Consider the following 43,893-nt stretch of genomic DNA (forward strand, 5'->3'; position numbering starts at 1 on the left):
AAATCCTTCAACGACACCCACCCCGACCGCGGGTTCGCCAGCACACCCGACGACGACCACCGGTACGACGACGGCAATGTGCACGTGCCACCGGTCGGCGGGGTCGTCGGGTTGGAGGTGCCGAGCCGGACGAGCTGCCACTGCTGGTTGGCGCCGTTCCAGTCGGAGTACTGGACGATGTTCGCGCCGTCGGCGGTGGAGGCACCCTGCACCTCGACCGCCTTGCCGCTGTTGCGGTTGATCAGCTGGATGTAACCGTCGATGTCCTGGATGCTGAACTGCTGGTTGGTGGTGTTGTTGTCGGTCCACTGCACGATCGAGCCGCCGTCGGCGGTCGAGAGGTTGTAGACGTCCAGCACCTTGCCGGAGTGCCGCGACTTCAGACGGTAGTAACCGCCGCCGGAGTCGACGAACTGCCACTGCTGCTGGGCGCCGTCGTTGCGGGCCCACTGGGTGATCCGGGCGCCGTCGCTGGTGGCCAGGTTGTAGACGTCGAGGGCCTTGCCGCTGGTCCGGTTCACCAGCACGTAAGAGGCGTTGGTGTCGATCGTCGCCGCGGACGCGGCCGAGGCGGTCACCGCGACGGCGCCACCGCCGGCGAGCAGGATCATCGCGGCCAGGACGCTGCGCCACGGCTTGCGGCGGCTCACTCTCGGCGCTTGATCGACTTCTGGGGGTACGGTCGTCATGCGGATCTCCTCGGGGATTTCGGGGATGGGGGTCAGCCGACGCGAACGAGTCGCCACTGCTGGTTGGCGCCGTTCCAGTCGGAGTACTGGACGATGTTCGCGCCGTCGGCCGTGGAGGCGCCCTGCACCTCGAGCGCCTTGCCGCTGTTGCGGTTGATCAGCTGCAGGTGCCCGTCCAGGTTCTGGACGCCGAACTGCTGATTGGCGCCGTTGCCGTCGGTCCACTGCACGATCGAGCCACCGTCGGCGGTCGAGAAGTTGTAGACGTCCAGGACCTTGCCGGAGTGCCGTGACTTCAGCCGGTAGTAGCCGCCGCCGGACGACACGAACTGCCACTGCTGCTGGGCGCCGTCGTTGCGGGCCCACTGGGTGATCCGGGCGCCGTCGCCGGTGGCCAGGTTGTAGACGTCGAGGGCCTTGCCGCTGGTCCGGTTCACCAGCACGTACCAGGCGCCGGTGTCGATCCCGGTCGCCGGCGGCGTGGTGGGGTTGCCACCGGAGCCGGCGTTCAGCGCGTTGAGCACCGCGGTGTAGGCGGCCTTCTTGTTGCCGCCCGCGTCGAACAGCAGCGGGTTGGCGCCGGTCCGCCAGGAGTCGCTGTCGCGGATGCCCCAGACGGTGATGCCGGTGCAGCGGGACACCGCGAGGCAGGCCCGGGTGACGGCGGCGTACGCGTCGGCCTGGCCGCTGCCGGAGATGTCCAGCTCGGTGATCTGCACATCGACGCCCAGGTTGGCGAAGCGCTGCAGGTTGGCCTGGTAGTCACCGGGCGCCGAGTTGGTCAGGTGCGACTGGAAGCCGACGCAGTCGATCGGCACCCCGCGCGCCTTGAAGTCGACGACCATGTTGTAGACGGCCGTGCTCTTCGCGTTGATGCCGTCGGTGTTGTAGTCGTTGTAGCAGAGCTTGGCGCCCGGGTCGGCGGCGCGGGCGGCCCGGAACGCGGCCTCGATCCAGTCGTTGCCGGTCTGCTGCAGGCTCGAGTTGCGCCGCGAGCCCCGGCCGTCGTCGGCGAACGCCTCGTTCACCACGTCCCACGAGTGGATCCGGCCGCGGTAGTGGGTGGCGACCTGGGTGACGTGGTTCAGCATCGCCGAGCGCAGGGTGCTGCCGGACAGCGCCTGCGCCCAGCCGGGCATCTGCGAGTGCCAGGCCAGGGCGTGCCCGCGGACCTGCTGGCCGTTGGCCTGCGCCTGGTTCAGGATCCGGTCGCCGCTCGCGTAGGTGAACGTGCCGCGGGACGGCTCGGTGGCGTCCCACTTCATCTCGTTCTCGGCGGTCACCGAGGTGAACTCGCGCTTCAGGATCGAGGAGTAGGTGGCGTCGCTCAGCCTCGACGCGGCGACCGCGGTGCCGAAGTAGCGGCCCTTCTCGGCGGCCGAGGCGCCGAGCGTGGTGGCCGCGTCGGCGAAGGTGCCGAAGGCGACCGCCGCACTCGCGGCGAGCACGCCGGTGAGCACGACCGGCAGGAACCTGCGCAGCCGGTGTCGGGGGATGTGGGGACTTGCCATGAAGGAGGACCTCTCGGTGTCACGATCGGCCGGCGAATAGTCGGGGGAATGACTATCGCGAGCCATTGATGGGATCGCTCCCATAGCGTTAGGGGGATATTGCCAGAAGATTTCCCAGCGCTCAAGAGCACAGCTAGCCTCCTATCGTTTTACCAGCTCAGCAGCGATCCCTCAGGCCCGGACCATTTCACCGGCAACCGCGTAACACATTCTTGGAAACTCTGTTCTCCACATGACGCAAGTGAACGCTCACATTAAATCTTTCGGGAAAGTGTTACGCGCGCCCCGCCGGAATGGTCGGGCCCGGCCGACTGAATCACGGAGCAACGGGTACCGCACCCGGGTGGATCACTCGCGGATGCGTTTCGACGGCTGGATCGCCGGGCTCGGCACGGCGAGCGGGACCCGCCTGGTGGTGGGGCACTGGCCGGACTCGCCGTTCGGGCCGGTCACCGACGTCATGATCGAACACGCCGACGGCCGCCGGGTGCTGCTCGCCCCGACTGGCGAGCTGGGCCGGTTCGTCGCCGACACGTACGCCTTCGACGAGGTGCGGGTGGCGCCGATCTCGGTGGACCGGTCCGGGCCGCGGTGGACGGTTACCGCCGGCCCACTCACGCTGCGGTTCACCACCGGCAGCCGCGGGCTGCTGGGCGGGCTGCTGCGCGCGGTGCCGCGGGCTCTGGCACGGCGCCTGCTCTGGGTGCGGCTGATCGACGTGCCGGCCCGGCTGCTGCGGGGCGTCCGCACCCACGGCAGCGCCGGCAACGGCCGCCGCGAGTGGTACGCCGTCCAGGACCTGCACCGGATCACCGCGGCCGCCGGAGTGCTGAACGGTTCTGATCTCGGGCACCTCACCGCGGTCGATCCGCCGGTGCGGTTCGGTTTCGGCTCGACGCCCCGTTTCCCCGCGCTGGTCCGGGTCACCACCACGGTCGAGGTCCCCCGGACCTGACCGGCCCGGTCAACCGCCGGCGATGCTGCGCGCCTCTGCCGGCAGCGCCGACCGCACGGCGGCGGCGGGGGCGCTCAGGGGCCGGCACTTGGGGCGGATCGACCTTCGGCGCGGTGTTCAGGGACGCCAGATCGCCTGGCGGGTGCCGCCGCTGCTCGCGATCACCTTGCCGCCGGCGACCTTCGCGGCGAAGTACACCTCGCCGACGATGCGCTGGCCGGGGCCGAGCGTCGACGGCTTGCTGATCAGCAGGTCGGTCTTCTCGTAGGCGTACGGCGGGATCTCGGTGCCGGCGAGCAGCCCGTCGGGCGCCTCGTGGACGAGCTCCACCGAGGTGGCGCTGACCTCACCGGTGACGCCCTCGGCGGACACCCGGACCCGGACCATCGAGCCGATGACCGCACCCGGCTTGCTCAGCGTGGGCGCGTCGGCGTCGTACTCGTCCTGGTGGAAGGTGACCACCTCGGGCGCGGAGACCACGTACTTGACGCGGCCACCGTCCATGCTGAGTTCGGCTCCGGAGCCGTAGGAGACCGGTGTGGGCGCCGCGACGGCGGGCGTGGCGACGGCGCACAGCACGGCGGACAGGACGGCGGCGGGCAGGCGACGCATGATCTTCATGGGGCGACCGTACGAAACGGGCCGGCCGCGCGGCCGGGTAATCGGCCGTTACCGCCCGGTCGTGGTCACGGCGGAGGCAGGTACGGCGCCCGGACCGTCACCTGGGCGCTGTGCGCCGACTCCAGGCCACCGGCGTCGACAGCCGCGACGGTGAACGAATGCACGGTGCCCGCCGGCAGCCGCAGCTGGAGCGCGGTGGTGTCGGCGGTGGCGAACACCTCGGTCCCCCGGTACAGCCGCCACGACACGGGCGCGACCTCGCCGGGCGGCTGCACCCAGCGCAGGTCGACCGTCCCGGTGTACTGGTCCTCGGCGACGACCCGCAGATCGGACGGCGCGGCGGCCCGGGCCGCGGGGCCGTCCGGGGTGGTCACCGTCATGGGGGTGCTGGGCCCGGTCACGCCGCACCCGTTGACCAGCGTCGCGGTGACCTGGAACCGCCGGGCCGAGGCGGACGGCAGGCCACCGACCATCGCCTCGGAGTAGACGGTCTCGCCGACCACGACGCCGTCGGCCAGGACGGAATACGACACAGCGGCTGCCTCCTGCACCCACCGCAGCCGCACCGTGGACGCGGACACCGCCTCGGCGGCGACGTCGACCGGGTGCGGCGGCCGCTGCTCGCAGGTCGCGGTGGCCGCGGTGACCTGGGCACCGGCCGACTCGCTGCCGCGGGCGTCGACGGCCACCACCGTGAAGGTGTGCCGGGCGGCGTGGTGGAGCCCTGTCACGGTGGCCGTGGTCCGGCTCGTGGTGAGCACCCGGCGGCCGCCGTCGTACACGGCGTACCGCGCCGGCCGGGTGCCGTCGGCGGGGGGCGTCCAGGCGAGTGTGACGGCGGAGGCGGTCTGCGCCGCCGGGTGGGCGTCGACCGGTGTCCCGGGGCGTTGCGCCGGGCCGGGCCGCGTCATCACGGTCACCGTCGCCGGCGGTGCAGGTGCCCCGCAGCCGATGCGCTGCACGCCGAAGGTGTAGGACGTGTTCGGTGCCAGGCCGCCGACCCGGAGGCCGGAGGTGTCGGTCCAGATGGGACCCTGCGGGCCGCCGGTCACCACCGCGCGTCCTGTCGCGCCGCTGTTGGCCCAGGTCAGCGTGACGGCGGAGCCGGTGACCGCGCCGGCCCGGAGACCGAGCGCCGCGGCCGGCAGGCACTGCGGCGGCTGGCCGGAGATGCCGATGCGGACGCTGACCGGCGGGGTGGGGGCGGACTCCTCCCCCTGCGCGTCGACGGCCGTCACCGTGTAGGTGTAGGTGGTGGCGTAACCGGGCCCGTTCACCCACGCTGACGTGGTGGTGTTGCGGGCGACGACCCGGCCGCCCTCGTACACCCGGAAGCTGCGGGCCCGTTCACCGGGCGGCTGGCGCCAGGTGAGTTGTGCCGAGGTGCCGCCCTGGTATGCCACGAGCAGGTCGGCCGGCGCCGGTGGCGGCGCGTCGTGATCGGCGGCGGCGGCCGGACCGGTGACCAGGGTGAGCCCGGCGAGGACTGCCGTCGGGAAGAGCCAGATGCGTCGCACGCCCACTCCTTCGCCGCGGATCCCGGCACGTGGGGAAATCGAAGCTCATGCATCGGTGCCCGTCAAGGGCCACTTTAGTCGCAGCATACAAAAGTTTCATACGATGACACCGAAGTTGTTTACTTTGTTTCCGAAAGGGCCTAGCGTATCGACGCATCGTAATCTCTCGATGCAGTGGAGCGCCCCATGAAGAGATTGGTGCTGCTGTCCGCCGCCACCCTGGTCGGCGCCCTTCTTCCCGTCCTTCCCGCCAGTGCCGCCGTCCCGCCCCAGGAACCCGGCGTCACCCTCCGCACTTATGACCTGCAGACGGCGCGCAGCTCGATCTGCACGCTGAAGTCCGGCCAGACTCCCAACGTCGACAAGCGCATGTCGGTGATCAACTGGACCACCGCCGCCGACTTCGGCCTCGAGGACAACTTCCAGTCCGAGGTGACCGGCAACCTGAACATCACCACGGCGGGCGCCCACCAGTTCCGGCTGACCAGTGACGACGGGTCGCGGCTGCGGATCGACGACACCCTGCTGATCGACAACGACGGGCTGCACGGCGCGGTCGCCAAGGAGGGCAGCGCCACCCTGACCGCCGGCTACCACGCGCTGCGCCTGGACTACTTCGAGCAGGGCGGTGGTCAGCAGCTGACCCTCGAGTGGCGGCCGCCCGGCGCGAGCGCCTTCACGGTGATCCCCACCAGCGCCCTGAGCACCGACGCGGGCGTGGTGCGGGTGACCGCGCCCGGCCGCAAGGAGTGCGAGGCCGCCGGGGACAGCCCCGGCGACGGTCTGCCGCTCACCTCGGTGCACCCCGGGTTCACCCTCACCAACCTGCGCCCGGCCGGCTTCCAGCCGCAGGTGACCGCGATGGACTGGTTCCCGGACGGCCGGCTGGCGATCAGCACGTGGGGCGCCAGCGAGGCGAGCACCGGCGAGGTGTACATCCTCAGCGGGGTCACCGGCGCCACCAGCCCGAGCCAGGTGACGTACAAGAAGGTCGCCACCGGGCTGCGCGAACCGATGGGCCTCAAGATCGTCGACGGGAAGATCTACGTCTCCCAGAAGCACGAGCTGACCGAACTCAACGACACCAACGGCGACGGGGTGATCGACAACTTCCGCCGGGTCGCCACCTGGCCGCTCGGCGGCAACTTCCACGAGTTCGGGTTCGGCCTGCTCTATCAGGACGGCTTCTTCTATCTGAACCTGTCCGTGTCGATCAACCTGGGCGGCGCCACCACCGACCCGCAGGGCGCGACGAACCGCGGCACCACCCTGAAGATCAACCGGTCCACCGGCGCGGTGCAGTACGTGGCCGGCGGCCTGCGCACCCCGAACGGGCTCGGCTGGGGACCCGAAGGCAAGATCTTCGTCACCGACAACCAGGGCGGCTGGCTGCCCGCCTCGAAACTGGTGCAGATCGACCAGGACCGGTTCTTCGGCCACTACACCAACCCGGACGGGCCGTTCGACTCCCAGCCGGTCACCCAGCCGGTGCTGTGGCTGCCGCAGAACGAGATCGCCAACTCGCCGAGCACGCCGCTGATGCTGGACTCCGGGCCGTACTCCGGGCAGATGGTCTTCGGCGACGTCACCTACGGCGGCCTCCAGCGCGCCTTCCTGGAGAAGGTCGGTGGCCAGTACCAGGGCGCGGTCTTCCGGATGACCCAGGGCCTGGAGTCCGGCATCATGCGGGTCACCAAGGGACCGGACGGCGCCCTCTACGTCGGCGGGCTCGGCGCGGGCGGCAACTGGGGCCAGGAGGGCAAGCTGACGTACGGCCTGCAGAAGCTGACACCCACCAGCACCAGCGTCTTCGACATCAAGGCCATGCGCGCGGTCACCGGCGGCTTCGAGCTGGAGTACACGCAACCGGTGGCCGCCGCCACCGCGGCCAGTTACCGCGCCACCCAGTGGCGGTACGTCCCGACGCCGGCCTACGGCGGGCCGAAGGTCGACGAGGAGCAGCTCACCGTCAGCTCGGCGACGCTGTCCGCGGACCGCCTGAAGGTGACGGTCAAGCTCAACGGGCTCAAACCCGGCCGGGTCGTGCACCTGCGCTCGCCGCGGCCGTTCACCTCCACCTCCGGCGCCTCCCTGTGGAACACCGAGGCGTGGTACACGCTGAACAGCCTGTCCGACGGCACCACACTGCGGACCGGGCAGGTCGAGGCGGAGAACTCCGGGCTCAGCGGGAGCGCCGGGGTGGCGTCCGACCACAGCGGGTACACCGGCACCGGCTTCGTCGCCGGACTCGGCTCGGTGGGCGCGGCGGCCACCTTCAGCGTCACGGTGCCGTCGGCCGGGTCGTACCCGGTGGACCTGCGCTTCAGCAACGGGCCCAACCCGTCCGCGGGCGCCAAGACGGTCAGCCTCTATGTCAACGGGGCCAAGGTGCGGCAGATCAGCCTGGCGGACACCGGGAACTGGGACACCTGGTCCACCAAGACCGACACGGTCACCCTGCGGGCAGGCGGCAACACGATCGCCTATCGGGTCGACACCGGCGACGTCGGGCACGTCAACCTCGACAACCTGGTGGTCGGCACCGGAGGCGGCGGCACCGGCCCCACCGCCCGGACCGGCACCATCACCGGCATCGGCGGCAAGTGCCTCGACGTGGACAACGCCAGCAACGCCGACAAGGCCAAGGTCCAGCTGTACACCTGCAACAACTCGTCCGCGCAGAGCTGGACCCGGGTCGGCGACACCCTGCAGGCGCTCGGCAAGTGCCTGGACATCGACAACGCCGGCACTGCCGACGGCACCAAGGTCCAGCTCTACACCTGCAACGGCAGTGCGGCGCAGGTGTGGCAGCAGCAGGCCAACGGCTCGCTGCTCAACCCGCAGTCCGGCAAGGTGCTCGACGTCGCAGGCGGCGCGACCGCGGATGGCACCCAGATCCAGATCTGGAGCTGGGCCGACGTGGCGCAGCAGCGCTGGACCCACAACGGGACCAGCCGGGTCACCCTCTTCGACGGCGGCCAGTTGGGCGCCTTCCAGGGCGCCGGCGGCGCCGCCCCGACGTGGCCGGTCTCCGGCGGTTCGGCCGAGGTCCTCGGTGGTGACCTGCGGACCAAGCAGACGTACGGCGACTTCAAGCTGCACGCCGAGTTCTGGCTGCCCAACCTGCCCGCCGACGTGACTGGTCAGGCGCGCGCCAACAGCGGCATCTATCTGCAGGACCGGTACGAGGTGCAGGTGCTCGACACGTACGGCAAGCCCACGCTCGCCAACGACGACAGCGCGGCGATCTATCAGAAGCGGGCCCCGTCCACCAACGCCGGCACCGCGCCGGAGACGTGGCAGACCTACGACATCACGTTCCGGGCGGCGCGCTGGAACGGCTCCACGAAGACCGAGAACGCCCGGGTGACCGTGGTGTGGAACGGCCAGCTGGTGCACAACGACGTCGAGATCGACGGCCCCACCGGGGGCGGCGCCGCGGAGAGCCCCGCGCTGCTGCCGATCCGTCTGCAGGACCACGGCGACCCCGGCGCCAACGTCCGCTATCGCAACATCTGGATCGAACCGGCCTGACCGGGCCCCCTCCGACCACCCGGCCGCCGTTGGCGGCCGGGTGGTCCGCCGTTCGGGCACAACGGGCCGGGCGTGGCTGACAGACTCCCACTGTGAGAGTGACCCAGGTCACAGCAGATCCTGCACCCATGGAGATCAACCCTTCGTCTTCCTGGTCGTGAGACGAAGTCTGAACGCGGCCGACGAGGACGAACTCGTCCGCCGCACCGCTGCCGGTGACCGGCGCGCCTTCGACGAGCTGTACCGGCGCACGTCGCCGTGGCTGCTCACCCGGCTGCGCCGCCGGTGCGCGGACGACGACCTGGTCGCCGACGTGATGCAGGAGACCTACCTGGCCGTCTGGCGGGCCGCGGGCAGCTTCGCCGGCGCGGCCACCTCGGGCAGCGCCGTCGGCTGGCTGTGGACCATCGCCGCCCACCGCCTCGTCGACGCCTTCCGCCGGCGGGCCCGGACCGCCCAGGTGCCCGCGGTGCCGCTCGCCGAGACGGTCGCCCCCGCCGCCGAGGACGAGGTGATGGCCGCCCGGGTCGGCCAGGAGCTGGAGCAGGCGCTGCTCGAGCTGCCGCCGGAGGCGCGCGAGGTGCTGCGGGCGATGGTCCTCGACGGCTTCTCGGTCCGGGAGACGTCCCTGCTGCTGGGCGTGCCGGAGAACACGGTCAAATCCCGGGCGCGCAGGGCCCGGATCGCTCTTCGGGAGGCGCTGTCATGACCCCGCATCCGAGTCCCACGGTGATCGCCCGCTACGCCGGCCGGGCGGCCGGCCTCGACGAGGTCACGGTGTGGTCGGTCGAGGTGCATCTGGAGGACTGCGCGGACTGCCGTGCCGTGCTGGCCGACCGCTCCGGCGACGACACCCGGGCCCTGCTCGCCCGGATCGCCACCGGCGTGGACGACGGCATCGCCACCGGGCCCGCGCCCCGGCCGCGGCGACGCTGGTCGGCGGCCCGCGGCCGCTGGCTGGCCGGGCATCTGGTGCCGTGGCTCCTCATGACGGTGGTGGCGCTGGCCTGTGCGGTTGGTCTCGAGGCGGTGTGGGCGAGCGCGCCGTCGCTGGTGGCCCTGCTGGCGCCGGTGGCGCCGCTGCCCGGCGTGGCGATCGCGTGGAGCCGGCGCACCGACCCGGCCTGGGAGCTGATCGCCGGCACCCCGTCGGCCGGGCTGGCGATGCTGCTGCGGCGAACGGCCGTGGTGCTGGCCGTGGTGGTGCCCGCGCTCGCCCTGGCGAGCGCCCAGACCGGGTTCTCGCTGGCGCTGACGCTGCTGCCCTGCCTGGCGTTCACCGCCGCCACCATCGCGCTGGGCGCCTTCGTCGGCGTCCGCCTCGCCGCCGCCGGGCTCGGCGCCGCCTGGTCGGCAGCGGTGATCGCGCCGGCCGTGCTGACCACCGACCTGCCGGTGATCCTGCAGCCGGGCAGCTCGCCCGTGTGGGCGCTGATCACCCTCGCTCTGGCCGGCCTCGCCGTGACCCGGGCCGAGAACTTCCGAAGGCTGACCAGCCATAACTGATTTCCGGCCGACCAGCCACAACCATATGAGGAGCGACATGCGAACGGTGAGCGCGGCCGAGACGGCCCCCACCACCCATCCCTGGGCGATCCATGCCGAGGGCCTGCAGGTGCGGGCCGGCCGGCACCTGGCCGTGGACGGGCTCGACCTGACCCTGAGCACCGGCGTGCACGGGCTGCTCGGGCCCAACGGCGCCGGCAAGACCACCCTGATGCGCGCCCTGGCCACCGTGCTGAAACCCGCCGGCGGCCGGCTGACCCTGCTCGGCGAGCCGGTGGACCGCCGGGGCGACCTGCGGCGGGTGCGCCGCGGGATCGGCTACCTGCCGCAGGCATTCGGCTTCTACCCGCGCTTCACGGTGCGGGAGTTCGTCGAGTACATGGCGTGGCTCAAGGAGATGCCGAAGGCCGGCGTCCCCGGTGCGGCGCAGCGGGCGATCGAGCGGGTCGGTCTCGCCGACAAGGCGAACGCCCGGATGAAAACGCTGTCCGGCGGCATGCTGCGCCGGGCCGGCGTCGCGCAGGCCATCGTCAACGACCCCGCGGTGCTGCTGCTCGACGAGCCCACCGTCGGCCTGGATCCGGAGCAGCGGCTCGACTTCCGTGAGCTGCTGCGCGACATCGGCGTCGACAGTTGCGTGCTGGTGTCCACCCATCTCGTCGAGGACGTGGTGGCCGCCTGCTCCGACGTGGTGCTGATCAACACGGGCCGGCTGCTCTTCCAGGGCACGCCCGGTGACCTGATCGCGCAGGGCACCGACGGCGACCCCGGCGACAGCCCCGCCGAGCGGGGCTACTCCGCGCTGCTGCGCCGGCACCGGGCGGGGGCGGACCGATGAGGATCCTGGGGATCGAACTGCGCCGGTCCGCGGCGCTCGGCACCGCCCTGATGCTGCTGACGGTGGGCGCCGTGCTGCTGTACTTCGCCGCCGAGGCTGACTTCGCCGCCGGCTGGATGCAACTGGCCATGACGCAGCGGCTGTTCCTGGCCGTGCTCTGGCCGCTGGCCCTGGCCGCCGGCGTCTGGCAGGCGACGCGCGAGCGCCGCTCGAACGTGACGGAGCTGTTCGGCAGCACACCGCGCCCGCGGTCGCACCGGGCGGCGCCGACGCTCGCCGCGATGGCGATCGCGGTCACCACCGGATATCTGGCGATGGGCGTCGCCGGTGGCGTGCGGATCTTCGGCGCCGCCGATTATCTGCCGGCGCAGCTCTTCGCCGTCACGGCTGTCGGCGCACTGGCGCTGATCGCGGCCGCCTGGCTCGGCCTCGCCGTCGGCCGCCTCCTTCCATGGCTGGTGACCGCGCCGGCGCTGGCCGTCGCGGGTCTCGCGCTGCTGCTGCTGATCCCCTGGGCGACGCGACCGCACGGCTGGCTGGCCCTGGTCTTCTCGCCGATCTACGAGATGAACATGCCGGGCGCCTGGGCCACCGTGCCGGGCCGGGCCAGCGCCGCCCAGGCGGTCTGGCTGGCGGCGCTCGCGATCGCCGCCGTGCTGCTGTTCGCGTTCAGCAGCCGGCGCCTGCGGGTGGCGGCGCTGCTTCCGGTGGCGCTGGGCGCCGCACTGGCGATCACCGTCATGCCGCACCAGAACCGGTACGTCAACGACGCCATCGACCCGGTCGCCCGGGAACTGGTGTGCGCCGAGGGCGAGTCGGTGTGTCTGAGCCGGGTGCGTTCCGGGCTGCTCGACGAGATCGCCGGGCCGGCCCGGGAAGGGCTCACGGCGCTGGCGAAGCTGCCGGACGCGCCGACCCGGGTGCACGAGGACACCACCATCCACTACCCGGCCGACTTCCCGCAGTGGCAGCCCGACATCGTGCTGATCCCGGTCCGGATCGGCCCGGACAGCCGGCTGGCGAACCGCACCGGTGTGCCGGCGGACGTGGTGTCCGGCGCCTTCGCCGGGCCGCCGGACTGTGAGAGCTCTCCCGACCTGGCGGACCGGCTCGCCGCCGCGTACTGGCTGATCGGGCGGGAACCGATGGTCCCCGCGACCGGTGGCCTGGACCCGGCGTCGCCGATCGGGGAGACCCCGCCGGAGGTCGCCGCCGAGGCCGTCGAACTGTGGCGCAGCCTGCAACGGCTGCCGGGCGACGAGGCGCAGGACCGGGTGGTGGCCCTGCGCCGGGCCGCAGTGACCTGCACGGACGGCGCCGGGCTGTTCCCGGCGGGCGCCCGATGAGGTGGCTGGCGCTGTACCTGCGGTCCCGCAACGCCCCCGCGGCGCTGGCCGTGGCCGTCATCGGCGCGGCGCTGGCGTGGACGCTGTGGTCGGTGTCCTCCGACACCCGCGACGCCGGCCTCCAGATGGTCATCATGACCGTGCTGCTGCTGGTGGCGGCCCTGACCGTCACCCTCGGCGGCCCCGACGACGCCCTGGAGGCGACGGCGGCGCTCTCCTGGCCGCGCCGGCGGACCGTGCACCTGCTGGTGATGTTCCTGATCGTGGCCGGATTGCTGCTGGCCACGCTGACGACCGGGGCCCGGTTCGGCCCCGCCTGGCTGGTGGTGCGGGACGCGGCCGGGCTGCTCGGGCTGACCGCCCTCGGCGCCGCGACGCTCGGCACGGCACGGGCCTGGTTCGTGCCGCTGGGCTGGACGCTGGCGGCGGTGATGTTCCCGCAGGCGGAGCCGCTGCCGGGGCGGATCCTGACCTGGCAGGCCCAGGAACCGGCGAGCACCGCGGCGGCGGTCACGGCCGGCGTGCTCGCGGCGGCCGGGCTGATCATGTACGCGGTGGCCGGACCGGCCCGCAAGGCCCCCGCCGAGGCCGCCCAGCAATGACCGCGCCCTTCCGCGCGACCCGCCCCCTGTGATAGACCGAGGTCAATTCGTGTGACGTGACACGGTCGAAACAGGGAGGCCACATGGCCACGTCGATCAGCCGCCGATCCGTCCTGACCGTCGCGGGAGGAGCCGCCGTCGCCGCCGCCGTGCCGGGTGCGGCCGCCCACGCCGGCGGCCACCCGGCCCGGCGGGTGCGGTTCACCCTCGGCGCCGAGACGCTCGACGGTGGCGAGCAGGTCACCTCGGTCACCCTGGACACCAGCCGGCTGGGCCGGATCGACCCGGCGAGCCTGACCACCGGCACGTTCGGCGTGCACGCCCGGGCCACCAGCCCGATCCCCCTGGCGCCCGGCGACCAGATCTTCAGCGAGTACGACCTGGATCGCACCGTGACCGCCGCCCGGCTCGACCGGCACGGCGACATCGTGCTCGACCTCGCGCACGGTGAGGGTCAGGTGGGCGGCGGCACGCTCGGCTACATCGTGAGCCGCGGCCGGAACGTGCGGCTGGACCTCGACTACACGATCACGCAGAACGCGCCCCTCGTCCTGCGCGGGAACCGCCCGGTCACCGTCGAGGAGTTCGTCCAGGGCCGGCTGGCCAACCCGGAGGTGGACAGGTTCAGCTACCACGTCTCCGGCTCCGGCATGAAATACCGGCTGTTCACGCCGTCCGCCGGGCGCGGCCGGCGGCCGCTGGTGGTCTGGCTGCACGGCGGCGGCGAGGGCGCGTCGCTGCCGGACGGCTACTACGACAACGAGACCACGTTGCGGGCCAACAGGGGCGCGCTGGGCTTCGCCACGGCGCAGGCACAGCGCATCTTCCGGGGCGCGTACGTGGTGGCGCCGCAGAGCACGTCGTACTGGCTCGAGGACGGCGACCGCTTCGCGCCGCTGATCCGCGAGATCATCGGCGAGCTCGCGCGGCGGCACCGCATCGACCCGGACCGGATCTATGTGGCCGGCGCCAGCAACGGCGGCTACATGAGCCTGAAGATGACCACGGTGTACCCGGATCTGTTCGCCGCGTCGGTGCCGATCTGCGCCGTCGTCGAGTCGCTCCAGCCCGGCGGCCCGCGGATGATCACCGACGCCGAGCTGCGGGCCATCCGCACACCGACCTGGCTGGTCACCTCCCGCGACGACGACACGGTGCCGCCGGAGCCGAACACCGTGCGGGCGCACGAGCTCATCCCGGGCTCCCTGATGTCGCTGTACGACCAGGTCGTCTGGAACGGCTACCGCTTCCCCGGTCACTGGTCGTGGATCTATGTGGCCCGCAACGACCCGCGCATCGACGGCACCCGCATCTGGCAGTGGATGGCCGCGCAGTCAAAGGGCTGACACTCGGCGCGGGCATCTTTACGCGTTCGAGCTCGTATTTCCTCCTCAGGCCGCGGGCGGTCCCGCTGCGACCGTATGGCGGTGCCCGGAGCGACCCACGGACGGGTCGCCGGCACACCATCGAGGGGGAAGATTTCCATGAAATCGCGTCACGCAGGCCAGATCGCCGCTCTCGCCGTACTCGGGACGGTGCCCACCCTGCTCCTGTCCGCCCCGGCCCACGCCGCCACCGGTGTCACCAAGTCCGGAGGCCAGATCACCGCCAACGCCGGCAACAACCGGGCCAACACCATCACGATCAGCAGGGTCGGCGCCTTCGTCCAGCTGCGCGACCTCGGCGACACCATGAACCCGGGAGCCGGCTGCTTCCGGGTGAATGCCAACACGGTCCGCTGTGCGGCCGTGGGTGTGCTCCGGGTCGTCGTCAACACCGGCAACCGGAACGACCGGGTGGACAACCTAACGAACATCGCCCTGCGGGCCAACGGCGGTCCCGACCGGGACACCCTGCTCGGCGGGACCAGCGGCGACACGCTGACCGGTGCGGGCGGCAACGACACCCTGCGCGGTCGCGGCGGCAACGACACGCTGCTCGGCGGCAGTGGCGCCGACACGGCTGTCGCGGAGCGCGTGCGGGACGGCCGGGACACGTTCAACGGCGGCTCCGGCCGGGACACCGCCGACTACGGGCTGCGGATCGTCGCCGTGAACGTCACCCTGAACGGCGTGGCCAACGACGGCACCGGGGCGGAGTTGGACAACAACCTGGCCAATGTGGAGAACGCCATCGGTGGCTCGGCCGGCGACCGGCTGACCGGCAACGCGGCGGCGAACAACCTGCAGGGCCGTGGCGCCGGTGACACGCTGATCGGCGGCAACGGCGCCGACACCCTGACCGGCGGCGCCGGACGTGACAGGATGCTCGGCCAGAACGGCCGCGACGTGCTGCGGGCCCGCGACGGCCTGCGGGACCTGGCGGTCAACGGCGGCGGCGGCGTCGACCGGTGCAACCGGGACACGATCGACCCGCGGACCAGCTGCGAACTGCCGTAACCGATCCGGCCCATCGCGCGCCCGGGCCTATCTGGCCCGGGCGCGCAACCCGTCCACGTCCAGCACCGCGACGGACCGGCGGCTCGTCTCGATCACGCCGTGCCGGCGCAGCGTCGCCAGCGCCTTGGTCACCGACTCGCGGGAGGAGCCGGTCCAGGCGGCCAGCTCGTCCTGGGTCAGCGGCAGCGTGATCCGCACCCCGCGCTCGGCGGCCTGCCCGAACCGTTCGGCCAGCTCGGCCAGCCGCAGCGCGACCCGGCCCAGCGTGTCGTAGGTGCCGAACTCGATGCGTTTGCGGTCCGAGTCGCGCAGCCGCCCGACGATCAGCCGCACGATGCACACCGCGGCGTCCGGGCAGGCGGCCAGGAACTCGAGGAACGAGCCGACCGGGACCACCATCGTCTCCAGCGGCTCCAGCGCCGCCACCGACGCCGACCGCGGCGCGCCGTCCAGCGCCGACATCTCGCCCAGCAGAGCACCCGGCCCGCGGATCGCCAGCAGCACCTCACCGCCCTGCTCGGTCAGCGAGAAGACCTTGGCCCGGCCGCTGAGCACGAGCATCACCGTGGTGGAGCGGTCGCCCTCGCCGAACAGGGTCGCACCGGCCGGCCATCGCCGCCGGCGTCCCCGTGCCAGCAGGTTCGCCCGGTCCGCCGGGTTCAGCTGATCAACGAACTCCCGTGCCATGCGTCCTCACCTCGCAGGCTGCGCAGCACATAGGCGGACACCGGCCGGCTCCGCCCCTTGACTTGCAGGTCACCCAACGGGTCGACCCGGGCGCGGTCGCCGAGCCGGTCCCGGGTGGCCGCGCCGATCACCACCTGCCCCGGCTCGGCCGAGGTTTCCAGCCGGGCCGCGACGTTGACCGCGTCGCCCATCGCGTTGAAGTTGCGCAGCGCCTCGCCGCCGATGTTGCCGACCAGCGCCTCGCCGGTGTTGACGCCGACCCGGAAACGCGGCCAGCCGGGGCAGCCGGCGGCGATCCGGTCCACCTCGGCCTGCAGTGTCAGCGCCGCCCGGGCCGCCCGCAGCGCGTGGTCCGGCTGCCGGGCGGGTGCGTTGAACAGCGCCATCATCGCGTCACCGACGAACTGCACCACGGTGCCGTTCTCGGCGAGCACCGCCCGGGTCGCCACGTCGAAGTACCGGTTGAGCATCTCGACGATCTGCCCCGGGGTGGACCGTTCGGAGAAGGCGGTGAAGCCGCGCAGGTCGGCGAAGAGCGACGTCACCTCGATCACCGCGCCGCCCAGCGCGGCCTGGCCCGGGTCGGCGACCAGCGCGGTCGCCACGTCCGGCGACATGTACTGGCGGAACAGCACGTCCAGGCGGCGGTAGAGCCGGGCGTTCTCCAGGGCCACCGCGATCTGGCTGGCCAGCGACACCAGCAGGGCCGCGTCGCGGTCCGGCACCGGGCCTCCGGAACGGCCGGCCGCCAGCACCCCGGCCGGGTGGCCCTTGACGGTGAACGGCACGAACAGCGTGCCGGCCGGGCCGGTGACCGGCACGCCACCGGCGAGCGCGGCGTACGCCGGCTGGGCGGTGTCCCGGAGTGAACCGGCGACCAGCTCCGGCGGGAAGACCAGCGCGCCTTCGGAGACCACGCCGACACGGAGGGCGTACCCCGCAAAGGCTTGGGCGATGTGCGCGACCGCGTCGCGCAGCAGTTGCGCGTCGGTGAGCATGACCCGCGAATCGTGCCCGATCGCGACCAGCGCGCCCAGCTTGCGGATCTGATCGCGCTCGGCTGCCAGCGCGCCCGCCGCCCGGCCCAGCACGGCGGTCTGTCCCTCGGTCAGCTCGAAGCGGGCGGCCAGGCGCTCGGTCGTCGCGGCCATCCGCTGCTCGGACAGCCGGCCGCGCTCGCGCTCGTGCAGCGCGGCGACCAGGGCCTCCAGTGCGGCGCCGTACTCGGCGCGCAGCCGGCGCACGGTGTCCTCGGTGCCGACCGAGGCGAACAGCCCGGCGGCGGCGCCCTCGTTGCGGTACTGCACCCAGGCGCTGTAGGCGACGTAGCCGAAGCCGGCCGCCATCAGCAGGTGCCACTCCCACCACGAGGCGTGCCAGCTGCGGCCGACCGCCATCGCCGCGGCCGATTCAGCGAGCAGCGTGTACGCCGTCACCACGGACAGCAGCATGACGGTGCGGCGGCGCCGGTGCAGGACGTAGTAGCGGAGGGCGGCGACACCGAACAGGAGCACGCCCGCCACCGAGAGCACGACGGCCGGCCCGTTCTCGCCGGCGGCCGGCACCCGGGACAGCGGTGGCAGGCCGAGCAGCGAGACCACCGCCCAGGCCGCGACGAGCAGCAGCAGGGCGGCGCGCAGCGGGGCGGACAAGCGGATCAGCGCGGCGGACCGGCGGGGGGTGAGGTCCATGGCCGAGGCGGCGGCGAAGACGGCCGCCAGGGTGAGACCGACCGGCGAGGCGTAGGTGAAACCGGCGTTACGGCCCGTCAGCAGCGCCTCCGGCGTGGCCAGCGCGTGCAGGCCGAGGAAACCGGCCGCGACCAGGAACGAGAACGCGACCAGCAGCAGCCGCGCGTCGGCCCGCCGCCGGGCCGCCTCGTTGATCACCAGGGCCAGCCCGAGGCTGATCACGGCGACCGCGAGCACCAGCCAGAAGTGTGCCGGGCCGTGCTGCCAGCGGTGGTCCCACTGCGGGCGGGCGATCAAGAGCCAGAGCCCGGCCAACGGGGCCGCGAGATGCGCGACCCACACGATCGCCCGGGCCGCTCCGCCGCGACCCGCCACTGGATCCACCGGCTCACCCTAAGCCGGGACACGACCGGCGCCGCTGTCGGATAAGCGCGGGTCAGGTGCTGTATCTGCCGGATTGATCCCCTTGAGGACCATCCTCATTGATCCTAGTCTCTGTCTGGTGCGGATCCGCAGCCCGACCGGGCGCCGTGACCCGCCACCTCACTCCAGGAGGGGTTTTGGACACACCCATGAAGTCCTCACTGAGCCGGCGGGGCATGCTCGCCGTCGCCGTCGGGGGCGCGGCCACCGTCGCGCTGCCGGCTCCGGCCTGGGCCGTCGGCGACCAGCGTCCCGGGGCGGTCCGCCCACCCACGCTCACCGCCGGCGACCGCGCGGTGGCCGGTCGCGTCTCCGCCCGGCGCGCCCTGCCGCACCTGCGGGTCCTCTCCGAGGGCATCGGCCCGCGGATCGGCGGCACCCGCTCCGAGCGGTACGCCGCGGACTACCTGGCCGGCGTGCTCGACCGGCTCGGGTACCACGTGGACCTGCAGCCGTTCGCGGTGGCGGACAAGTTCCTCGCCCAGCTCGACTCCCCGGCCGGGCTGCCGGCCGACCTCTGCTGGCAGGCCGGCGCGTCGCCGCAAGCGGCCCTGGACACGAAGGTGCGCGGCACCGTGCTGGACGCCGGCGCGGGCGGCGCGGCCGACTACCCGGAGGACGTGACCGGGAAGATTCTGCTGATCGACTACGTGGCGGCCAACCGGGAGGCGCTGGTGGCCACCGCCGTCGCGCGCGGCGCCGCGGCGGTCGTCTTCCTGCCCGCCGACCTGGTGGAGCCCCGCCGGGCCTCGGCGTTCAGCCCCACCCTGCCCGCCTCGGCGGAGAACCCGGTGCCGATCCCGGTCGTCGGGGTCGCCCAGGCGCAGAAGCACCGGCTGCGCGCGCTGCTCGCCAAGAAGCGGCTGAAGCTGACCGTCTCCACCCGCGCGCACCGCGGGCTCACCTCGCACAACGTGCTCGCCGACAGCCGCCGCCGCAGCACCGGCCCGCTGGTCATGGTGAGCGCCCACTACGACTCGGTCATCGGTGCGCCCGGCGCCAACGACGACGGCTCCGGCACCGTCCTGTGCCTGGAGCTGGCCCGGGTGCTGCGCGGGCTGCCCACCGCCGCCACCCTGCGGTTCGCGCTGTGGGGCTCGGAGGAGCAGGGCCTGATCGGCTCGCGGTACCACGTCGCGCAGCTGCCGCAGGCCGACCGGGACCGGATCCTCGCGGTCTACCAGAACGACATGGTGGCGACCAGCTGGGACCCGGCGACCCGGTACTGGCTGCTCTCCTTCACCGGGCAGCCGAACCGGGCGACCGACGAGGTGGCCGCGGCGGCCACCAGGCTGGGCTACCAGCCGCAGATCTCGCCGGTCACCCTGCGCGGCTCCAGCGACCACCAGTCGTTCCAGGAGGTGGGCATCGCCGCGGCCAACTTCTCCTGGCGTGGCGAGGAGTCCCCGGCGCTGCTCGAACCGCCGTACCACAGCCCCGAGGACACCATCGCGAAGAACATCAGCCTGGAACGGCTCCAGGTCTCGCTGGAGCTGATCGGCTCGGCGGCGTACGCCACCGCTCGCAACGCCTGACGCACCCGGACGGTCCGGCAGCCGGGCGGCTGCCGGACCGTTACACCTCGTCGATCACACCTTGGCGGTACGCACTTCGCCGGCGCGATGCAGCTGGAACCCGACGAGCACTCCCCCGGCCAGGAGCGCGGCGAACAGTCCCACGGTCAGCACCGGTGAGAGGTCGAACGCCGCGATCAGCAGCGCCAGCGGCACGCCGGCGCCGGGCCAGATCAGCGCCCCGCGGACCCGCCGGCCGAGGTGCCCCTGCATGACCGCGGCGCTGAGCAGATAGCCGGCGACGGCGATGCCGAGCACCCAGCGGGTCCCGGCGCTCAGGTGGTCGTCGGCGCCGTGCAGCACGGCGTGTTCCAGCCCGACCGCCACCGCGGCCAGCGACACCGCCAGCGGCAGGTGCACATAGACGTAGAAGTCGTGCACCCCGTGCTTGGTGACCTCTTCGCCCTCCGCGGCGAGCCGCCGTTTCGCCGCCCCGCCGGACAGGTCGAAATACATCCACCACAGCGCCGCCGCGATGACGAACGCCAGCGCCGCCGTGCCGACCACGGCGGGTTTCCAGCCGGCATCGTGCACCCCGGTCACCACCGCCGCGACGGACTCGCCCAGCACCAGGATGATGAACAGGCCGAAGCGCTCCGGCAGGTGCTCCAGGTGCAGCGGGACGGCGTCCTTCAACCGCGCCGCCACTGTCGGCCACGCCAGGTCCGCCAGCACGCCGATGCCCCACAGCCAGTACCGGGCGGGCGCGGGGAAGGCCAGCGAGGCGAGCCAGATGCCGGCGCCCAGCGTGTGCCCGATCAGATACAGCCGGGCGGTCGAGCGGGCCTCCGGCACATGCCACCAGGCCCGCGCGTACCCGGCGATCAGGGCGAGGCGGACCATGACGTAGCCGAGGACGAACCACGGCGCGGCCGACCCGTCGATCTTGTCCACGCTGGCCGCCATCGCCACCACGCCGGCCATGGCGAAGAGGGTGAGCAGGCGGAACACCGCGTCGTCGGTGTCGAACCGGTTGGCGTACAGGGTGGCGCTGGCCCACGCCCACCAGCCGATCGTCAGGACCGCGGTGAACACCAGCGCGCCGTGCCACGTCTCGTCCTTGGCCAGCACGTCCGCGCAGCGCGCCACGAACAGCACGAAGGCCAGGTCGAAGAAGAGCTCGAGCCGGGTCGCCGACCGGTTCGACTCCTGGTTGAGGTCGGGTGGCCGGACCGGGTCGACCTGTTCGGCCTCCTCCTCGTCGAGTTCCTGGTCGTCGTCGAGCCGGTCGTGTGCTGAGTTCATGGATCCTCCTGGGCCGGGCGTGGCAATGCCACGCCCCGCGACTACCCGCACAGCTCCCGGCAACACGTCGTTGACGAATCAGCGACACATCTGAAACATTGAATGCCCGCCGCCGCAAAAACTTGGCAAGCGGACGAAATTTACGTTGCTCACCCGGCAATATCCCACCCGCCCCAGCGAGTAATCCCCCTCGGCGCAGCAGAAGCGCAGGTCAAGCCTGCCGCCGCGCCCTCGTGCACAGGACGGACCTCATGAGACTCAGCACCCGCCTGATCGGCGCGGCCCTCGCGGCCACGCTGGTCGTCCTCGGCATGTCCCCGCCGGCCGCCCACGCAGCCGGCGGCCCCAACCTCGCCGCCGGGAAACCGGCCGTCGCCAGCGGCTCCCTGGGCGCGCAGCCGGCCTCCGCGGTCACCGACGGCAACCCGCAGTCGTACTGGGAGAGCCCGAACAACGTCTTCCCCCAGTGGGTGCAGGCCGACCTCGGCAGCGCCACGACCATCGACCAGGTGGTGCTCAAGCTGCCGCCGGCGACCGCGTGGGCCACCCGTACGCAGACGCTCAGCGTGCAGGGCAGCACGAACGGATCGGCCTTCAGCACGCTCGCCGCGTCAGCCGGGCGGGTGTTCAACCCGGCCACCGGGAACGCCGTGACGATCACCTTCACCGCGGCGAGCGTCCGGTACGTGCGGGTGCACATCACCGCGAACACCGGCTGGCCCGCCGGCCAGCTCGCCGAACTCGAGGTCTACGGCGTCGCCGGCCCGGTCGACCCCGACCCGAACCCGCCCACCGGAATCAACCTTGCCGCCGGCAAGGCGATCGAGGCCTCGTCGACGATCCACACCTTCGTGGCGGCCAACGCCAACGACGGCAGCACCGCGACGTATTGGGAGTCCAACGGCCTGCCCTCGACGCTGACCGTCAAGCTGGGCGCCGACGCCACCGTCACCGGCGTCGTCGTGAAGCTCAACCCCGATCCGGCGTGGGGACCGCGCACCCAGAACTTCCAGGTCCTCGGCCGCGCCGGGGCCGCCACCGGCTTCACCGAGTTGAAGGCCCGCGCCGATCACGGCTTCAGCCCGTCGGCCAACCAGAACACCGTCACGGTGCCGGTCGACGGCCGGGCGTCGGACGTACGCCTGCAGTTCTTCGCCAACACCGGCGCGCCCGGCGGGCAGGTGGCCGAGGTGCAGGTGATCGGCGCCTGGGCGCCCAACCCGGACCTGGTCGTGACGTCGACGACCTGGACACCGGCGAGCCCCTCCGAGACGACCCCGATCACGCTGACCGCCACCGTGCGCAACGCGGGCACCGCCGCCGCGGCCGCCACGAAGGCCGACTTCCGGCTCGGCGGCGCGGTCGCCGGCACCGCCGACGTGCCGGCGCTCACCGCGGGCGCCTCAGCCACCGTGTCGGCCGCCGTCGGCGCCAAGGCGCAGGGCAGCTACACCGTCTCCACCGTGGTCGACCCGGCGAACACCGTCGCCGAGCAGAACAACGACAACAACACGTACACCGCGCCGGCTCAGCTCGTCGTCGCCCAGGCGCCCGGCCCCGACCTGCAGGTCACCGCGATCACCACCAACCCGGCGAACCCGGCGGCCGGCGCGGCGGTCAGCTTCACCGTCGCGGTCACCAACCGGGGCACCAGCGCGGCCGGCGCCAGCACCACCCGGCTCGCCGTCGGCGCCGGCACCCTCACCGGAGCCACCCCGGCGATCGCGGCCGGCGCCACCACGACCGTCACCATCGGCGGCACCTGGACAGCGACCAGCGGCGGCGCCACCGCCACCGCGACGGCCGACTCGGCCGGCGCAGTCGCCGAGACCAACGAATCCAACAACACCCTGGCCCGCCCGATCGTCGTCGGCCGCGGCGCCGCCGTGCCGTACACCGAGTACGAGGCCGAGGCGGCCCGGCACAACGGCACCCTGGTGCAGGCCGATCCGCTGCGCACCTTCGGGCACACCAACTTCGGCAGCGAGTCGTCCGGCCGGCAGTCGGTGCGGCTGAACAGCACCGGGCAGTTCGTCGAGTTCACCTCCACCACCCCGGCCAACTCGATCGTCGTCCGCAACTCCATCCCGGACTCCGCCGCGGGCGGCGGCCAGGAGGCCACGATCAGCCTCTATGTCAACGACACCTTCAGCCGCAAGCTCACCCTCTCGTCGCGCAACAGCTGGTTGTACGGCACCAGCGACGACACCGAGTCGCTGCAGAACACCCCGGGCCCGGACGCACGCCGGCTCTTCGACGAGTCGAACGCGCTGCTCAGCCAGTCGTACCCGGCCGGCACCCGGTTCAAGTTGCAACGCGACGCCGGTGACAACGCGTCGTTCTACATCATCGACCTGATCGACCTGGAGCAGGTGGCCCCGGCCGCGTCCCAGCCGGCCGGCTGCACCTCGATCACCCAGTACGGCGCCGTGCCCAACGACGGGCTCGACGACACGGCCGCCATCCAGCGGGCGGTCACCGACGACGAGAACGGCGTGATCAGCTGCGTGTGGATCCCGGCCGGTCAGTGGCGCCAGGAGCAGAAGATCCTCTCGCCGGACCCCACCCGCGGCCAGTGGAACCAGAAGGGCATCCGCAACGTCGTCGTCCGCGGCGCCGGCATGTGGCACTCCCAGCTCTACTCCAACACCCAGCCGCACCAGGTCACCGGCAACATCAACCACCCGCACGAGGGCAACGTCGGCTTCGACATCGACGACAACACCCAGATCTCCGACATCGCGATCTTCGGCAACACGCAGAACCGGGCCAACCGGGGTCACGGCCTCAACGGCCGCTTCGGCCGGAACACGAAGATCAGCAACGTCTGGATCGAACACGTCAACGTCGGCGCCTGGGTCGGCCGCGACTACTCCGACACCCCGGCCTATTGGAACCCGGGCGACAACGTCGAGTTCACCGGCATGCGGATCCGCAACACCTTCGCCGACGGCATCAACTTCTCCAACGGCACGCGCAACTCACGGGTGTTCAACTCGTCGTTCCGCACCACCGGCGACGACGCGCTGGCGATCTGGGCCAACCCGTACGTCAAGGACCAGTCGGTGGACATCAACCACGACGACCACTTCCTGAACAACACCATCCAGCTGCCGTGGCGGGCCAACGGCATCGCCATCTACGGCGGGTACAACAACTCGGCGCAGAACAACCTGGTCTCCGACACCGCCAACTATCCCGGCATCATGCTGGCCACCGACCACAGCCCGCTGCCGTTCTCCGGCACGACGCTGCTGGCCAACAACGGCCTCTACCGCACCGGCGGCGCCTTCTGGAACGAGGACCAGGAGTTCGGGGCGATCACCTTGTTCCCCGCCACCAAGGACATCGTCGGCGTCACCATCCGCGACACCGACATCATCGACTCGACCTACGACGGGATCCAGTTCAAGAACGGCGGCGGCAACATGCCCGACGTCGCCATCACCAACGTGAAGATCGACAAGTCCGTCAACGGCGCCGGGATCCTCGCCATGAGCGGCGCCCGCGGCAACGCCACCCTGTCGAACGTCACCATCACCAACTCGGCCGACGGCAACATCGTCATCCAGCCGGGCTCGCAGTTCACCATCAGCGGCAGCTGAACCCCGGACACTCCACCGGGCTCGCCCGGGCGGTCGCCAGGGTCGTTGCAACGTGATGGCCGGCCGGTGACGGCCAGGAGGTCAGCGAAAAGCTCGGCCGGGACATCCCGGCCGAGCTTTTCGCGTGGTGGCAGCCGGGTCACCATGACAAATCATCCGGCCGGCACGGACAAGGGGTTGCACCGACGTCAGATCCCCCGTCCGACGTCCGTCGGTGCCGGCGGGACATTCATGGTATAGGTCGCAATGCTCGAAATGGCGGAGAATCCCACTTTGGCCACAACCGGCCAGCCAATAGAGATGTCGCCTTCACAATGGTAAAGGACCTCCACGGCTTCACCGGCCGGCGTGGTGCCGGAAGCCGGATTCCGGCACCCGGGCCGGGACGACGAACCGGTTGCACCGGGAAGCAACAGCCACAGGTCGTCGACTGCGACGTTCCGGGCACCCCCACAGGTTCCGGTCCCTACGGACACGCCGACAGCCCACATGGGCAGCTGTATCCGCAGCTCAGAGGGATTCGCAGACCACGGGTGACGGCCGGCACCGGTCCGTCCACTCCACTGCGACGGGACGTCGCGGGCGTGACCGCCATGGATTCCATCAACATGTCGACACACCAGACAACGGCCGGATGGTCTTCTTGGCACCGACGACACGCCGATGCGCTCGGAATGCTTTTACCCGCCGCCCATTCCGGACCGTACCACATCATCGACGTAAATGAACGACGTGCCAATCGAGCGATCGCCATCTAGGGTTCGACGTATATCTACGGTGCCCAATCATGCACCGGTGACCACCCCTGCACGGCGTACCGAATAGGTATGCTCCGCCCTGCCTGAGGAGCAATTTATGCCCACTATTCGACGCAACCGAGCCGACAAGGTCGCCGTCATCGTCTGCGACCCCCACCCCCTGACGCGCGACGGCATGGTCGCGATCCTCGGCCGTGAACCGGACATAGTCGTGGTCGGGAGCGTCGCGACCGTACCCGACGCGATGGGCGCCGTGGCGTCGTGCCGGCCGGCCGTCATGGCCGTGACCCACGACCCGCCCGCCATCGACGGGATAGACCTCACCAGGCGGCTCGCCCGGAGCGCGGCGCACTCGAAGGTCAAAGTGCTCCTCCTCGTCCAGGGCCCGGTCGAGGATCACGCCCTGACGGCATTCCAGACAGGCGTCGGCGGCCTGCTGTCCCGGGACACCCCGTCGACGGCGCTGGGAGCCACCATTCGCAACGTGGCGGCCGGTGGCGTGGTGCTGGGGTTCCCCGCCGCCACCCAGCTGTTACGACGCATCTCCAGCCGCATGCCCACCATGTTCGTCGAACAGCGACCAGTGCTCGACTGTCTCACCAAGCGGGAGATCGACGTACTGCTACTGGTGGCCAAGGGCTACTCCAACAAGCTGATCGCTCAGGAGTTGTGCCTCAGCGCCGCCACCGTCAAGTCGCACCTGTACCACCTGTGCCAGAAGCTGGGATTACGCGACCGGACCCAGGCCGTCATCCTCGCCTACGAGACCGGTCTCATCACCGCCTGCTCAGCGCCGGAGCAGCAGCCATGACCGGTCATGTCGCCTTCTTCACCGGAGCGGCTCTGGGGCACATCAATCCGCTCCTCGGCCTCGTGCGTGAACTGGTGCGGCGCGGTCACCGAGTCAGCTGGACCGTCACCGAGGCTTTCGCCGACGTCGTCGCGCGAGCCGGCGCCACGCCGCGGGTCTACCGCTCACCCCTGCCGGCCGATCCGCGCCGGTGGCCGGCCGACCTCTCCACGATGCCGCTGGTGTTCCTCGCCGAAGCCGGCAAGATCATGCCGGACGTCGAGGCGCTGTACCGTGCCGACCTGCCCGACGTTGTGGTGTCGGAGGACCCCACGAGCGTCGGCATGTTGCTGGCCAACCGGTGGGGACGCCCGGCCGTGCGGGTGTGGCCGTACCTCGCCATCGGCCGGCACTGGGCGCTGGCCGACGAGCAGGGCGCAGAGACGGAGCAGCGCCGGATCGCCGCCCGGTATCTCGCCGGCCTCGATGCCCTTCTGGCGCGACGTGGATTCCGGGTACGGGCAGCCGAGTACCTGGCCACGGCCGAGGCCCGGCACCTGGTGCTCATCCCCCGGACGCTACATCCACCCGGTGCGGTCTTCGACGACCGGTTCGTGTTCACCGGCCCGTGCCCGGACCTCACTCGCGCGGAGGAGCCGTGGCCGGCCGCAGACGACGGGCGCCCGGTGCTGTACGTCTCGCTGGGATCGATGAACACCAACCACCCTGCCTTCTTCCGGTCCTGCCTCGACGCCTTCGGCGACGGGTCATGGCGCCTCATCATGTCGGTCGGAGCCGGCATCGAGCGCTCGTCGTTCGGCCCGGTGCCGGACCATGTCGAGATCCACCACACGGTTGCGCAGGTCACCGTGCTGAGCCGGGCGACGGCGTTCGTCACCCACGCCGGGATGGGCAGCGTGCTCGAGGCTCTCCGGTACGCCGTCCCGATGGTCGCCGTACCGTTGCTGCCTGAGCAACGGTGGAATGCGGAACAGCTGGAACGACAGGGTGTGGCCCGGTGGATGGCGCCGGAGGACGTGCGCCCGGACCGGTTGCGCCAGGCGGTCGACGAGGTGACCAAGGACCCGGGTGTCACCGCGCGGCTCCAGGCTGTCCGCACCGATCTACTCGCCTCCGGCGGCACCGTCACGGCCGCCGACGAGATCGAGGCGTTGTGCCGGGACCACTGACGCTGCCGCGCGTGCCGCGAAGACCGAGGCGACCGCGGAGATCACTGCCGGCAGGTTGTCCACCTGGTGACCGGCGCTGTCGTCGGACATGCTGCGCCCCGGCACCGGCGGGACCACCACGACGTTCTCGCGCGTGGCGAGCGCCTCGCGGTGCCGGCGCATCGCCGGCCCGCTCCAGCCGCCCGGTGGCACCGCCGCGGCGATCCCGACGGGCACCTCGGTGCACTGCAACGCCAGCAGGCTGGGCGTGTCGGTCAGACCGAGGGCCAGCCGCGACAGGTAGTGAAAGGTCGCGGGATACACCACGACCGCCTCCGCCCACCGCTGCAGTTCGACATGCACCGACCGTGGCCGCGTCCCGTTCTCCCAGACGTCCGCGATGACCGCACGTCCGGTGAGCATCCCCACCGCCTCCGCGGTGACGAACCGCTGCGCCGACCGGGTGAGCACCACCTGGCACTGGACCCGGGGATACGAGTGGCGCAGCCAGTTCAGCCAGAACGGCAGGAACATCGCCGCGACCGATCCGCTGCCGACGACCAGCAGACGCTCGATCGGCACCGGCGGGGCGTCGAAGGTGCCGGGATCCCACGGGTTCCTGGTCGTCACAGTTCGATCCTTCCGATCGGCGGCCGGCCGTGCGGTGCGATGCCGCGGGTGTGCCCACGATGCCGGGGCACCTGCGTGCCCCGGCATCGCGAGCCGGATCAGCAGCCGCAGGATGAGCAGCAGCAGGAACACAGAATGGCGTTGATGTCGTCGACGGTGGACGGTTCGGGCTGGAGGAGATCCTCGAGCGTGAGTTCTTCCAGGTCGGCCAAGTCGTCGGCCAAGAGCTCGGACACGGGCATGCGGCACCTCCCTTCCGGTGTGTGGTCACTCGCGAAGCCCCATGGTCGCGCGCCACAGACGCAGATCTCTTCGGGCGCCGGACTGGTCCGCTGCCTCCGCCTGCCAGACCCGTCCGCCCGTCCTCTGCTACCTCGGACTGACACCGGCATCACCACTCCGGGCGGCACTTGACGCGCGGACCTGTCGAGCGCGCCGGAACCGCTGTTAGCGTCACGACGTGGTGAGCGGCCGGATCGGAGGCACCGTTGTCACACATCGCGTTCGTCGCCGCGCCCGCCGCGGGCCATGTCAATCCGACCCTCGCCGTGGTCGCCGAACTCGTCCGCCGAGGGCACCGGGTGACGTATGCGGTCACCGCGGAATACGCCGAACGCGTCGCCGCGGCGGGTGCCGAGTGCCTGCACTACGCAACGACCATGGCCGACTTCGACCGGACCGTCGCCGCTTCGGCCGACGCCGAGCGTTTCTCCACCGACAGCCTCGTCACCGTGCTGTCCGGGCTGCTCCACGAGACGATCGCCATGCTGCCGGTGCTGGACGGACGGTTCCGGGCCGACCGACCACACCTCGTGGTGCATGACGCCACCTACGGGTGGGCCGGCGCCGTCCTCGCCGCCCGGTGGGGCGTTCCGGCACTACGCAGCCAGCCGATGTTCGCCACGAACGCATCGTTCTCGCTCAGTCCCCGTTACGCCGAGTTCGACCCGGCGCATCCCGGCCTCGCCGCCGTCACCGCGCGGTTGGGCGTTCTCCTCACCCGCACCGGCGCCACCGGCCTGCGGCCGGCCGACCTGTTCGCCACCGACGACAGCCGTCCCGCGATCGTGTACCTGCCACGATCGTTCCAGTACGCCGGCGACACGTTCAGCCCGCACACCCGGTTCGTCGGGCCGTGCCTGCCATCGGGCGGCCACGGTCCGGCGACGCCCGCCGCGCTTACCGGCCCGCCGTACGTCGTGGTGACCTTCGGGTCCGTCTACCACGACCGCCCACACGTCTACCGCAGCTGCCTCGAGGCGTTGACCATGCTCGGCTGGCACGGCACGGTCGCGGTCGGCAACCACGTCGACCCGGAATCACTGCCGACCGCGCCGGGCGGTGTCACGGTGCACCCGGTCATCCCCGACCTGATCACCGAGCTGTCCCGGGCCGCTGTGCTCATCAACCACGCCAGCATGGCCAGTTCGATGGAGGCGTTCGCGCTCGGCGTCCCGGTGATCGGGATACCGCAGATCGCCGAGCACCGCGCGAACGCCGACCGGATCGCCGAGCGCGGACTGGGCGTGCACGTCGCACCAGCGGCGGTGACGGCGCGGACACTGGCGAAGGCGCTGGGCACAGCCGCCCACGACCCCGGCATCGGCTCCCGTGTCACCGCGATGCGCGCCGAGATCCGCGCGTCGGGCGGGGCCGCTGCCGCCGCCGACGTCGTCGAGGGCCTGCTCACGCCGACCGCCGACCACCGGCCGGTGTGAACACGCCATGGCGCACATCGTGTTCTGCGCGGCCGCCTACGAGGGGCACATCAATCCGACGCTGGGCGTCGTGGCCGAACTGGTCGCACGCGGCCACCGGGTCAGCTACGCCGCCCCGACGCGGTTCCGAGCCGCGGTCGAGGCGGTCGGCGCCCGGTTCGTCGGCTACCGGACGACGATGACCCGTCTCGCCGACTCCAGCCGGTACACCACTGACGTCCTGGTCCGGCTGCTGGAGATGCTGCTGTGCGAGACCGTGGCGATCCTGCCCGAGCTGGACCGCTTCTTCGCGGCCGACCGGCCGGACGTCGTCGTCTACGACGCTCCGTCGTGCTGGGCCGGACGGATCCTGGCGGCCCGCCGGGGCGTTCCGGCGGTGCGCAGCCACCCCACCCTGGTCGCCACGGCCACCTGGTCGTTCGCGAGGTACACCGATTTCGGCCCTGGTCAGCATCCTGGCCTGACCCGAGTGCTCAACGGCATCGGCAGACTGCTGACCCGCGCCCGCACCGGCTTGACGGTCGACGCGTTCCTCGCCGACGACGACCGCGCGCCGGCGCTGGTCCACTGCCCACGCTCGTTCCAGTACGCCGGCGACCGCGCCGGCGCGGGGGTGCACTTCGTCGGCCCGTGCCGTAACCCCAGTCCGGTCTACCCGCGATGGCAGCGGCCGCCGGGCAGTGGCCCGATCGCCCTGGTGTCCCTGGGGACGATCCACAACCAGGGACACCAACTGTTCCAGCGATGCGTGGCCGCCCTTACCGGACTCGGCTGGCACACCGTTGTCACCGCCGGAACCGATCCACTCCCGGCCTCGTTGCGGCGGCTGCCCGCGACAGCGGAGGCGCATCCGTTCCTCGCCCAGCACGACGTCCTCGACCACGCCGGAGTGTCCATCAACCACGGCGGGATGGGCACCCTGATGGACAGCCTCGCGGCCGGCGTCCCGGTGATCGCGGTGCCGCAGATGGCCGAGCACCGCGCAAACGCCGACCGCATCGTCGAACTCGGCCTGGGCCGGCTGTTGTCACCCGCCGGCGCCACCCGCGACGCAGTGGCTCACGCGGTCCGGGCCGTCACCGGAGACGCCGCCGTCACGGCCCGGCTCGATGCCATGCGCCGCGAGATCGCCGCTGCCGGCGGGGCGGCCGCCGCAGCGACCGTCATCGAGCACCACCTCGCCCGAACCGCGACGCCCACCCCGGTCAACCGGTGAAAGGAGAACGACGTGGCGCACATCGCGTTCACTTCGATTCCGTACGGCGGGCACATCAACCCGACGCTCGCCGTCGTCACCGCCCTCGCCGACCGCGGGCATCGGGTCAGTTACGTGACGACCGCGGAGTTCCAGGATCGTGTCACCGCCGCCGGCGCTCACGCCGTCGTCTCCACGACCACGATGAAGGACGACGGGCGACGGCGAGCGACGGTGCCGTTCGATGACCCGTACCGGTACAGCACGTCGGATCTCACCCGGCTGCTGACGCTGTTGCTGACCGAGGCACTGCACGCGCTGCCGCAGCTCGACCGGGCGTTCCGGGCCGACCCACCCGATCTGATCGTGCACGACACCTCTTACTGGGCGGGCGATCTGATGGCCGGGCGGCTGGGTGTGCCGCGGATGGCCAGTCACGTCATGATGGCCTCCGCCGAGCACTGGTCCTTGGACAGCAGCGTGCATACCTTCGACCCCGCCGACGACGGCCTGCGGGCGATCACCGCGGCGATCAGCCGGCTCGGCCACCGGCTCGGCGTGCCGGTGGACGCACGCCGGTTGTGCGCCGGCATCGCCCGCGAACCGATGCTGGTCTACCTTCCGAAGGCCTTCCAACCGCGGGCCGACGGGTTCCCGGAGGGCGTGCACTTCGTCGGCCCGTGCCTGAGTGAACGTGGATTTCACGGCAGCTGGTCACCACCCGCGGGTACCGGCCGGGTCGTCCTCATCGCGCTGGGAAGCACATTCAGCGCCGACTCCGGGTTCTACCGATCGTGCGTCGAGGCGTTCACGGGCACCGGCTGGCACGCGGTCGTCGCCGTCGGCGACACCGTCGACCCGACCACGCTGGACCCGGTGCCACCCGACGTCGAGGTGCACCGCTTCGTCGCACAGTTGGACGTGCTGCGGCACGCATCAGCGTTCGTGAGTCACACCGGCATGGGCAGCACCATGGAAAGTCTCAGTCACGGCGTACCGATCGTCGCTGTCCCGCAGATGGCCGAGCAGCGCGCGAACGCCGACCGGGTCGTGGAGCTCGGCCTGGGCCGGCGCCTCGATGCGGCGGAACGCACACCGGCCGGAATACGGGCGGCGGTGCAGGCAGTCGCCGACGACCAGGCCATGGCGAGGCGGATCGGCCGGCTGCGGGACGAGATTCGCCGAGCCGGTGGCGCGCCGGTCGCCGCAGACCTGATCGAACGGCAACTCACCGCGGCGGTCTCTCATGTCTGACGCGTCTGTTGCCCTGCTGCGCATGGCACTGGGCTACATGCCCGCTCAGATCGTCCACGCCGCGGTGCGGATCGGCCTGGCCGACGTTCTGCGCGACGATGAGGTCGGTGTCGCCGACGCCGCCTCTCGCACCGGGACCCGGGCGCCGCAGCTGCGCCGGCTGCTGCAGGCTCTTGCGACGCTGGGGCTGGTGGACCAGACGTCGCCGGACAGGTTCCGGCTCACTGCGGCGGGCCGGCCGCTGCGGGCCGACGCCGACGACAGCGTGCGCCCCATGATGCTGATGTACTTCGACGACGCCGTCTGGCGGTCCTGGGGCGAGCTCGTGCATGCGTTGCGCACCGGCGGGCCGGCGTTCGACCACGCCACCGGTGCCGACATCTTCACCTACCTCGCCGTCACACCTGACCTGGCCGATGTGTTCCACGCGGCGATGGCTTCCGGGGCCCGTGACGACGCCGCACATGTCGCCGAGATCGTCGACTTCTCCCGGTTCAGCTCGGTGGCCGACATCGGTGGCGGTGACGGCACCCTGGTGGCGGCGGTACTCGCCCGTCACCCCGGGCTGACCGGCGTGGTGTTCGACACCCCGGCAGGGACTCGGGGCGCGCCCGGCGTCCTCGCGGCCGCGGACGTCGCGGACCGCTGTCGCGTCGAGCGCGGTGACTTCTTCACCGAGGTCCCGGCCGGGTACGCCGCCTACGTCCTGAAGAGCGTGCTCCACGACTGGCCCGACGACCGGGCGGCGGACATCCTCCGCTCCTGCCGACGGGCCGTTCCGGCGGACGGCACGCTCCTGATCGTGGAGATGGTCGCGCTCGAGCAGGCCACCGCCTGGGCCGATCCTTTCACCACGATCAGCGACATGAACCTGATGGTGATGACCGCCGGTCGCGAGCGCACCGAGGCGGAGTGGCGGGTCCTGTTGCGGGCCGCCGCGTTCGACCTGGTACGGGTGAGCGACCCGTTCGGCGCGGCCCGGCACCGGGTCCTCGAAGCCGCCCCCCGGTAGGACCCACCCCGAGCGGACGGCGCCGGGCGAGGGCTCACGCTCCGGGTGGCAGGGCAGCGCCGACGGTGACGTCGAGGAAGGTGGCGGTCGCGGCCGGATCGGACCGGATCCAGCGCAGCAGCTCGAGCCGGTCCGGCGTCACCCGCAGCCGGGCGGCCTCCAGCGTGACCCGGTAGTGGGCGGCGAAATGCTCGTCCCGCCACGCTGCAAAACCGGCCAGCGACTTCGTCAGGGCGGTGTCGTCGTGCAGCCGGTCGCCGATGGCGCGGGCCAATGCGTCCGACTGCCGGAAGGCGTCGGTCATCCCGGTGCCGGTGAGAGAGTCCTTGTGATGGCCGGCGTCGCCGACGAGCACCCAGCCGGGCCCGGCCGGCCGGCGGAAGAAGTTCCACTGCTGGCCGGTGCCGTACAGCCGCTCGAGCCGGTCGGCGCCGGACAGGCGGTCGGCCAGCGGCGCGGCAGTGGTGCGTACCGCGTCCCAGTGAGTCCGCGCGGGGTCATGCCGAGCCGCTGAATATGCGGCGAGCGGCTGGTAGACCGCCACCAGCGCCGCGCCGTCATGCGTGGCGACCGCACCCACGAGGCAGCCGTCGCGCTCGTAAACCTCGAACTCGACGCCCGGGTTGGTCCAGAACGAGTAGTAGGCACAGGTGAGCGGCGCGTCCTGTCTGGTGACAGTGGCGCCGGCCAGCCGGGCGACCGTCGAACGCATACCGTCCGCGCCGATCACCAGCCGGGCCCGTTCCGTCTGGGACCGGCCTCCCGCCTCGCGGTAGCGGACGCCGGTCACCCGGCCGGTCGGCGCGTGTTCCAGCTCGTGGACTGTGCACCGGTCGCGTAGTTCCGCACCGGCCCGCACGGCAGCGTCGGCCAACAACCCGTCCAGCACCGGACGGCGCGGCGCGTACACCGCGTCGACGGTTTGTGAGGCGTTGAACGATCCTGCGATCGTGACGTCACCGACGGTGTAGGACAGCCTGCGTACCGGTGGGCATCCCGACCGCACCAGCGGTTCGAGGAGCCCCCAGCCATCGAGCAGTTCCAGTCCGGGCCGGTGGATGTGCAGGGTGGAGAGGGTGTCGCCGGGCACCCGGGAACGCTCCAGGATCAGCACCCGGTAGCCGGCCCGGGCCAGCAGCATCGCGGTGGTGGCGCCGGCGCACCGGGCGCCGACCACTATCACGTCGTACACCTGTCCTCCTTGCAGCTGTTTCCGGCCGGCGCCGCCAGCGGGTAGTGCGGCTCGACGCCGTCGGGCCGGCGCCGTCCGACCGTCACCACGACGGTGGGTGTCCAGCCTGTGCCGGTGAGGCCGAGCAGGCCGCCCAAGCGTTCCGGGTCGAAGTCGCAGTGGACATGGGTATCGAGCCCGACCGCCGCCGCGGCGAGGCAGGCGTACTGCACGACCGTTCCGGTGTCGATGTTCTGCATGCGGTACCAGCGGTCGCCGTACACCGCCATCCCGTGCGCGAAGTTGCCGGCCATGATCAGCGCAAGGCCGCCGCGCCGGAACTCCTCGGCAAGCATCGAACTCGTCGCCGTCGCGACCAGTTCGCCCGTGAGCGAGCCGGTGCCACCTACCGGCACCAGGTCCGCCGACTCGGGCCGGTACCGGTACGCGCCCGGCGCCAGACCGCACACGTCGGTGGCGACGCAGTACAGTCCCGTCACGGCACCGGGCCTGCCGGCGCCGATGTCGACGCGGGCCCGGGGCGCCGCCGCAGCCAAGACACCGGCCACCGTCTCCGGCGGTAGCGACCCTGGTTGATATCGACCGACGGTCCGGCGTCGCGACAGGCCGGCCGCCGGGTCCGCGGCTCTTCCCTCGAGCCGGACAGCACCACTGCGCGGCGGAGGGCGGCCCGGATCCAGCCACGGCAGGCGATCAACGAGCACCCGGGACGCGGCGTGCAGCGCGATCAGGTCCCGCATCCCGGAGATCGCGCCGGCCGGAATGGCCGGCACTGACCCTTGCGGTACGGGACCCGGGTCGATGCCGGTGTCATCGCGGGGCACCGCAGGGCCGGCGCCGCGCAGCCCGGCACCCCGCAGGCAGACGACCGCCATCGCCGCCTCCCGGTCCGCTCGCAGACCGAACACCTCGTCGACGGCGGAATCCCGGAATCGCAGGTGGACCGTTGCTTCGCATCCGGCGGCCGCCGCCGCCGCGATCGACTGCCCGACCGCGACACCGATGTCCAGGCTCTGCAGGCGGTACCCGAACTGCCGGTACTTGGCGCTGTTACGCCACAGGACTGTCGTGAACAGCAGCAGCACGTCGGCATCCGCGTCCGGCTCGGTGAGGCATCCGAGCAAGCGGTCCCGAAGGTCCCCGCGGCGCAGCTCGTCCAGCGCATGGTGCGCCGGGTCGTAGTGGTGGACGCCGGATCCGGTCACCGCGTACACCTCGACCGGGTACCGGGCGCCGGATGACGGAGCCCCACGGCCCGCGGACACCAGAGCGTGATGGTCCGGGTCGACGCCGCCGGACGGCGGCATCACCAGCGGGGAGCCGGCCAGCCACCGCATCCTGGTCAGGCCGTTGATCTGCCACAACAGCCAGCCGAGCGGGTCGCTCCGCCGCTCGGCCCGCCACCGCAACGGTCTCCGCAACGATGGCGCATATCGCTTGTAGACCGGCGGCGGGCCGCCTGCGGCCGACCGGGGCGGGTCGGCAGGAGGACGGTGCGGGCCGTTCAGGTAACGGATCCCGGGTGAGTCGGCGGTCACGGGCAGGCCTCCTCTGCGCCACTGAGATGGATGGGCGCTTGATACCGTTCGGTGGGTGACGCGGTGCCGACGATGATCTGGAACAGCGTCTCCATCCCGGGCCCCAGGCCGAGCGCTGCCGATACCGCGGGCGCCGGATAACCGTTGTGCACCCGGGCCGCGAGTCCCCCGGCCGCGCTGTGCACGCATACGCGCTGGGCCAGCACACCGGCTTCCTGGTTGAGCACCTGGAACGCCTGCTCGCCGAACGCCGCGGTCGCCGCGCGCCGGTCACCGCTGACATAGACGACCATGTTCGCCGTCGGGTAGTGGACGTTCGGCGCGGTCAGCAGCGTGTCGGGGATCGTCCGGGAAGGACACGGGCGCAGCCCGGCGTGCCCGGCCCGGTACAGCCGGCCGGCGCTGTCGAGGGTATCGATCGTCCACACGTGACAGTGCACAAGAGGCACCGTGCCGGAAGCATGTGCATCGCTGTCGTAAGGGTCCAGCACCCGCCGCATGACGCGGTCCACGGCGGCCAAGGAGACCGGCTTGCGTACCGGGGTGAACGCCGGACCACCGGAGCCGCGCCGCAGCAGGACCTCGGCGAGGTTCACCGGCCCGTCGATCGGCGCCGCGGAGGGCTCGGCACCCGGTGTGACGCCGAGCGGCAGCAGAGCCATCGCGCCCTGCCGAGGCCACTGCAGGCCGCACAGGCGGTGCACGGCGTCGTGGTCGAAGCGGTGCCGGATCCGGCTTCGCCAACCCAGAGCGGTGGCCACCAGCAACGCGTTGCCGGCGACCATCCCGGCCTCCTGGGTGCACAGGCGGTACGCGTAGTCGCCGTACCGGGCCGCGGCACGGCCGAACGTCGCCGACAGGATCAGCCCGGCGGAACCCGGCAGCACATCGCGGATCCCGGCCGGCCCGGCAGGCACCGGAACGAGCGCGTGGTGAGCCGCGTCGTAGCGGTACAGCCCCGGTGGTAGCGGGCCGTCGAGGCGGGTCAGCCACCAGTGCACGTCGGTGGGGAAAAGGCACCGCGCCGAAGGCACCGCGCGGTGGTAGGGCCACTGAGCCGCCCGGCCCAGCTCGGTCCGGACGATTCCGGCGGTGTAGTACAGCAAGGCCGACAGTGCGCCGCGGCCCGGAGAGCAGCCGCCCCGGAGGACGGCCGGTACGCCGCCCAGCGGCAGCCTCCCCGCATCTCCCACCTCGAAGCGTGGCGGTGGCCGTTCGGTGCCGCCGCTCGGCGGATCGGCGCCCAGCGCGAATCGCCAGTAATCGGCCACCGGTGGGGTGCCCGGTGGCCGTGCGGGCTCGGGCGCACCCGGCTCGGTGCTCACGGGAACGGGTGGGGGTGCGGGTTGATGTCGGCCGGGCTGAGTACTCGGGAGGCATAGCCGAGCCGGTGGGGCACCCGCAGCAGCCGCGGGATACCGTCGACCCGGCGGTTGCGGTGACCGAAGGTCATCGGCAACGTTCCCGGGATGATGACCTTCACGCAGGCCAGGCCACCGGCCCGGTGCTCCGGCGTGGTCTGGTCGACCACGACGACGTCCAGGCCTTCGTCGCGGTACCTGCGCACCAGCTCCGCCAGGTCGGCTGTCAGGTCAGTGGTGGGCAGCCAGGAGGCCCGGCCGGCGACATCAGCGAACGTGACCCGCCGGGTGCCGGAGACCAGGAAGCCGAAGCGCTCGAAGGCGTCCTCGTGGCAGTAGAGCAGCGAGTGGTCACCCATCGACCGCACGAGGGCGGGGTCACCGACCATCGCGGCCGCGCGCCGGCGCTGATCCTCGCCGTACACCGACGCCTGGGCCAGCAGGTGTGACAGCTCATAGAGGGCTCCGAGCGCCGCGTTCTCGGCCACCAGCGCCGAGCCACCCGCGCAGAACACGCGGGGACGGCCGGGCGCCGCGCCCACCGCCATCGCGAAGACACACGGTATCCGCTGCTCCAGCATCGACGAGTACAGCGCGATGTCATAGCCGGTGGTCTGGCGCAGGTACGTCGCGAGGGTCGTGACCCGGCGGTCCCGCGCCGAGTCGAGGTCGATACGCGGCACGGGCATCCGGGCGTACCAGGTCATCAGGAAGGCGTCGCGCTCGGCCACTTCGAGAACGCCGTGCAGCACTGCCTCCTCGATGCTGGAGCCGAGTGCGCAGCCGTTGGAGATCTCGTAGACGAAGCGACGCCGCTGCGCGGAATGGCACGCGTAGTAGGCGTACTGCTCGGGCACGAGCACCGGCCCACCGCGCGCGAAGGAGTACCCCCACACCCAGTCGAGCACGAGGTCGTCGTCGTAGCGCTCGAACGGCAGCCCGGGGTCGTCGTACCGCGCATCCGGATAGAGACCGAACGTGCGCGGGTCGACAGCCGCTCCACTCACCTCGCGGAAGGAGCCACGCGTGACGGTCCGGCGCCCGCCCGGGGCCTCACCTCCGAGGCGCTCCATCGCCTCCAGCACCGCGGTGACACGGGCCGCCGGCTCGGTGACTGTCCTGCCCCAACCCTGCTGTGCCTCGTGCCCGCGCGTCGAGCTGAGAAACGCCACCGCCCGTGGCGGTGTCGCGCCCGGTTGGGTCATCAGCTTCCGGATCACTCCGGCCACCGGATCCACGTAGGTGTCGAGCAGCTCGGCGGCCCCGGCCATCACGTCACGGCTCCGGGACGTCGCCGGATCCAGCTTCGATCGCGGCCGTACGGCGATCGTCGCGGCCGCCGGGTCGTCAACCGGCACATCGCCGCACCGCTCGCACCCGGGATCGGGCAGGAACCGGTGCCGCGTCACGGCCAGCGTGCGCAGGTCCACCCGCCGGAAGGAGCCGGCGCCGGGGAGCGCCGCGAGATCCGCCGCGACGAGCCGGCCCACCAGGTCGACGGCGACCGCCGGTGGCGAATGGTCACCGGCGGCACGCAGCGCCACCGAGTGGTCCGGATCCGTGGTGGCCGCACGGCGCCGCAGGGCGGCACACCGGGCGCACCCCCGCACGCCGGGACGGGTCACCGGGCCGACGAAGATCGCGCCGCCGCTGTGGTGAACAGCGAGGGTCACCGAATCCGGCGGGTCGTCCGCGCGCGGCACCGCGTCGGCGCCAGGGCCTGTCACCGTTACCAGCACCGGGTCACCGGACCGCACGCTGGTCTTCTCAACCGCACGGCGATGTATCGGCACCCATCGGTCGACGGCCGCAGCGATCAGATCACGCCACACAGCCGGTCCACCTCGTACCACCACGGCGACCGGCGCGTGCCGGTCGAGACCACCGTCCGGCCGGCTATCGGTGAGCATCGCTGTTCACCGTCACGACGGCCGCGAGGTACGGGAGGGTGTGGCGCAGGATCGGTTCGTGATCGAGCGGGACGACCAGCGGATGGTGCCCGGCCCGGCGAAGAGCAGTGATGAGTCGCGGCCTGACATCCGGCTGACCGGTCGCTACGCCCTGGTTGACCCGGACGTCCCCCGGCCTGCCGCTCTGATAGCGGAACAGGGCGTCGGTCAACGCGGCACGCATCGCTGCGGCGGGGCTCGGAGCGGCGCGGCAGGCTACGGTCCCGGTCGCGTCGCGGACCGCGACTGTGGGCACCGCCAGCGCCCCGGTCAGGTCGTGCAGCGTCACCGGCCGGCCGGCCGCGACGAGCAGCTCCAGCAGCCGGTCGCATTCGTCGTCGGGCGCGTTCGTGAGGTCGACCGGCTGATCTTCGGAACCGGCTTGCGACGCGAGCCGCGCACAGTGCGCCAGCAGTCCGGCCTGCACCGCGCCTGCCCAGGTCGCGGCGCCCGCGATGGCGGCGTCAGCAGCCAGCAGGCGTACCGGCACCCGGTGAACGGTGTGATCCGCCAGCGACAGGCCGGCGACTGTGGGCCGGCCGAGATTGCACGCCGCGTACCGGGCGACTCCGGCCAGACCGGCGGCCACGTCTGCGGTCTCCTCGTCGGCCGCCGCGGCCCACACCGCCGGCCGGCCCGCTACAGCGGGCGTCGCGCAGCTGATCCGCAGCGGAAGCTGGGCGACGTCCTCAGGTCCGAGAGAGCGCAGAATGCCGAGCCGCTCGTCGGTGAGCGCGGCGAGCCGGTCGCGGACCCCGGTCAGCTCAGGCCCGCGCTCCAGCGCCGCCACCCGGTCGTCGATGCGGTCGGCGGTTGTCCCCGTCGCCGGTCCCGGAGTGCCCGGCGGCAGCCGGTGCGTCGCGGTGTCGAGGGTCTCCAGATCGATGTGTACGACCCGGCCGGTGGCCTCAGCACCGGCAACCCCGGTGAGGTACTCGAAGACGCCGAACGCCGCATGGTTGGCGACGATCCCGGGGACAGGCCCGATCAGCACGTTCGGAGCCACCGGTTCGTCCGGCGGGTGCCCGCCGTCGCGCAGCCTCGCCGCGACATCGGGCCGGTGGGCGGCCGACCGGTCGGGCCCGCGCACCGGGCCGACGTACGCCGATCGTCCGGTGACCAGGACCTGCGCCGAGACCCGCCCGGTCGCCGAAGCGGCAACGGCCGCCGCTCGCTCGAGCATCGGACGGTCGCTGGCGTGCAGCACGACCTCGGCGTCGCGCACGACGTCGGCCAGCTCATCGGCGGCCGGATCCGGACAGAACCGCCACGTGAGACGCTGCCGCCGGTCCCGGTGGGCCCGGTCGGCGGCCATCGCGGAGAACTCGTCAGTAGCGGTGGGGCCCTCTCCGGTGACGAGCACGGTCACGTCCGCGGAGCCGCAGTGCAGCATGGAATGCGCCAGCGCGGTCACGATCCGGCCGGCGCCGATGATCACCACCCGCGCCGTGCGGAACCGCTCGAACCGCAGCGCCGGGGAGTCCTGGAAAGCCTCGACCAAGGCGATCTCGGCCGCGTACGTCCGGGTCTCGTCGACGGTGAGGCCGTGCGGCTCGTCAGCGGCGACGTCGCGCAGGAAACGCGCGCGTCGCAGGGCCGTCACCAGGTCCCGCACCGCCCTGCGACGGTCGGCGGGCAGCGCGCCCGTGAGGTCGCCGACGGTGTGCTGCCCGTTCAGGTAGGGCACCAGCCGTTCGAGCCATGCGTATGTGGTCGTCCCCCGCAGGGTCACCATGTCCACGCCGTCCGTGACGATGGCACCACCACCGTCCCGGGCTGGTGTGATGAACACGCTGCCGCGCAGCCGCGGGCGCATCGCGTCGGTGTTGTCGTTTCCGGGCCCCATCGCAGTCCTCCCGGCCTCGATTCGAGCTCCGGCTGAGTCTTACACCGGTCGATGGCCGGGTCTTCGAACCCCGGGCGGTTCTGTGCCGTCCCCGTTCGGTGGTCCCGGCGCCGGGACCGGGTCTCCGGTGCGACATACGAGATCAGTCCCGCGTCGGAAGACACGAGGGTGACCCGGTGCAAGCGTGGACGGCATGGACGGTTCAGTGGCGGTTCTCGGCGTGAACGCGGCCCACGACGCGTCCGCATGCCTGCTCGTGGACGGTGCTGTCGTTGCGGCCGTGAGTGAGGAACGCCTGTCCCGCCGCAAACACCATGAGGGGCTGCCGGCCCGCGCGATCGCATATTGCCTGGAAGCCGCCGGCTTGCGTGATCTCCATGCGCTGGACTGCATCGTGGTGAATCAGTACCCCGGCATCGACCATGCCGACCGGCTCCGCATCGCCGGTTTCGAAGGTGAGTTGCTGGTCAACCCGTCGCATCACCTGCTGCACGCCTACTACGCCTGGGTGGCCTCGGGTTTCGACGACACCGCGGTGATGGTGATCGACGGCAGTGGTTACCACTACGGCGAGTTCGCCCGGCAGAACAGCCCCTACCTCGGAGAGCCGCCACCGTACTCCGAGATGGAAGAGGCTGAATCCCTGTACACCGTGGACGACGGCAAGCTGGAACTTCTCGGCAAGCGATGGGCGCTGTGGGAGTCCCGGTATCCGCGGTACCGGTTCGCCAGCCTCGGACACATGTACGCGGCCGCGTCGCAGTACATCTTCGGACACTGGCAGCACGCCGGGAAGACCATGGGACTGGCCCCGTACGGCGATCCGAGCCGCTTCGGGCGCAACCTCGTCGACCTCACGGGGACCGAAATGGTCATCGCCACCGACTGGGTCTCCGCCCTTCCGCCGCGTAGCGACCGGCCTGCCGAACTGGACCCGGTGTGCCGCGATCTCGCGGCCGGCGTACAGGCCGAACTGGAACGGGCCGTCCTGCACCTGGCTCGGCGATTGCACGAACGCACCGGTCACACGCGTCTGTGCATCAGCGGCGGAGTCGGCCTCAACAGCGTCACCAACGGCCGCATCGTCCGTGAGACAGCCTTCGACGAGCTGTTCGTGACGCCTGCGGCCGGCGATGCGGGTGTCGCGATCGGCGCCGCCCTCTACGCCCACCAGCGGCGGACCGGCGCGCTGCCCCGCTGGCGGCATCGCACGGACTACCACGGCCGCCGGTACACCCCGGCCGAGGTCTCGGCCGCCCTGGCCGCCCGCACGACCGCTGTGCGGGCCGGCAGAGTCGTCGACCCTGCCGGGCAGGCTGCGACCGACCTCGCCGAAGGCCTCATCGTCGGCTGGTTCGAAGGCGGCAGCGAGTTCGGGCCTCGCGCCCTCGGCCATCGCAGCATCCTGTGCGACCCGCGCGGCGCCGACATGCGAGCCCGGCTCAACGACACCGTGAAGTTCCGCGAGCCGTTCCGCCCGTACGCCGCATCGGTGTTGGCCGAACACGTCGACCAGTGGTTCGACATGCCGGTCGAGGACCCCTTCATGCTCGTCGTGGCACCGGTTTGGGAGCAGTACCGTGACCGCATCGCCAGCGTCTGCCACGTCGACAACACGTGCCGCCTACAGACGGTGCCGGCCGACCACCCCGGCTTGTTCCGCCACCTCATCGAGGCGTTTCATGAACGGACGGGCGTTCCGCTGGTACTCAACACCTCGTTCAACATCCGCGGGGAGCCGGTGGTCGAGTCTCCGGACGACGCCCTCGACTGTTTCCTCGCCAGCAATCTCGACGTGCTGTACCTGGAGGGCCACCGCCTCACCAAGGTCAGTTCAACGGATCGTGGAAGCCTCATCCCGGCTCTGGTGCGTGGCCTGTCGTTCGGAACCGTCTTCGACAGCCGGGACGGGCGCGCCCTCGCGCCCCGGCATCACCTGCGGACCCGCACCGGGCACCGCACTCCGGTGGAGCGTGCGGAACTCGACCTGCTGCAAGCAGTCGACGGCGTCCGGACCGTCGCGGAGATCCGCGCCGAACTCGGCGTGGACGCCGAGACCGGCTACGCCGACCTGAACCGTCGCGGTTTCGTCTACTTCCGCGCCTGATCGCCGGCCGGCCCGGCTCGTGACGCCGACAGGCCGGACGCGTGCTCGGCGAGCACGCGTCAAGCCGGGCGGAAGATCGTTGTGGAAGCCGCCGCACCGGCGTAGCGCTCGATCCGGCTGCCCGGCAACGAGGTGGGCCAGGACGTCGGTCGACGTCCTGGCCCACCTCGTTGCGGCGCAGCCGGATGATGGGCGCCCTCAACGGCGCCGCAGGTCACTACCTGGGGCTCTTGACATAAGCCTCATGGCAGGGATTGACCGAGTAAGTGCCGGCGCCCACGGAGTGCGATCCCAGGAAGTCGTCGTCGGCACTCCCGTAGTAGTCGATGATGGCGCCGCCACCGGGAATCCTGATGTACACCAACGTGTCCAAACGACCCCCGGTCCATGTGTTCCCGGGTGCCAGATACGCCCACGGGGTGTTCGTCGACCGCACTGCGATCGTCAGATTGCTCCACTGACTGTTGTGCACGAAGCCCCAGCACGCGGCGGCTTGAGCCCGCTCAGTCACTCCGGTGGTGGCGGGGACGGCGGAGGGCGGGGACGCGGTGGCGGGCAGCACCCCGCCAGCAAGTAACAGTGTGGGGGAGGGCGTCCTAACGCCCTAGCCGAATCCGCTGTGGGACATTAG

The 43,893-nt window shown here is 71.7% G+C and carries 32 protein-coding genes; 18 read left to right on the top strand and 14 right to left on the bottom strand.

All coding sequences use genetic code 11. From position 1 onward, the window contains the following. Both AC0NH5_RS40995 and AC0NH5_RS41000 read right to left on the bottom strand, forming a co-directional pair. On the bottom strand, positions 1-611 hold a 611-nt coding region (locus tag AC0NH5_RS40995), incomplete at its 3' end, for a non-reducing end alpha-L-arabinofuranosidase family hydrolase (protein WP_474413547.1). A 110-nt stretch (positions 612-721) separates the two neighbouring features. Then, positions 722-2,200 (bottom strand): glycoside hydrolase family 10 protein, encoded by a 1,479-nt coding sequence (locus AC0NH5_RS41000; protein ID WP_474413486.1) that lies wholly within the window; start codon positions 2,198-2,200, stop codon positions 722-724. A 343-nt stretch (positions 2,201-2,543) separates the two neighbouring features. Between AC0NH5_RS41000 and AC0NH5_RS41005 the strand changes: the two genes are divergently transcribed. Next, positions 2,544-3,155, top strand: coding sequence for a hypothetical protein (locus AC0NH5_RS41005; RefSeq protein ID WP_474413488.1), 612 nt, complete (start codon positions 2,544-2,546; stop codon positions 3,153-3,155). Positions 3,156-3,272: 117 nt separating this feature from the next. On the opposite strand, the gene AC0NH5_RS41010 is transcribed toward AC0NH5_RS41005, so the two are convergent. Beyond that, positions 3,273-3,776 (bottom strand): hypothetical protein, encoded by a 504-nt coding sequence (locus AC0NH5_RS41010; RefSeq protein ID WP_474413490.1) that lies wholly within the window; start codon positions 3,774-3,776, stop codon positions 3,273-3,275. A gap of 65 nt (positions 3,777-3,841) precedes the next feature. Further along, positions 3,842-5,293: a fibronectin type III domain-containing protein gene (locus AC0NH5_RS41015; protein WP_474413492.1), complete on the bottom strand. Its 1,452-nt coding sequence runs from the start codon at positions 5,291-5,293 to the stop codon at positions 3,842-3,844. A gap of 186 nt (positions 5,294-5,479) precedes the next feature. Here AC0NH5_RS41015 and AC0NH5_RS41020 point away from each other — a divergent pair, with 186 nt between their 5' ends. From AC0NH5_RS41020 to AC0NH5_RS41055, 8 genes are all read left to right on the top strand, one after another. Further along, a complete protein-coding gene (locus AC0NH5_RS41020) occupies positions 5,480-8,827 on the top strand; it encodes a 3-keto-alpha-glucoside-1,2-lyase-like domain-containing protein (protein ID WP_474413493.1) in 3,348 nt (1,115 codons plus the stop codon). 157 nt (positions 8,828-8,984) lie between these two features. Beyond that, positions 8,985-9,536 carry an RNA polymerase sigma factor gene (locus tag AC0NH5_RS41025; RefSeq protein ID WP_474413495.1) on the top strand — a complete coding sequence of 184 codons (552 nt, stop codon included), beginning with the start codon at positions 8,985-8,987 and terminating at the stop codon, positions 9,534-9,536. Continuing rightward, the gene (locus AC0NH5_RS41030) at positions 9,533-10,333 is read left to right on the top strand and encodes a hypothetical protein (protein ID WP_474413497.1); all 801 of its coding nucleotides are present in this window, start codon (positions 9,533-9,535) and stop codon (positions 10,331-10,333) included. The genes AC0NH5_RS41025 and AC0NH5_RS41030 overlap by 4 nt, the downstream gene beginning before the upstream one ends. Positions 10,334-10,370: 37 nt before the next feature. Continuing rightward, the gene (locus AC0NH5_RS41035) at positions 10,371-11,171 is read left to right on the top strand and encodes an ATP-binding cassette domain-containing protein (RefSeq protein ID WP_474413499.1); all 801 of its coding nucleotides are present in this window, start codon (positions 10,371-10,373) and stop codon (positions 11,169-11,171) included. After that, positions 11,168-12,517 carry a hypothetical protein gene (locus AC0NH5_RS41040; RefSeq protein ID WP_474413501.1) on the top strand — a complete coding sequence of 450 codons (1,350 nt, stop codon included), beginning with the start codon at positions 11,168-11,170 and terminating at the stop codon, positions 12,515-12,517. Before AC0NH5_RS41035 ends, AC0NH5_RS41040 begins: the two co-directional genes overlap by 4 nt. After that, positions 12,514-13,119 (top strand): hypothetical protein, encoded by a 606-nt coding sequence (locus AC0NH5_RS41045; protein ID WP_474413503.1) that lies wholly within the window; start codon positions 12,514-12,516, stop codon positions 13,117-13,119. Before AC0NH5_RS41040 ends, AC0NH5_RS41045 begins: the two co-directional genes overlap by 4 nt. Positions 13,120-13,202: 83 nt before the next feature. Further along, positions 13,203-14,465 (top strand): prolyl oligopeptidase family serine peptidase, encoded by a 1,263-nt coding sequence (locus tag AC0NH5_RS41050; protein ID WP_474413505.1) that lies wholly within the window; start codon positions 13,203-13,205, stop codon positions 14,463-14,465. A 138-nt stretch (positions 14,466-14,603) separates the two neighbouring features. Next, complete coding sequence (locus tag AC0NH5_RS41055) at positions 14,604-15,518, top strand: calcium-binding protein (RefSeq protein WP_474413507.1); 915 nt, start codon at positions 14,604-14,606, stop codon at positions 15,516-15,518. A 27-nt stretch (positions 15,519-15,545) separates the two neighbouring features. On the opposite strand, the gene AC0NH5_RS41060 is transcribed toward AC0NH5_RS41055, so the two are convergent. Both AC0NH5_RS41060 and AC0NH5_RS41065 read right to left on the bottom strand, forming a co-directional pair. Continuing rightward, positions 15,546-16,205 (bottom strand): Crp/Fnr family transcriptional regulator, encoded by a 660-nt coding sequence (locus tag AC0NH5_RS41060; RefSeq protein ID WP_474413509.1) that lies wholly within the window; start codon positions 16,203-16,205, stop codon positions 15,546-15,548. Continuing rightward, complete coding sequence (locus AC0NH5_RS41065; RefSeq protein WP_474413511.1) at positions 16,178-18,280, bottom strand: adenylate/guanylate cyclase domain-containing protein; 2,103 nt, start codon at positions 18,278-18,280, stop codon at positions 16,178-16,180. Before AC0NH5_RS41065 ends, AC0NH5_RS41060 begins: the two co-directional genes overlap by 28 nt. A gap of 188 nt (positions 18,281-18,468) precedes the next feature. On the opposite strand from AC0NH5_RS41065, the gene AC0NH5_RS41070 reads away from it, so the two are divergent. Continuing rightward, positions 18,469-19,854 (top strand): M28 family peptidase, encoded by a 1,386-nt coding sequence (locus tag AC0NH5_RS41070; RefSeq protein ID WP_474413513.1) that lies wholly within the window; start codon positions 18,469-18,471, stop codon positions 19,852-19,854. A gap of 54 nt (positions 19,855-19,908) precedes the next feature. Here AC0NH5_RS41070 and AC0NH5_RS41075 read toward each other — a convergent pair whose 3' ends face one another. Continuing rightward, on the bottom strand, positions 19,909-21,138 hold the full coding sequence (locus AC0NH5_RS41075) for a low temperature requirement protein A (protein WP_474413515.1): 1,230 nt from the start codon (positions 21,136-21,138) through the stop codon (positions 19,909-19,911). Positions 21,139-21,389: 251 nt separating this feature from the next. Here AC0NH5_RS41075 and AC0NH5_RS41080 point away from each other — a divergent pair, with 251 nt between their 5' ends. From AC0NH5_RS41080 to AC0NH5_RS41090, 3 genes are all read left to right on the top strand, one after another. Further along, positions 21,390-24,743, top strand: a complete 3,354-nt coding sequence (locus tag AC0NH5_RS41080) for a CARDB domain-containing protein (RefSeq protein ID WP_474413517.1) — start codon at positions 21,390-21,392, stop codon at positions 24,741-24,743. 855 nt (positions 24,744-25,598) lie between these two features. After that, a complete protein-coding gene (locus AC0NH5_RS41085; RefSeq protein ID WP_474413519.1) occupies positions 25,599-26,312 on the top strand; it encodes a response regulator transcription factor in 714 nt (237 codons plus the stop codon). Continuing rightward, the gene (locus AC0NH5_RS41090; RefSeq protein ID WP_474413521.1) at positions 26,309-27,481 is read left to right on the top strand and encodes a macrolide family glycosyltransferase; all 1,173 of its coding nucleotides are present in this window, start codon (positions 26,309-26,311) and stop codon (positions 27,479-27,481) included. The genes AC0NH5_RS41085 and AC0NH5_RS41090 overlap by 4 nt, the downstream gene beginning before the upstream one ends. On the opposite strand, the gene AC0NH5_RS41095 is transcribed toward AC0NH5_RS41090, so the two are convergent. Both AC0NH5_RS41095 and AC0NH5_RS41100 read right to left on the bottom strand, forming a co-directional pair. Then, on the bottom strand, positions 27,416-28,090 hold the full coding sequence (locus tag AC0NH5_RS41095) for a flavoprotein (RefSeq protein WP_474413523.1): 675 nt from the start codon (positions 28,088-28,090) through the stop codon (positions 27,416-27,418). The genes AC0NH5_RS41090 and AC0NH5_RS41095 overlap by 66 nt on opposite strands. Positions 28,091-28,188: 98 nt before the next feature. Beyond that, complete coding sequence (locus tag AC0NH5_RS41100) at positions 28,189-28,332, bottom strand: hypothetical protein (RefSeq protein WP_474413525.1); 144 nt, start codon at positions 28,330-28,332, stop codon at positions 28,189-28,191. A 246-nt stretch (positions 28,333-28,578) separates the two neighbouring features. On the opposite strand from AC0NH5_RS41100, the gene AC0NH5_RS41105 reads away from it, so the two are divergent. Genes AC0NH5_RS41105 through AC0NH5_RS41120 form a run of 4 tightly spaced genes read left to right on the top strand, consistent with a single transcriptional unit; the run spans position 28,579 to position 33,269 of the window. After that, complete coding sequence (locus tag AC0NH5_RS41105) at positions 28,579-29,808, top strand: macrolide family glycosyltransferase (RefSeq protein WP_474413527.1); 1,230 nt, start codon at positions 28,579-28,581, stop codon at positions 29,806-29,808. Between the two features lie 7 nt (positions 29,809-29,815). Further along, positions 29,816-31,024, top strand: a complete 1,209-nt coding sequence (locus AC0NH5_RS41110; RefSeq protein WP_474413529.1) for a macrolide family glycosyltransferase — start codon at positions 29,816-29,818, stop codon at positions 31,022-31,024. Between the two features lie 12 nt (positions 31,025-31,036). Next, positions 31,037-32,257 carry a macrolide family glycosyltransferase gene (locus tag AC0NH5_RS41115; RefSeq protein WP_474413531.1) on the top strand — a complete coding sequence of 407 codons (1,221 nt, stop codon included), beginning with the start codon at positions 31,037-31,039 and terminating at the stop codon, positions 32,255-32,257. Further along, the gene (locus AC0NH5_RS41120) at positions 32,250-33,269 is read left to right on the top strand and encodes a methyltransferase (RefSeq protein ID WP_474413533.1); all 1,020 of its coding nucleotides are present in this window, start codon (positions 32,250-32,252) and stop codon (positions 33,267-33,269) included. Before AC0NH5_RS41115 ends, AC0NH5_RS41120 begins: the two co-directional genes overlap by 8 nt. Positions 33,270-33,303: 34 nt before the next feature. Here AC0NH5_RS41120 and AC0NH5_RS41125 read toward each other — a convergent pair whose 3' ends face one another. From AC0NH5_RS41125 to AC0NH5_RS41145, 5 genes are read right to left on the bottom strand one after another with little or no spacing between them, the layout of a single operon-like run. Further along, the gene (locus AC0NH5_RS41125; RefSeq protein WP_474413535.1) at positions 33,304-34,461 is read right to left on the bottom strand and encodes an NAD(P)/FAD-dependent oxidoreductase; all 1,158 of its coding nucleotides are present in this window, start codon (positions 34,459-34,461) and stop codon (positions 33,304-33,306) included. Then, on the bottom strand, positions 34,449-35,999 hold the full coding sequence (locus AC0NH5_RS41130; RefSeq protein WP_474413537.1) for a nitroreductase family protein: 1,551 nt from the start codon (positions 35,997-35,999) through the stop codon (positions 34,449-34,451). The genes AC0NH5_RS41125 and AC0NH5_RS41130 overlap by 13 nt, the downstream gene beginning before the upstream one ends. Further along, a complete protein-coding gene (locus AC0NH5_RS41135) occupies positions 35,996-37,324 on the bottom strand; it encodes a nitroreductase family protein (RefSeq protein ID WP_474413539.1) in 1,329 nt (442 codons plus the stop codon). The genes AC0NH5_RS41130 and AC0NH5_RS41135 overlap by 4 nt, the downstream gene beginning before the upstream one ends. Further along, complete coding sequence (locus tag AC0NH5_RS41140; RefSeq protein WP_474413541.1) at positions 37,321-39,270, bottom strand: TOMM precursor leader peptide-binding protein; 1,950 nt, start codon at positions 39,268-39,270, stop codon at positions 37,321-37,323. The genes AC0NH5_RS41135 and AC0NH5_RS41140 overlap by 4 nt, the downstream gene beginning before the upstream one ends. Then, positions 39,257-41,155 carry a hypothetical protein gene (locus AC0NH5_RS41145; RefSeq protein ID WP_474413543.1) on the bottom strand — a complete coding sequence of 633 codons (1,899 nt, stop codon included), beginning with the start codon at positions 41,153-41,155 and terminating at the stop codon, positions 39,257-39,259. The genes AC0NH5_RS41140 and AC0NH5_RS41145 overlap by 14 nt, the downstream gene beginning before the upstream one ends. Positions 41,156-41,348: 193 nt before the next feature. Between AC0NH5_RS41145 and AC0NH5_RS41150 the strand changes: the two genes are divergently transcribed. Beyond that, the gene (locus AC0NH5_RS41150; protein ID WP_474413545.1) at positions 41,349-43,262 is read left to right on the top strand and encodes a carbamoyltransferase family protein; all 1,914 of its coding nucleotides are present in this window, start codon (positions 41,349-41,351) and stop codon (positions 43,260-43,262) included. Positions 43,263-43,893 lie beyond the last annotated feature (631 nt).

The organism is Actinoplanes sp. 13 (assembly GCF_056134165.1).

What these genes read in the sequence shown, in the direction of transcription:
- AC0NH5_RS41000 (WP_474413486.1), bottom strand. Translation starts at nt 2,200, where the DNA reads ATGGCAAGTCCCCACATCCCCCGACACCGGCTGCGCAGGTTCCTGCCG.
- AC0NH5_RS41010 (WP_474413490.1), bottom strand. Translation starts at nt 3,776, where the DNA reads ATGAAGATCATGCGTCGCCTGCCCGCCGCCGTCCTGTCCGCCGTGCTG.
- AC0NH5_RS41020 (WP_474413493.1), top strand. Translation starts at nt 5,480, where the DNA reads ATGAAGAGATTGGTGCTGCTGTCCGCCGCCACCCTGGTCGGCGCCCTT.
- AC0NH5_RS41030 (WP_474413497.1), top strand. Translation starts at nt 9,533, where the DNA reads ATGACCCCGCATCCGAGTCCCACGGTGATCGCCCGCTACGCCGGCCGG.
- AC0NH5_RS41035 (WP_474413499.1), top strand. Translation starts at nt 10,371, where the DNA reads ATGCGAACGGTGAGCGCGGCCGAGACGGCCCCCACCACCCATCCCTGG.
- AC0NH5_RS41040 (WP_474413501.1), top strand. Translation starts at nt 11,168, where the DNA reads ATGAGGATCCTGGGGATCGAACTGCGCCGGTCCGCGGCGCTCGGCACC.
- AC0NH5_RS41045 (WP_474413503.1), top strand. Translation starts at nt 12,514, where the DNA reads ATGAGGTGGCTGGCGCTGTACCTGCGGTCCCGCAACGCCCCCGCGGCG.
- AC0NH5_RS41050 (WP_474413505.1), top strand. Translation starts at nt 13,203, where the DNA reads ATGGCCACGTCGATCAGCCGCCGATCCGTCCTGACCGTCGCGGGAGGA.
- AC0NH5_RS41055 (WP_474413507.1), top strand. Translation starts at nt 14,604, where the DNA reads ATGAAATCGCGTCACGCAGGCCAGATCGCCGCTCTCGCCGTACTCGGG.
- AC0NH5_RS41060 (WP_474413509.1), bottom strand. Translation starts at nt 16,205, where the DNA reads ATGGCACGGGAGTTCGTTGATCAGCTGAACCCGGCGGACCGGGCGAAC.
- AC0NH5_RS41070 (WP_474413513.1), top strand. Translation starts at nt 18,469, where the DNA reads ATGAAGTCCTCACTGAGCCGGCGGGGCATGCTCGCCGTCGCCGTCGGG.
- AC0NH5_RS41075 (WP_474413515.1), bottom strand. Translation starts at nt 21,138, where the DNA reads ATGAACTCAGCACACGACCGGCTCGACGACGACCAGGAACTCGACGAG.
- AC0NH5_RS41080 (WP_474413517.1), top strand. Translation starts at nt 21,390, where the DNA reads ATGAGACTCAGCACCCGCCTGATCGGCGCGGCCCTCGCGGCCACGCTG.
- AC0NH5_RS41085 (WP_474413519.1), top strand. Translation starts at nt 25,599, where the DNA reads ATGCCCACTATTCGACGCAACCGAGCCGACAAGGTCGCCGTCATCGTC.
- AC0NH5_RS41090 (WP_474413521.1), top strand. Translation starts at nt 26,309, where the DNA reads ATGACCGGTCATGTCGCCTTCTTCACCGGAGCGGCTCTGGGGCACATC.
- AC0NH5_RS41100 (WP_474413525.1), bottom strand. Translation starts at nt 28,332, where the DNA reads ATGCCCGTGTCCGAGCTCTTGGCCGACGACTTGGCCGACCTGGAAGAA.
- AC0NH5_RS41110 (WP_474413529.1), top strand. Translation starts at nt 29,816, where the DNA reads ATGGCGCACATCGTGTTCTGCGCGGCCGCCTACGAGGGGCACATCAAT.
- AC0NH5_RS41120 (WP_474413533.1), top strand. Translation starts at nt 32,250, where the DNA reads ATGTCTGACGCGTCTGTTGCCCTGCTGCGCATGGCACTGGGCTACATG.
- AC0NH5_RS41140 (WP_474413541.1), bottom strand. Translation starts at nt 39,270, where the DNA reads ATGCTCACCGATAGCCGGCCGGACGGTGGTCTCGACCGGCACGCGCCG.
- AC0NH5_RS41145 (WP_474413543.1), bottom strand. Translation starts at nt 41,155, where the DNA reads ATGGGGCCCGGAAACGACAACACCGACGCGATGCGCCCGCGGCTGCGC.
- AC0NH5_RS41150 (WP_474413545.1), top strand. Translation starts at nt 41,349, where the DNA reads ATGGACGGTTCAGTGGCGGTTCTCGGCGTGAACGCGGCCCACGACGCG.